The sequence below is a fragment of the Nonomuraea sp. MG754425 genome (assembly GCF_021699195.1).
Classification (GTDB): domain Bacteria; phylum Actinomycetota; class Actinomycetes; order Streptosporangiales; family Streptosporangiaceae; genus Nonomuraea.
The window spans coordinates 1-49534 of record NZ_SSXE01000118.1; the positions used below are offsets into that span (position 1 = coordinate 1).

The following is a 49534-nucleotide window of genomic DNA, read 5'->3' on the forward strand; positions in this document are numbered from 1 at the left end:
CCTCCCCCTCTGACCCGCACGACGTCCGTCCGGCTGGGGGTGGGCCGGACGGACGTCGTGCGGGTCAGAGGGGGAGGCCGCCGGTGGCGGAGGCGGTGGAGCCGGTGGCCTGGTAGGCGGCGATCGTCCGTTCGGCGATGCGCATCTGGTGGATCTCGTCGGCCCCGTCGGCGAAGCGGGCCCAGCGGGCGTGCTGGAACATGTTCGCCAGCGGCGTGTCCGTCGAGTAGCCCAGGGCCCCGTGCACCTGGATCGCCCGGTCCACGATCCGGTTGAGGCTGCCGGCCACGAAGTGCTTGGCCATCGACACCTCCGTTCGGAAGTCCTCGCCCTTGTCGATCTTGGAGGCGGCGTGCAGCACCATGAGCTTGCACTGGTACAGCTCCATGGCCGAGTCGGCGATCAGCCACTGGATGCCCTGCTTCTCCGCGAGCAGGGAGCCGTGGCTGTAGCGGTTGAGCGCGCGGTCGACCATCATGTCCAGGGCCGTCTCCGCCTGCGAGATCCAGCGCATGCAGTGGGCCAGGCGGGCCGGGCCGAGGCGGTACTGGCCCAGGCGGTGGCCGTTGCCGCGACCGCCGAGGATGGCGCTGTCGGGCAGGCGCAGGTCCTTGATGACGATCTCGCTGTGGCCGGTGGAGCCGTGCATGGTCTCGACCTCGCGGACGTCCTGCCAGCCCGGGTTGGGCAGGTCCACGAGGAAGGCGGTGTTGGCGCCGCGTGAGCCCTCCGGGACGTCCTTCTCGGTCCTGGCGATGAGGATGGCGAAGTTGGCCCGGCGGGCGTTGGAGATGAACCATTTGTGGCCGTTGATCACCCATTCGTCGCCGTCCTGGACGGCCTCCGTACGGATGAGCGTGGGGTCGGACCCGGCAACCTCCGGCTCGGTCATGGCGAAGCAGGACATCTTGTGCCCGTCGAGGAGCGGTTGGAGGTAGGTCTCCTTCTGCTCGTCGCTCGCCCAGTGCAGGAGGGTGTGCATGTTGCCCTCGTCCGGGGCCATGCAGTTGAGCACCCACGGCCCGATGCGGGTCTTGGCCGCCTCCGACTGCACCATCGCCAGTTCCACATGGCCCAGGCCCATGCCGCCCCACTCCTTCGGCATGTGCGGCAGCCACAGGCCCTCCGCCTTGGCCAGGGTGCGCAGGTGGAAGAGCACGCGGAGGTACTCGTCGCGATCGCCCTCCTTCAGGTCTCCCATGGTGGGGACGACCGTGCCCTGGATGAAGGCGCGAACCCGCTTGCGGATCTCCTCGTGCTCGGGGGCGAGAGTGAAATCAATGGCCATGTCGGTATTTACTCCTTGCTGGAAACAGGTAGGGCTGGGTAGTGACAGGCGAGCCAGTGGTCGTCGCCGACCTGCCTGATCTGGGGCTCCTCCGCCGCGCAGCGCGCCGCCGCGCTCGGGCAGCGGGTGCGGAAGCGGCACCCGGACGGCGGGCTGACCGGTGACGGCGGTTCGCCGCTGATCAGGGTGTCGGCGGGCGGCAGGCCGGAACCGCCGCCCGGGATGGAGGCGATCAGGGCACGGGTGTACGGGTGCGCCGGGCGGGCGATCAGGTCGGCGCCGGGCGCCAGTTCGCACACCTTGCCCAGGTACATGACCATGATGCGGTCGCTGACGTTCTTCACCACGGCCAGGTCGTGGGCGATGAAGACGAGCGTGAGCCGGTAGCGGGCCTTGAGGTCTTCGAGCAGGTTGAGGATCTGGGCCTGCACGGAGACGTCCAGCGCGGAGACGGGCTCGTCGCAGATCACCACCTCCGGGTCGAGGATCAGGGCACGCGCGATGGAGATGCGCTGGCACTGCCCGCCGGAGAACTCGTGCGATCGGCGCTCCGCCGCCGTGGCCGGGTCGAGGCCGACCGCCTCCAGGACCTCGTCCACCCGGTCGCCGGGGAGCCGCCACACGCGCGGGCCCTCCCCGACGATGTCGCGCACACGGCGGCGGGGGTTGAGGGACGAGACGGGGTCCTGGAAGATCATCTGGAGGCGCTGCCTGACCAGGCGCAGGGCGTCCCCGCGCAGGGCGGTCAGCTCGACGCCGTCGAGCCGGACCGAGCCGGAGCGGGGCGGCGGAAGCTGGACGAGCGCCCGCGCGGCACTGGACTTGCCGCAACCGGACTCGCCGACGATGCCGAGCGTCTCGCCGCGCGCCAGGTCGAAACTCACCCCGGACACGGCCCGCACGGTGCGTCCACGTCCGGCGGGGAACTCCACGACCAGATCCTCCACCCGCAGCAGCACGTCGTCACGGGGACGCAGGTGGGCCTTTCCGCTACCGGCCACGGCTCTCAACTCCTGACGCGTTCTCCGGGGCCGGCGCCCCGGCGGCTGGTGGGCGGGTGAGCTGCGCCGCCGTGGCCGGGTCGGGGCCGGCCACCTCCAGGGGGAACCAGCAGGCTTGCCGGTGACCGTCGCCGTCCTGCGCGGACAGCGGCGGCGTCTCGATCGCGCACCGCTCCTGTGCATACCCGCACCGCGCCCGGAACGCGCATCCCGCGGGCAGCCCCGCCAGGTCGGGCGGCCTGCCGGGGATGACGCGGAGCTCGTGGTGCACCGGATCGGTGAGCCGCGGCGCGGCCCGGAGCAGAGCCTCGGTGTACGGCATCCGCGGCCGGGCGAACACCTGCGCGGCGGGCCCGCGTTCCACCACCTTCCCGGCGTACATGACGATCACCTCGTCCGCCCACCTGGCGACCACCGACAGGTCGTGGCTGACGAGCACCACGGCCATGTCCCGTTCTTCGCGCTGCCGGTGCAGCAGCCGCAGCACCTGGTCCTGGATGGTGACGTCGAGCGCGGTGGTGGGCTCGTCGGCGAAGAGCACGTCGGGACGGCACGAGAGCGCCATCGCGATCGTCACCCGCTGCCGCATCCCGCCCGAGAGCTGGTGGGGGTAGCGGCGCAGCACGCGCACGGGGTCGGGGATGCCGACGGAGGCGAGCAGCCGGGCGGCCTCGTCGCGGGCCTGCCTGCGGCTCATGCGCAGGTGCACCCGCAGCGGCTCCATCACCTGGGTGCCGATCGTGCGGACGGGGTTCAGCGCGGTCATCGGGTCCTGGAACACGGTCCCGAGCCGCCGCCCGAGCACCGAACGCATCTCGGCGGGGCCGTGCGTGGTCAGGTCGTCGCCCGACAGGTACACGTGGCCGTCCCGGACCGAAGAACCGGGCAGCAGACCGAGGACGGAGCGGATCAGCATGGACTTGCCCGACCCCGACTCGCCGACGATGGCCAGCGTCCGGCCCCGGTCCAGCGTGAAGGAGACGCCGTCCACGGCCTTGACGACGCCGCGCGGCGTGACGAAGTGCGTGCGCAGCTCCTCGACCTGGAGCAGGGTGTCGCGCACCGGGTGCGCCGCGGCGGGCGGCCCGGCGGCGACGGCCTGGCGCACCGGCTCCAGGCCACTCTCGCGCACGTCCGTCATGGCCCGCAGCCGGTCGCCGACCAGGTTGAACGACAGCACGGTCAGGAACATGGCGATCGAGGGGGCGAGCACGACGTGCGGCGCGTCCTCCATGAGCGTGCGGCCCTCGTTGATCAGCCCGCCCCAGGTGGGGGTGGGCGCCTGGACGGACAGGCCGAGGAAGGCCAGGCTGCCCTCGGCCACCACGACCACGGCCATCCCGATGAAGGCGTACGAGGCCGCGGGGACGGCCACGTTCGGCACGATCTCGCGCCACAGGATGCGCCGGTCGCGCGCCCCGAGCACGCGGGCGGCCAGTACGAACTCGCGCTCGGCGAAGGTGAGGGTGGCCCCCCGGATCAGGCGCACCCAGGACGGTATGCCGAGCACGCCGAGCACGATCAGCACGTTGCGCAGGCTCGCCCCGGCGAAGGCGACCACGGCCAGCGCGAACACCAGCGCGGGGAACGCCTGCGCCACGTCGTTGACGGCCATGATGACCGCGTCCGTGGCCCGCCGCCGGTATCCGGCCAGGATGCCGAGCGGGGCCCCGACGCCCAGGCCGAGGAGCACCGCGCCGATGCCGACGCCGAGCGAGACGCGCGCCCCGTGCACGACCCGGCTGAGCACGTCGCGGCCGAGGCCGTCGGTGCCGAACGGGTGCGCGAGGCTGGGCCCGGACCGGGGCGGCCCGGCGAGCGTCTCGTCGTAGCGGGCGAGCGGCAGCAGGTCGGCCAGGAGGGCGGCGAGCAGCACCAGTCCGATCCAGCCGACCGCCAGGCAGAACCCGAGCCCCAGCCGCCTACGCACGCCGGATCCTCGGGTCGACGGCGGCGTACACGAGGTCCACCGCGAAGTTGACGACCACGTAGCCGACCGAGATCAGCACGACGCCTCCCTGAACCGTCAGGTAGTCGCGGGAAAAGATGGAGTCGACGATGAGCCGCCCGACGCCGGGCAGGCCGAAGAGGGTCTCGATGATCACGGTGCCGCCGATGAGCGCGCCCAGGTTGAGCCCGATGGCGGTGATGAGGCTGATCGCGGACGGCCGCAGCGCGTGCCGCCACAGGATCCGGCGCGGCGACAGGCCGCGGGCGCGCGCCAGCGTGATGTAGTCCTCCTGGAGGGTGGCGATCAGGTCGGTACGCAGCAGCCGCGCGTACACGGCGAACTGCCCGCAGCCCAGCGTGATCGCGGGCAGTACCACGGAGGTGAGGTTCCAGCCCAGGTCGAGGGTGATGGGCGTCCAGCCGGTCGCGGGCACCACCTGCCAGGTGACCGCGAAGACGAGGATCAGCAGCACCCCGAGCACGAACACCGGCGTCGACAGCAGCGCGAAGCTGAGCGCGGTGAGCGCCTGGTCGAGGGCGCGCCCGGCGCGGCGGGCGGCGGCCACGCCCACCGGGATCGCCAGCCCGAGCGCGACGATCTGCGCGGCGACCAGCAGTTCCAGCGTGACGGGCAGCCGCCCGGCCAGCTCGCCGCCGACGGGCATCCTGGTGATGTACGAGGTGCCGAAGTCGCCGCCCAGCAGGCCGCCGAGCCAGTCGAGGTAGCGCACCAGCAGCGGCTGGTCCAGCCCGAGCTCCCGGACGAGCTGCGCGCGGGCCTCCTCGGTCGCCGACAGGCCCAGGATCTGCGTGACCGGGTCGCCGGGCAGCAGGTTGAGCAGGGCGAACGACAGGAAGGTCACCACGACCAGCACCACCAGGAGCCGGACCAGCCGGTGGACGACGATCACCGTTCGCTGACCCAGAGCTGGCCGAACGGGTGGTACGGGACGGGCGAGCCGGTCAGCGGCAGCCCCTTCTCGCCGTCGGGCAGCACGTGCTCGCCGATGCCGCGCACCTTGGTCTTGGCGATGATGGCCCCGGTGTCGAGGTGGTCGACGAACACGTACGGCACCAGTTCGCGCAGCCGTTCCTGCACGGTGGCGTAGGCCGACTTGCGCGCGGCCGGGTCGGGGTCGGTCCGCCCGGTGTCGAGGGCGGCGCTCAGCTTGGCGTCCTTGAGCCGGGTCATGTTGAGCGAGATGGCGCCGACGGGCTTGGCGTACGCCTGGTGCATCCAGATGTACTCGCCGTCGGGGTCCTGCGCCGAGAACTGCGTCCACACGGTGGCCGCGTAGTTGCCGGTGATGGCGCGGTTGATCAGGTCGGCCTGGTCGGCCTGCTTGATCGTCACCTTGACGCCGGCCTTGCGCCACATGTCCTGGGCCAGCTCGACGCCCTGCATGGTGTTCGGGTCGGGGGTGGAGATCAGCTCGAAGCTGATCGGGCCCTTCTCCGCCTCGACCTCCTTGATCAGCGCGGTGGCCTTGGCCAGGTCGTAGTCGGGGTAGCCGCCGGCGGCGTACCAGGGGGAGTCCTTCGACCAGGGGCCGTCGGCCGGCTGGGTCAGTCCGCCGCGCAGGGTCGAGATGACGGTCTTGCGGTCGGTGGCGTAGGCCAGGGCCCGGCGCACCCGTACGTCGTCGAGCGGGGCCACGGCGGTGTTGAGCAGGAACATGTACTCGGCCACGGCCATGCCCCCGGCCCGGTGGACGGTGTAGGCGTCCTTCAGCGCGCCGAACTTGGTCAGGTCCTCGTCGCGGGAGGTCCCGATGGCGTCCACGCCGCCGGCTTCGAGGGTCTGGGCGCGGGTCTGGCTGTCGGGCAGGATCCTGAACTCGATCTCGTCCAGGTACGGCAGGCCCTGCCGCCAGTAGCGCGGGTTGCGGGTGACGACCATGCGGTTGTCCGGCACGTACTCCTTGAACAGGAACGGTCCGGTGCCGACCGGCTTGAGGCTGGCCGTCTTGGGGTCGGTGAGCGAGGAGGGCGGCACGATCATGCCGTTCTGGGCGGCCAGGTAGTAGGGGAAGGCCACCCACGGCTGGTTCAGCACGACCTTGACCGTCATCGGGTCGGGCAGCTCGAACGACTCGATCGGCCCGAACACGGCCGCTGTCAGGGGGGAGCGCTTCTGGGCTTCGAGGTTGGCCTTGACGATGTCGCCGGTCAGGGAGATGCCGTCGGAGAACGAGATGCCCGACCTGACCTTGATCGTCCATTCGTCGTACTTCTGGTTGGGGGTGAGCGACTCGGCCAGGTACGGCTTCCAGCCGCCGTCGGCGTCCACGCTCACCAGCGGCTCGATGATGGTGCCCGACATGCTGTAGCTCTGGGCCGCGAACTGGTCGGTGACGGGGTTGAACCCGTTGGCGTCCGCGCTCAGCGCGTAGATCAGCCGCCCGCCCTGGGCCGGCCCCGTCGCGGGCGCGCCCGACGGGGCTCCTGGTTCAACCGGCCGCTGCCCGCTGCACGCCAGCAGCACCGTCGCGGCCAGCGCCAAGGTGGCCGGCATCCTCCAGCGTTTCATTCACGCCTCCTCCCGGCAGGTCCCCCCGAGAGCAATTTCACCGATAGTACTATCGGTGAAATTCCGCACAAGTGGCGCGAGAGAATCGTTACGGAGGGAGGGCCGATGACGAGCACACCGCTCAGCAGGAGCGAGGCCAAGGACCTGACCCGGCGCAAGCTCATCCGAGCCGCGCTGGCGATCCTCGACGAGGAGGGGGAGGCCGGGCTCAGCACCGTCAAGGTGGCCAGGGCCGCCGGCATCGCGCAGTCCAGCTTCTACGTGCACTTCAAGGACATGCAGGAGCTGCTGCGGGTGCTCGCGGAGGAGGGCGGTGAGCGGCTGCGCTCATCGATGAGAGAGGCGCGGCGCCGGGCCCGCGAGTCCCCCGGCGACCTCGGCCTGCACCGCGAGACGTTCCGCATCCCCCTGGAGTCCATCTGCCGGCACCCCGAGCTGCTGCGCATCCAGATCAGGGCGCGCCACGACCCCTCCTCCTCGCTGCGCGACTTCGCCTCCGAGACCGCGGCGGCCTACCGCGAGCACCACGCCGCCGACCTGGCCGCCCTCGGCTACACGGCCGACAACGAGCGCGACCGGCGGCGGCTGGACATGATCGCCGACGGGATCAACGCGGCCACCAACGCGCTGGCCATGGGCCACCTGGAGGGGCGCTACCCCGACCTGGACGAGGCCGCCGACATCCTGACGGCCCTGTCACGAGGCGCGCTGCGGCTGCTGAGATCGACGTCGGGGGCGACCCGGCCCGGTGATGAGCCGCCCGCACGACCCTGACCACGCCGCACGATCCTGACCACGCCGCACGATCCTGACCACGCCGCACGACCCTGACCACGCCGCACGATCCTGACCACGCCGCACGATCCTGACCACGCCGCCGTCCCCCCGGGCAGGGGGCGGCGGGTCAGCGCAGCAGTTCGCCGGCGACGGTCTCGGCGGCGGCGTGGTCCAGCCGGCCGTCGAGCACGGCCGTGACCACCCGCCTCGTCAGCGCGCTCGCCACGACGAGCGGACGATCCCACGCCAGGGCCTGGCCCACCCCCGGATACTCCTCGACCCGCACGAACCACGGGTCCCCGTCCGCCTGGGCGAAGACGAGCGTCCAGCCCTGGCCCTGGGGCGTGGTGCCCACCATGGCCAGCCAGGGAGCCGTGCTGCCGTGCACGGACGCCTCGTCGCCCGGCAGCGTCAGGCGGGCGTGCGAGGTGCCCGGCGCCCGCCAGAAGAAGCCGCCGTAGCCCGCGCCCGCCCGGCCCTTGGTGGCCGAGCTGTTGATCTCCAGCGGCGCGCCGGTCAGGTTGGTGAGGGTGAAGGCGAAGTCCAGCGCCCAGCCCCGCGCCAGGGGCCGCGCGGACACCGTCCGCTCCTCGCGCGCCATCAGGCGGCCGTCCGGCCCGAGCCACTCCAGGTGCTCGGCGAAGCCGTCGTCGTCGAGCCGGGAGAAGGTCACGTGCCGCTGCGTGCCGTGGTCGTCCAGCCAGGTCGGGCCCTGGTCCTTGACGTACGTGCGCCCGCCCCAGAAGTTCGCGCCGCCGAGGTCGGAGACGGCCACGCCGACCCCCAGGTGGTGCACATGGTCCTCCGGGCGGACCTCGGTGACCTCGACGCCGCCGAGCGTGCGCACCCCGTGCAGGTAGGGCCGCGGCGCGTCGGTGGCGGGCAGGTCGGGACGCAGCTCGTACGCGGCCACCGGCCGGCCCGACACCATCAGCTCCACCCGCGTCCACGGGACGTCGAGCTCGGAGAAGAGCGCCAGCTCCCGCGCGCTGAGCCGGGTCAGCTCCGCCACGCCGGGCAGCACCCGGCCGACGACCTCGCCCGCGGCGTCCCGCTCCACGATCTGGTACCGCTCGGGGATCGGCACCGGCTCGGGAGCCAGCCTGATCGCGTCCAGCACCTGCGTGAACCGCTCGGTGGCGGCCAGCGGCACCAGCAGCTCCGCGCCCGTGCGGACGTGGTCGATGAGGTTCTCCAGCAGGTCCGCCCGGTGGTGCACGGTCGTCTTGGCCGAGCCGTCGGGCAGCTCCACCGTGAGCCGGTCGTGCGTGTACGCCAGCGTGGCCCGGCCCGCGTCGCCGTGCACGACCAGGTAGGCCGCACCGCGCACCACCGCGCCCGGCTCGCGCGCCGGCGGCGCGGGGGGCGCGCACAGGGTGGCCGCCATCGTGATCGTGAACCCGTCCGCCAGCCGGACGCGCACGCAGGAGGTGTCGTCCGACTCGATCGGATGGGCGCGGAACAGCTCGGTCTCGATCTCCGCGATCGGGCCGTCGGCCAGCGCCAGCGCGGTCGAGACGGCGTGCGCGAACGGGTTCGTCAGCGCGCCGTCCATCACGTCCACGCCGTTCAGGCGGCGCTTGCCCGACCAGGGGGAGCGGGTGAAGTAGTCGGGCGGGCGGTGCCAGGCGCCCCAGCCGCCGATGCCGCGCACCCGGCCGAGCCCGCCGTTCGCGATCAGCTCGCGCAGCGCGGGGACGGCCGCCGAGCCGAGCGACTGGAATCCGACCTGGCAGGCCAGCCCGGTCTCCTTCACCGCCTGGGCGATCCTGCGGTGCTCCTCGGGGCTGGGCGCGGGCGGCTTCTCCAGCAGCACGTGCGAGCCCGCGCGCAGCGCGGTGACCGCCAGGTCGGCGTGCGTGTTGATCGGCGTGCAGATGACCGTGATCTCCGCGCCGGTCTTGTTGATCAGCCCGCCCAGGTCGGACGACTGCAGCGGTGCGCCGAAGTCCACCTCGACCGGCCGCAGGTCGCAGATCCCGACCAGCTCGACCAGTCCGCGCGCGGCCTGCTCGCGCAGGATGCGCAGGTGGTGGGCGCCGTGGCCGTGGGCCCCGGCCAGCACGACTTTCACCGGTGCCATCACGACCACCTCAGCCCGAGCCCGGCGTGCCCGCCCGCGCGCAGCACGCCGTCGGAGATCTCCACCGGGTACGGCTCCGCCAGCAGCCCGAGCCGGCCGAAGGAGGCGTCCTCCACGTCCTCGGCCATGACCGGCAGCGGCAGGGACAGCGCGAGCTGCCCCGATATCTCGCTCAGCAGGTGTGGGTAGACCGGCACGTCGTACGCCCTGGCCAGCTCCACGATCCGCAGGAACGGCGTGATGCCGCCGACCCGCACCACGTTCGGCTGCACCACGTCGCACGCCCCGGCCGCCAGCAGGTCGCGGAAACCGTAGACGGTGTAGACGTTCTCGCCGACCGCGACCGGCACGTCGATGGAGCGGCGCAGCTCCACGTGCGCGGCCACGTCGTCGGCGGGCAGCGGCTCCTCGATCCAGTGCAGGTCGAACTCGCGCAGCGCGGCCAGCGCCCGCCGGGCCCGGTGCAGGTCCCAGCGCTGGTTCGCGTCGATCATCAGCAGCCGGTCGGGGCCGATCACCTCGCGGACCGCGGCCACCCGGGCCACGTCCTCGGCCGGGTCGGGCCGGCCCACCTTGATCTTGACGCCCCGGTAACCGGCCGCCACCCACCGTTCGGCCTGGGCGACCAGTTCCTCCAGCGGATAGTGCAGGTTGACGCCGCTGCCGTAGACCGGCACCTGCTCGCGCCGCCGGCCCAGCACGTCGGGCAGCGCGTCGCCGCCGCAGCGCAGGTCCCACAGCGCCAGGTCGATCCCGGCCAGCGCGATCGTGGTGACGCCGCCGGGGCCCGCCTCGCGCAGGTGCCGCCACAGCCGGTCCCACACCACCTCGGGGTGCGCGGGCAGGCCGATCAGCGCCTCGCGCAGGTCGTGGTCGAGCAGCGCCTTGACGGCGTGCGCGCCGATCTGCGGCGTCCAGGAGAAGCCCGTGCCGGTGCGCCCGTCCTTCAGCGTGACGGACGTGACGATCACGTGGTTGTGCGGCACGTCCACGCCCCACGGGCGGGGCAGCGGCGCGCTGCGCAGCTCCGTGCGCAGGTCCGCGATCGTCATGACGCGACCTGTCCCAGACCGGTCTTGATCAGCGCCTCCAGCTCGGCGAGGTGCTCGTCGGCCACCTCGACCAGCGGCGGGCGGACCGTGCCCACGTCCAGGCCGCGCAGCCGCACACCGGCCTTGACCAGGGAGACCGCGTAACCCGGCACCTTGCCGCGCAGCCGGACGAGCGGGGCGTAGAACTCGGTCAGCAGCCGCTCGTCACCGTTGAGGTAGGCCAGGGCGATCTCGGGAGCGAACGCGAAAACCGCGCTTGAGTACAGCTCCACGCCGATGCCCCGGTAGGCGGGCATGGTCAGCTCGGCCGTGGGCAGCCCGTTGAAGAACAGGAAGTCCGGGTACTTCTCGCGCACCGCCAGCACCGTGCGCTGCATGCGGTCGATGTCGCCGACGCCGTCCTTGAGCCCGATCACCCCGGGGACGCCGGCCAGCTCCACCACGGCGTCCGGTTCGAGCACGACCGAGCCGCGCTGGTAGACGATCACCGGCAGCACCTCGGCGACCGCCCGCACGTACGCCGTGAAACCGTGCCCGGGCCCCTGGGCCAGGTACGGCGGCATCAGCAGCAGCCCGTCCGCGCCCGCCTCCCGCGCGGCCCGCGCCTGGTTCAGCGCCGCGCCGAGCGGCCCGCCCGCGCCCGCGAGCACCGGTACCCGGCCGGCCACGACCTCGGCCGCGACCCGCGTCGCCCGCGCGTGCTCGGACTCCGACAGCGCCGAGAACTCGCCCGTGCCGCACGCCACGAAGACGCCTCCCGGCCCGTGCTCCATGCCCTGGCGCACGTGCTCGGCCAGCACCCCCTCGGCGAGTTCGCCGGCGGCGTCGAAGGGGGTCACGGGGAAGAACAGCACACCGCTGAGATTCATTCGGTTTCATCCTTGAGTTCGGTACGCCAGCTTCGCTTGGGCTGCCAGCCGAGCAGGCGCTTCGCCTTGGCGGTCGAGAAGGCGGGGGTGGTGCCGGTGAGCCCGGAGGCCAGCGCCTCGGTGCCGGGCACGACCTGGGGGAGCAGGTCGGCCAGCGGCTTTCTGGCCAGCGCGTCGGCCGCGCTCGCGAAGAAGACCTCGCCGGTCGGCAGGCCGGGCAGCGCCTCGGCGAGCACGGTGATCATCTCCGCGGCGTCGCGCGAGTCGATGTAGTTGAACAGCGACACCCCGCCCAGCTCGGGCCGGTCGAGCCGTTCGCGCACGGTGTGGCCGGACTGCGTGGGCGCGCCGGCCCACTCCTCCGGCGGGATCACGAAGCACGGCCGCACGGCCGCCATCTTCGTGGCGCCCGCCACCGCGTGCGCCTTCATCGTCTCCTCGGCCGTGACCTTGGACAGGTTGTAGGCGTTCCACGGGCGCACGGGGTGCGCCTCGTCGATCGGCAGGTACGACGGCCTCCAGCCGCCGGGCGCGCCGTACCCCATGACGGTGGGGCTGCTGGCCACCACCACGCCCGCCACGCCCATGGCCACCGAAGCCGCGCACACGTTGTACGCGAGCTGCGTGTTGACCTTGAAGATCACCGATTCCGGCAGGCTGAACGGCGTCGCGATCGCGGCCAGGTGGATCACCGACTCGGGCCTGAATCTGGCCAGGACGTCGAACGTCTCGCCCGTGTCGGTGAGGTCGGCCGGCAACGTGACGGCCGCCTCCGCCGGGGTTCCTGGCGCGCGGTCGACGCCGATGACCTCGTGCCCGGCCGCCGCGAGCGTGCTGACCACGCTGCGGCCGAGGCGTCCTGCGCTTCCGGTGACGAGGACTCTGCTCACCGTGTGAGACTCCTTCAAGACTGCAAACAGTTGCACTAAACCTTCAGGTCCGGAAGGGTGAGGCGTCAAGAGGTGATTTCGTAACCGCCCGTCTAGCTGGGGGTTCCTAGGGACTTCTGAATCGCGACGATGCGGCAAGCGCTTTCATCGTACTCGCGGGTTCTGCAAGCGGTTGCGTTAGGGTGAGCGACTGTGACAGTGACGATTCGTGATGTGGCGAGGGCCTCCGGCGTCCATGTGTCGACGGTGTCCCGGACGTTCTCCGCGCCGCACATGGTGAACGCCGCCACCCGCACCAGGGTGCTGACGGTCGCCGAGGAGCTGGGATACCGGCCCAACCGGGCGGCCAGGGCGCTCACGACCGGGCGTACCCACAATCTCGGCCTGATCGTGGCCGACATCGCCAACCCGTTCTTCCCGCCGCTGATCAAGGCGGCGCACTCGGCGGCCAGGCAGCGTGACTACCACCTGTTCGTGGCCGACACCGACGAGGAGCCGGCCGCCGAGGAGGAGCTGGTGCAGGCGTTCTCCAAGCAGGTGGACGGCGTGGTGCTGTGCAGCCCGCGCTCGTCCAACAAGGCGCTCGAACGGTTGGCCGAGCGGGTGCCGTTCGTGGTGATCAACCGGCGGCTGCGCGGCGCGGCGACCGTGCTGATGGACGTCGGGCACGGCGCCAGGCTGGCGGTCGAGCACCTGGCCGGGCTGGGCCACACGCGGGTGGCGCTGGTGTCGGGCCCCGCCGGGTCGTGGACCAGCGCGGAGATCCGGACGGCCGCCGAGCAGGTGCCGGGCGTCGAGCTCCTCGTCATCGGCCCGAACGCGCCCACCGAGCGCGGCGGGTTCGCGGCGGCGGCCAAGGTGCGCGACTCCGGGGTGACCGGCGTGCTGGCCTACAACGACCTGGTGGCCATCGGGCTGATCGAGGGGCTGGGCGATCTCGGGCTGAGCGTGCCGGAGGACATGAGCGTGGTCGGCATCGACGACATCGTCCCCGGGCGGCTGAACCGGCCGAAGCTCACCACCGTGGCGATGCCGACGGCCGCGGCCGGGCGGCTCGCGGTCGATCTGCTCATCCAGGAGGTGACGGCGACGACGTCGCTGGAGACGCGCCTGGTCGTCAGGGACTCCACGGCGCCTCCGCGCTAGCTCCACTTCTGCAAACGGTTGTACTAAATCGGATCGTAACTCATCAGACTTATTGAGCGAGCAAGCGTGCTACCTGCGGAAACGTCGTGCCGATATATCGGTAACGGCTATGTAACGTCTGCAAAGGGTTGACGTAACTTTCCTGCCAGCTATAGGAAAGCGCTATCCATTCACTTCTCGCCGGAAGGTCCGTGATGACTGAAGTTTCGGTGGCGGTGAAGCCTGGGCGCGCGGTGCAGGAACCCGCCCGTCGCGGGCGTACCCGCTCCACGAAACGGTCCCGCCGCGAGGCACGCGCGGCGTACCTCTTCCTGGCGCCCTGGTTCGTCGGCCTGCTGGTCATCACGATCGGCCCGATCTTCGCATCCCTCTACCTGTCGTTCACCGACTACAGCCTCCTGGAGGAGGCCAAGTGGATCGGGTTCGACAACTACGTGAAGATGTTCACGGAGGACCCGAGGTTCGTGGCCTCGCTGAAGGTGACCACGATCTACGTGATCGTCTCGGTCCCGCTGCAACTGGCCTTCGCCCTGGCGCTGGCCCTCGTGCTCGACCGCGGGCTGCGCGGCCTGCCGCTCTACCGCTCGATCTTCTACCTGCCCTCGCTCCTGGGCGGCAGCGTGGCGATCGCCATCCTGTGGCGCAAGGTCTTCGGCGCCGAGGGCCTGGTCAACTCGGTGCTGGCGGTGTTCGGCATCCAGGGCCAGGGCTGGGTCGGGCATCCGGACTACGCGCTCGGCACGCTGATCCTGCTGCACGTCTGGACGTTCGGCGCTCCGATGATCATCTTCCTGGCCGGGCTCCGTCAGATCCCCAGCAGCTACTACGAGGCCGCCGCGGTGGACGGCGCCGGGCTGCTGCGGCAGTTCAAGTCGATCACGCTGCCGCTGCTGACGCCGATCATCTTCTTCAACCTCGTGCTGGAGCTCATCAAGTCGTTCCAGTCGTTCACGCAGTCCTTCATCGTGAGTGGTGGCAAGGGCGGACCCGCGGACTCCACCCTCTTCTACACGCTCTACCTCTACCTGCAGGGGTTCAAGAACTACGACATGGGCTACGCCGCCGCGATGGCGTGGGTCCTGCTGCTGATCATCGCCGGGCTCACCGGGGTGAACTTCCTCGCTTCCAAGTATTGGGTCTTCTATGGCGACACCAAGTAGGCCGATCCCGGTGCTGTTCCGCCCGCTCAAGGGCGGGCCGGTGGTCAGGCACATCCTGCTGATCGGCTTCGGGCTGGTCATGCTCTATCCGTTGCTCTGGATGATCTCGAGCTCGCTCAAGCCGGAGGAGCTCATCTTCCGCGAGCCGGGCCTGTGGCCGAGCGAGATCACCTTCGAGAACTACTCCGAGGGCTGGTTCGCGCTCAAGCACCCCTTCGGCTACTACCTGTGGAACTCCGCGGTGATCACCGGCCTGTCGGTGGTGGCGAACCTGGTGGCCTGCTCGCTGGCGGCCTACGCCTTCGCCCGGCTGAACTTCCCGCTGAAGGCGTTCTGGTTCGCGATCATGCTGGGCACGATCATGTTGCCGCACCACGTCACGATCGTGCCGCAGTACATCATGTTCTCCGAGCTCGGCATGATCAACACGATCTGGCCGCTGGTCATGCCGAAGGTGCTGGCCACCGACGCGTTCTTCATCTTCCTGATGGTGCAGTTCATCCGCACGCTGCCCCGCGAGCTGGACGAGGCGGCGGAGATCGACGGGGCCGGCTACTGGCGGATCTTCATCAGGGTCGTCATGCCGCTGTGCATGCCGGCGCTGGCCACGACCGCGATCTTCACCTTCATCTGGACGTGGAACGACTTCCTCAGCCAGTTGCTCTATCTCAACAACCCCGACAATTTCACCGTACCTGTAGCCTTGCGCACCTTCCTGGACGCCAGCAGCGACTCGTCGTGGGGCCCGATGTTCGCCATGTCGATCATCGCGCTCGGCCCGATCTTCGGGTTCTTCCTGGCCGGACAGAAGTACCTGATCCGTGGTGTCGCCACCACGGGCCTGAAGTGATTCCTCCCACCCCCCAACAGTGAACACCCATAGGAGGTAGAGCCGTGAGCTCTGGCAAGAAGATGTGGTCGGCGGCGTTGCTCGCCACCGCAGTGCTGGCGGTCACTGCGGCCTGCGGCAGCGGCGGCGGCGCCGGGGAGACCGCCGACGGCAAGATCAAGCTGCGCTTCTCCTACTGGGGCAGTGACGCGCGACAGAAGATGACCGAAGAGGCGATCAAGAAGTTCGAGGCCAAGAACCCGACGATCGACGTCGAGGGCGAGTTCTCGGACTGGGCCAGCTACTACGAGACGCTGTCCACGAAGGTCGCGGGCAGCGACGCCCCCGACGTCATGAGCCTGGAGATCCGCGGCCTGCGCGAGTACGCCGACCGCGGCACGCTCGCCGACCTGGCCAGCAAGGTCAACACCGCCGACGTGGACGCCAAGGTGCTGGGCACCGGCGCCATCGACGGCAAGCAGTTCGCCATCCCCACCGGCGTCAACGCCTTCTCCCTCCTGGTGAACAAGGGCCTGGTCGAGCAGTCCAAGGCCGCCCTGCCCGACGACAAGACCTGGACGTGGGAGGACTACGTCGAGCTGGCCGGCAAGATCAGCGCCGGCAGCGGCGGCAAGGTCACCGGCACGCAGCTCAGTTGGAACCCCGCCTACCTGCAGATCTACGCCACGCAGAAGGGCGAGCCGTTCTACGACGGCAACAAGCTCGGCATGACGCCCGAGACCATCAAGGAATGGTGGGCGATCATGCAGAACCTGATCAAGGGCAAGGGCGCCCCCGAGGCCGCCAAGAGCTCCGAGATCGGCGCCACCAGCATCGACCAGTCGCTGCTCGGCACCAACACCGGCGCGATGGGCATGTGGTGGAGCAACCAGCTCGGCGCGGCCAGCAAGGCGTCCGGCCAGGAGCTGGACCTGCTGCGGATGCCGAAGATCAAGGGCGCCACCGCGGGCGGCATGTTCCTGCAGCCGGCCATGTTCTACGGGGCCTCCTCCAAGACCGAGCACGCCGCCGAGGCCGCCAAGTTCATCGACTTCATGATCAACGACCCCGAGGCGGGCGCGATCATCCTCAGCGACCGCGGCCTGCCGGCCAGCTCCAAGGTGCTGACCGCGGTCCGCGACAAGCTCCCCGAGGCCGACCAGAAGACGCTGGCCTTCCTCGACGAGAACAAGGGCGAGCTGACCGACCCGCCGGCCGCCCCGCCGAAGGGAGCCAGCGCCATGGAGGACATCCTCACGCGCTACTCGGAGGAGGTCATGTTCGGCCGCCTGACCCCCGATGACGCCGCGCAGAAGTTCATCACGGAGGCCAACGCCTCCATCGCAGGCTGAAGGAGAAACATGAAGTACGCGTTCGTCGGGCTCGGGCACCGCGCGCAGATGTACGTCGACGCGCTGCTCGGGGAGTGGCGCGACGCCGGCACCATCGTCGCCCTGTGCGACTCCAACCGGACCCGCATGGACTACTACGTCGAGCGGATCGGCCAGGAGGTGCCGTGCTTCGCACCCGATGAGTTCGACAAGGTGCTCGAGCTCGCCGACGCGGTCATCGTCGCCACCGTCGACGCCACGCACGCGAGATACGTGTGCGCGGCGCTCGACGCGGGGCGCGACGTCATCGTGGAGAAGCCGCTCACGGTCGACGCGGACGGCTGCGCGGCCATCGCCGCCGCGGCCGAGCGGAGCACCGGAAAGCTGATCGTCACCTTCAACTACCGCTACTCGCCCCGCAACTCCGCCGTACGCCGCCTCCTGCGGGAGAACGTGATCGGCGAGATCACCTCGGTGCACTTCGAGTGGATGCTCGACACCATCCACGGCGCCGACTACTTCCGCCGCTGGCACCGCGACCGGGCCAACTCCGGCGGGCTGCTCGTGCACAAGTCCACCCACCACTTCGACCTGGTCAACTGGTGGCTCGGCGCGGCCCCCGAACTCGTCTTCGCCCAGACCGACCTGCGCTTCTACGGCGCGGAGAACGCCGGCAAGCGCGGGCTCACCGACCGTCCCGAGCGGGCGCAGGGCGCACCCGGGCTCGGCACGGACCCGTTCCTGCTGGACATCTCCAAGGACGAGCGGCTCAAGCGGCTCTACCTGGACGCCGAGCACGAGGACGGCTACCGGCGCGACCAGGACGTCTTCGGCGAGGGCGTCACCATCGACGACAACATGTCGGTCATGGTGCGCTACGCCAACCGCGCCGTCCTGACGTACTCGCTGCACGCCCACGCGCCGTGGGAGGGCTACCGCGTGGCCTTCAACGGCACGGCCGGGCGGCTGGAACTGGACGTGGTGGAGCGGGAGTGGACGCCCCCGCACGCCGCGATCGACCCGAGCGCGGCCTCCAAGGAGCACGCGACCGGGGCCTGGGAGCGGCTCACACTGCGCCGGCACTGGAGCGAGCCGGAGGAGGTGCCCATCGAGTCGGGCGGCGGCGGGCACGGCGGCGGCGACCGCCTGCTGCTCGACGACGTCTTCCGCGGTCCGGGCGACGACCCGCTGGCCCGCCAGGCCGGTTACCGCGACGGCATCCGCAGCGTGCTGACCGGCCACGCGGCCAACGTCTCGGCGCGTACCGGGGCGCCCGTGCGTCTGGCGGACGACGGCACGCGTGTTCTCTGAGCTGGCCAGGATCGCCGCGGCGCAGCGCGGGCTCTACCCGGTCCTGCCGGGGCCCGAGCTGCGCGCGGCGGCGCGGGAGGCCGTCGGGGTGCTCGACCTGACCGCCTCCGACGTACGCGTCGAGCGCACCTGGACCGACGGCGACCTGCACGGCGAGGAGCTGTCGTGGTCGGTCGGGTTCGGGCCGCGCACGCGCGCCTACCTGCTCAAGCCCCGTGACGCCGGCGGGCCGCTGCCCGGGGTGGTGGCGCTGCACTGCCACGCCGGGATGAAGTACGCCGGCAAGGAGAAGATCGCCGACGGTCCCGAGCCGCCGTCGCCCGAGGTGCGGCGGCTGCGCGAGGCCATCTACGGCGGCCGGGCCTTCGCGAACGCGCTGGCCCGGCGGGGTTTCGCCGTGCTGGCGCACGACGTGTTCGTGTGGGGCAGCCGCCGTTTCCCCCTGCAGACCGCTGAGGGGCCGCCCGGCGCGGACGACCGTGGGGATCCCCCGGCCGCGCCCCTCAGCGAACCCGGCCCCGGGGACGCCTCGGCCGCGCCCCCCGGCGAGGCCGGTCACGCGGACGCCCCGGATGCCCCGGACGCGTCGCTCAGCGCGGCCGACCGGTACGACCTGGCCGCCAGGGAGCACGAGCACGTCGTGGCCAAGCACTGCGCCGCGCTCGGCACGTCGTTCACCGGCGTCGTCGCGGGGGAGGACCTCGCGGCGGCGGCCTACCTGCGCTCGCGGCCCGACGTCGGCCCGGTCGGCTGCGCCGGCCTGTCGGGCGGCGGGCTGCGCGCGGCGCTGCTCGGCGCGTTCGACCCCGAGATGCGCGCGGTCGTCGTCGCCGCGATGGTCTCCTCCTTCCGGGACATGCTCGACGGGCACGTCCAGCGGCACACCTGGATGCTCTGGCCGCCGGGGCTGCCGCGGCTGGGCGACTGGCCCGACCTCGTGGCCGCCCGCGCGCCCGAGCCGCTCATGGTCCAGTACGCCATGCGGGACGAACTGTTCCCGGCGGACGGGATGCGGCGGGCCCACACCATGATCGGCGAGCGCTACCGCGAGTCCCCTGAGAGCTACGCGGCCGTCTTCGCCGACGTGCCGCACAGCTTCGACGTGCCCATGCAGGAGCGCGCCTTCGACTGGCTGTCGGCGCGGCTCACGGGGCACGACGACTAGCCGCCGCCCGTTCCTGTCACGGGCGGCGGCTGCCCCCGCCGCGCGGGTGCGCGGTCAGCCGCCCTGTTTCCAGGTGGCGATCAGCTTGTCGTAGTCGAGCGTCTCCGGCTTGCCCCGCTCGTCGGCCAGCTTCGGCGCGGGGGCGCCCGGCTGGTCGAACCAGTATTGGGCGTCGCGCTCCGGGTTGAGCTTGGGGGCGCACTGCCCGCCGTACCCCTGGCGTTCGCGGGACAGCCGCTCCAGGCGGGACAGGATCTCGTCCTGCTGCCTGGCCAGGTTGTCCATCGACTGCTGCGGCGTGGTCTCGCCGGTCACGGCGGTGGCCACGTTCTGCCACCAGAGCTGGGCCAGCTTCGGGTAGTCGGGCACGTTGGTGCCGGTCGGGGTCCACTGCTTGCGGGCCGGGGAGCCGTAGAACTCGATCAGCCCGCCGTACTTCTTGGAGTTCTCGGCGAAGTAGTCGCTCCTGATGTCGGAGTCGCGGATGAACGTCAGCCCGGCGATCGACTTCTTCAGCGACACCGTCTTGGACGTCACGAACTGGGCGTACAGCCAGGCGGCGGCGCGGCGGTCCTGCGGCGTGCTCTTCAGCAGCGTCCACGACCCGGCGTCCTGGTAGCCCAGCTTGTTGCCGGTCTTCCAGTACGCGCCGTGCGGGCTCGGCGCGATGCGCCACTTCGGCGTGCCGTCGCCGTTGACGACCGGCAGCCCCTCCTTGGTCATGTCGGCGGTGAACGAGGTGTACCAGAAGACCTGCTGGGCGATGTGCCCCTGCGCGGGCACCGGGCCGGCCTCGCTGAAGTTCATGCCCGCGGCCTCGCGCGGCGCGTATTTCTTCAGCCAGTCCACGTACTTCGTCAGCGAGTAGACCGCGGCCGGGCCGTTGGTGTCGCCGCCCCGGGTGACGGACGAGCCGACCGGGCGGCAGTTCTCCACCCTGATGCCCCAGTCGTCCACCGGCAGGCCGTTGGGGATGCCGGGGTCGCCGTTGCCCGCCATGGACAGCCAGGCGTCGGTGAAGCGCCAGCCCAGCGACGGGTCCTTGCGGCCGTAGTCCATGTGCCCGTAGACCTTCTTGCCGTCGATGGTGCCGTCGCCGTTGACCTTGTTGGTGAAGAAGTCGGCGATGTCCTCGTAGGCCGCCCAGTTGACCGGGACGCCGAGGTCGTAGCCGTACGCGTCCTTGAACTGTTTTTTGATCTTCGGGTCGGTGAACCAGTCGTAGCGGAACCAGTAGAGGTTGGCGAACTGCTGGTCGGGGAGCTGGTAGATCTTCTTGTCGGGGCCGGTGGTGAAGCTGATGCCGATGAAGTCGTCCAGGTCGAGCGTGGGTGAGGTGACGTTCTTGCCCTCGCCCGCCATGTAGTCCGTCAGGGGGACCACGTAGTCGCCGCGCGAGTGGGTGCCGATGAGGTCGGAGTCGTTGACGTAGGCGTCGTAGATGTTCTGGTTGCCCTGGATCTGCGTCTGGAGTTTCTCGACGACGTCGCCCTCCTGGATCAGGTCGTGCTTGATCCGGATCCCGGTGATCTCGGTGAACGCCTTGGCGAGCTGGCGTGACTCGTACTCGTGCGTGGTGATCGTCTCGGAGACCACGTTGATCTGCATGCCCCGGTACGGCGCCGCGGCCTTCATGAACCAGTCCATCTCGGCGAGCTGCTGATCCTTGTTCAGCGTGCTCGGCGTGAACTCCTCCGACACCCATCTCTCGGCCGCGGCCCTGCCGTCGGCCTCCTTGAAGTCGCTCGTGGGCCGGTCCGCGCTCTGCGTGCAGCCGGCCGCTATCAGGGCGATCGCGGCCATACCGACGGCCGCGGACCTGCGTGTCCGATGCCTCATCGTTTCGGCTCCTCTTCTCTTAGCCCCATATGCCGATCACGACCGCCACCAGCAGCGCGCAGCCCAGCGCGAGCCACATGGACAGGTCGCTGATCGCGATCCAGCCGGCCAGCACGACGGCGGCGCTGATCAGGCCGATGTAGAGCCGGTCGCCACGGTCGGTCTCGATGCGCAGGAACCCCCGCCTGGCCACCGGAGGGGAAAGCCGCGCCCAGACCGCCATGACGACCAGCAGGAGGGCCAGCCCGGCGAACACCAGGGCCGTCGGGACGGTCCAGACCATCCAGTCGAGCATCGCTAGACCCTCCCCAGCGCGAAGCCCTTGGCGATGTAGTTGCGCACGAACCAGATGACGACGGCGCCGGGGACGATGGTGAGCACGCCCGCCGTGGCCAGCAGCCCCCAGTCCACGCCCGCCGCGCTGACCGTCCGCGTCATCGTGGCGGCGATGGGCTTGGCGTTGACCGAGGTGATCGTCCTGGCGATGAGCAGCTCGACCCAGCTGAACATGAAGCAGAAGAACAGCGTCACGCCGATCGCCGAGCGGATCATCGGCAGGAAGATCCGGACGAAGAAACGCGGCAGCGAATAGCCGTCGATCGCCGCGGTCTCGTCTATTTCCCGTGGAATTCCGGACATGAATCCTTCGAGGATCCACACCGCGAGCGGGACGTTGAACAGCATGTGCGCGATGGCCACGCCGAGGTGCGTGTCGAACAGGCCGACGCTCTGGTAAATCTGGAAGAAGGGCAGCAGGAATACCGCCGGCGGGGCCATGCGATTGGTCAGCAGCCAGAAGAACAGGTGCTTGTCGCCGGCGAAACGGAAACGCGAGAAGGCGTACGCCGCGGGCAGCGCCACGATGAGCGACAGCACGGCGTTCAGCGAGGTGTAGACGATGGAGTTCAGATAGCTGGAATACCACGCGGAGTCGGTGAAGAAAGTGGCGTAGTTGTCGAATGTCACGCGTTGCGGGACGAGCGAGAAACTGCCGAGGATGTCCTCGTTGGGCCGGATGGACATGCCGAACATCCACAGCAGCGGCAGCATGAGCGTGGCCACGTACAGCCAGAAGACCGTGCGTGCCCAGGGGAGCCGGCGGCCGTTGACCCTCGCCATCACCTCACCTCCCCGACCTGGTGAGCACGGTGAAGAAGACGTAGCAGAAGACCTGCACGATCAGGAAGTAGAGCAGCGAGAACGCCGCCGCCGGGCCGACGTCGAACTGACCCACCGCGATCTTCGACAGCAGGATGCTGAGGAAGGAGGTGGCGTTGCCCGGCCCGCCGCCCGTCACCACGAACGGCTCGGTGTAGATCATGAAGCTGTCCATGAACCTGAGCAGGATCGCGATCGTCAGCACCCCGCGCAGCCGGGGGAGCTGGATGTGCCGGAACGTGGCCCACGCCGAGGCCGCGTCGATCTGCGCGGCCTGGAAGTACGGCTCGGGGATCGAGCGCAGCCCCGCGTAGGCCAGCAGCGCCACCAGCGGCGTCCAGTGCCACACGTCCATGACCAGGACCGTGATCCAGGCGTCGGCCGGGTCCAGCGTGTAGTTGAAGTTGATCCCCAGCACGTTGTTGATCGTCCAGCCGCCGAGCCCGATGTCGCCGCGGGCGAAGATCTGCCAGATCGTGCCCACCACGTTCCACGGGATCAGCAGCGGTAGCGCGACCAGCACCAGCGCCACCGACACCCAGGCGCCCCGGCGCGGCATCACCACCGCCAGCGCCACGCCCAGCGGGATCTCCAGCAGCAGCACCTGCGCCGAGAACAGCAGCGTGCGCACCAGCGCCGCACGCACCTCGGGGTCGCGGGAGATCGACTGGAACCACTCCAGGCCGACGAAGACCCGGTCGACGGGGCTGAAGACGTCCTGCACGGAGAAGTTGACCACGGTCATCAGCGGGATCACCGCGGTGAACGCCACCGAGAGCACCACCGGCAGGACCAGCCACCAGGCCCGGTTGTCCCGGCGTTTGAGCGGCGCGCGCGACGCCTCCTCCTCGGCCGGCGCCTCCCCGGTGACCACCTCGCCGGCCACCTGCCCGCCCGCGACGCTCACGCCTGCCCCCTTCCGTTCAGCGGCGCGAGCGCGCCGCACCTGACCTCGTCGCGGAACAGGAACGCGTGCTCGGCCGGGAAGTGCAGGAACTCGACCGTGTCCGGCAGGCAGGGTGCGCCCGCCTCGGTCTTGACGGTCACCCGGTGCTCGCCGACCAGGGCGTGGACCAGGTCGTACGCGCCCATCCTGTCGATCCCGGCCACCCGCGCGGGCACGCCGGGCGAGACCCGCTCCTGGGTGATCCGCACGAACTCGGGCCGCACCCCGATCCGCACCGGCCCGGCGGGCAGGGCCGCCGCGCCCACCTCGCAGGCCTCGACGCGGACGACGCCGTCCACGACCTCGGCGGGCAGCATGTTCATGCCGGGCGAGCCGATGAAGTGCCCGACGAACTCGTGCGCCGGCGACAGGAACAGCTCCGCCGGCTCGCCCGCCTGCACGATCGCCCCGTCCTTGAGCACCACGACCTCGTCGGCGAACGTCAGCGCCTCGGTCTGGTCGTGGGTGACGTAGACCAGCGTGTGGCCGGTGTCGCGGTGGATCTCCTTGAGCTTGCTGCGCAGCGTCCACTTCAGCGCCGGGTCCACCACGGTGAGCGGCTCGTCCAGCAGCACGGCGGCGACCTCGGAGCGGACCAGGCCGCGGCCCAGGCTGACGATCTGCTGGCGGCCCGGGTCGAGCCGGCGCGACCTGCGCCCCAGCACGCCTTCGAGGCCGAGCAGCCGGGAGACCTCACGCACCCGCCGATCGACCTCCTGCCTGGCCACCTTCCGGTTCCGCAGCGGGAAGGCCAGGTTGTCGTAGACCGACATCTCCTCGTACAGGACCGGGAACTGGAAGACCTGCGCGATGTTGCGGCCCGCGGTGGGCACGCCGGTGACGTCGCGGTCGTCGAAGTAGATCCGGCCCTCGGTGGGGGTGATCAGGCCGGAGATGATGTTCAGCAGCGTCGTCTTGCCACAGCCACTCGGACCCAGCAGCGCGTACGCCCGCGAGCCGCGCCACGTCCAGGTCATCGGCTTGACCGCCCACGTCCGGCCGCCGTCGTAACTGTGGGCCACGCCCTCCAGCCGGATGTCAGCCACGCAGGTCCACCTCCGCGGCGCCGGTGGCGAGCAGGCGGCCCCCGTCCTCGTCGAAGACGAAGACGTGTGCGGGGTCCACGTACGCGACCGTGGCCTCGCCGGGCGTGAAGAGCTGCGTGCCCGGCAGGTGGGCGACCAGGTGGCGGCCCCCGTCGAGGAGGAGGTGCAGGAACGTCGCGCTGCCCGTCACCTCCGCGAGCCTGATCTCGGCCGGCAGCTCCAGCGCCCCCGGGGTGTAACGGCCGATCGTCACCTGGTGGGGACGGATGCCGAGCAGGACGGCGCGGCCGGACGCGGGCGCCCCCGGCGCGGGCAGGACCGCCGCGCGGGAGTCCGGCCCGGCCATGCCGGGTAACTCGATCCGGCCGTCCCGGACGACGCCCGGCAGCAGGTTGAGCGGCGGGTCGCTGAGCGTGGCGGCCACGGCGAGGGTGGGCGGGTGCGCGTACATGGCGGCGACGTCGCCGACCTGCCGCACCCGGCCCTCGCCCAGGACCACCGTCGGCGCGCCGAACGTCAGCGCCTCGTTCGGGTCGGCGGTGGCGTACAGCACCACGCCGGGGGAGCCGGCGAACATCGTCTTCAGGTCGGCGCGCAACTGCTCGCGCAGCTTGAAGTCCAGGTTGGCCAGCGGCTCGTCGAGCAGCAGCACGTCCACCGGACGGGCCAGGGCGCGGGCGATGGCGGTGCGCTGCTGCTGCCCGCCCGACAGCTCGGACGGCCGCCGATCCAGCAGGGCGGCGATGCCCATGAGCTCGGCCACCTCGCGCACCCGCCGGTCCACGCCGTCGCGGCGGAAGCGGGGGTCGAGACGGAGCGGCGAGGCGATGTTCTCGTACACGGTCAGCGCGGGATAATTGATGAATTGCTGATAGACGAAAGCGACCGAGCGTTTTCGCACCGAGATTTTCGTGACGTCTTCTCCGGCGACCAGCACGCGGCCGGAATCGGGAGTCAGCAAACCGGCGACGACTCGCATCAGCGTCGTCTTTCCCGCCGTCATCGGACCGATGAGGGTGGTCATTCCGTCGGCTAATTCAAGGTTTATGTCATCGAGCCAGGTCACTCCGCGCTGCCGTACGGAGACGCGGTCGAGAATCACCGTCACTTTGCCCGGTCCTCTCTGCTTCACTCCCTTCTAACATGATCTGTATGAGGGTGCAAAGAGTGCTGTCGGTGCCCGAGTGGACGGTGTGACGTTTGTTTCCCCGGCCTTTCCCGGCCCCGGGGGAATGCGACCGGGAAAGGCTATCGCCGCGACCGGACCGGCCCTGGTCAGGCCGCCGGAGGCCGCCCTAGGGGAGGATGGCGTCGACGTAGCCGCCGTCCACCCGCAGCGCGCCGCCCGTCGTCGCCGAGGCGAAGGGGGAGCTGAGGTAGATCACCATGTTCGCGATCTCCTCGGGCTCGATCAGGCGCTGGAGCAGCGACTGCGGGCGGTGCACCCGCATGAACTCGCGCTGCGCCTCCTCCCACGGCAGCTCCTTGTCCACGAGTTCGTAGACGAAGTCCTCCACGCCCCCGGTGTGCGTCGGCCCCGCGATCACCGAGTTGACCGTGACCCCGCTGCCCGCCGCCTCCTTGGCGAACCCCCTGGAGACGGCCAGCAGCGCCGTCTTCGTCATGCCGTAGTGGATCATCTCCTGCGGGGTGACCACGGCCGAGTCGCTGGCGATGTACTGGATCCGGCCCCAGCCGCGCTCCCGCATCCCCGGCAGGTACGCGCGGGTGAGACGCACCGCCGCCAGCACGTTGACCTCGAAGTAACGCCGCCACTCGTCGTCGCTGATCTCCAGCGCCGGCTTCGCGCCGAAGATGCCCAGGTTGTTCACGAGGATGTCCACGTGCGGGAGCATCCGCAGCACCCGCTCGCAGCCCTCGGCCACCGAGACGTCGCCCGGCGCGGCGACCAGGTCGTAGCGGAAGCTCTCGCCGCTGACCCGCTCGGCCTCGATGCGCTCGTCGTCCATCCGCTCGATGGCCGAGGCCACCGAGCCCTCGCCGCGCCCGTTGATGCCGACGCGGGCCCCCGCCCGTGCCAGCCCTGTCGCTATGGCCGCCCCGATTCCCTGGGTCGAGCCCGTGACCAGCGCCGTCCTGCCGCTGAGATCGATACGCATGATGTTCCCCCTGCCCGCCATTCTCCGTGATCAGATCATGACGCCCCCCGGCGGGGTGGCCGCGTAGGCTGGGGACGGCGTGGAAGGGGCGTGGGTGCACCGGATCCTGTGGCTGGTCGTGACGGTCGCCTTCGTGGCGGGCCTGCTCGTCCCCGGAGACCCCGAGCCCGAGGAGTGCCCGTCGCGTGACACCCGGGTCACGGCCCCCTACGCCGTCACCGGCTACTGGGTCATCCCGCGCGCCGACCGCTGCGTCACCCAGCGCATGGTGGAGGCCATCCACGCGATCGGCGGCGACACGCTGATCACCTTCGGCCCCCGGTTCAACGCGCGGCCGGACCCCGACTTCCCCGACTGCCAGATGGACGGCCGGCCCTGCGCCGAGTTGCCCGGCCGGCGCGTCCGCCAGGTGTACACGTACCTGACCAGCGAGGAGTTCGGGCAGAGCATGCTGCGCTGCCCCGGCATCGACCGGCGCGTCGAGAGCGGCGGCCGGACCTTCTACCGGCTGACGCTGGCCGGTTCCTGCGCCGCCGCCGAGCACGACCTCGTCCTCGTCGCCACCGACGGCGACGGCGTGGGCAACCTCGTGCGCGAGGCGAGCGCGTACGGCATGACAGTCTTCCCCGGCCTGCCCGCCGCCCCGCAGCGCGAGGACAAGCCGTGGGAGCCCGACCTCGCCCACACCGCCGCGCTGGAGTCGTTCACCGCGCGGGTGCTGGCCGGCTACCGGGAGCGGTTCGCGGGGCAGCCGGGCTTCGGCGGCGTTTACCAGTCGTTCGAGCTGGCCATGCGGGCGCGCGCGGACAAGGACCCGATCATCTCCCTGTACGCGGCCCAGCACGCCGTGGTCGCCGCCGCGCTGCCGGGCAGGAAGATCGTGGTCAGCCCGTACATCGACGCGCGCAGGGGCCGCGGGTTCCCGCCGTCGCAGGTGGCGCAAGGGCTGGCCGACATCGCGGGCACCCGCGCCGGCGCGCCCATGGCGGTCGCCGTCCAGGACGGCCGGGGCACGGGCAAGGTGCCGGTGCACGGGCCGCACGAGGCCGGCGCGAAGGTGACGCCGCGGCTCGTGCCCGTCGTGGGCGAGGTGACCAACCGGACGGCGTACTACGGCTCCACCGCCGACTACGTCGAGGCGGCGGCCCGGAAGGTGCCCGGCGGGGTCGAGCTGTGGGTGAACGTCGAAGGCTTCGAGCCCACGCCCGCCGACGGGGAGTGCGGGCGGCTCGATCCGCTGCCGCTGCGCGGGCGCACCACGAAGGCCCGGCTCGACCAGCAGGTGACGGCGGCCGGCCGGCACGCCCAGAAGATCATCTCGTACGGGTGGGACCCGTTCTTCACCTGCCAGGCCCGCCACGACACGCCGTCGCTGGCCGACGACATCGCGGCCGGGTGGCGGCAGCCGATCATCGTCAACGCCTACCCGAAGGAAGTGGACGGGCGGCCCGGCGTCGTCGTCGAGGGCTACCAGCTCCGCGGCGGCACGCTGCGCTTCGAGCCGAGCGGGGCGGTGGCCGCCCAGGAGCGGCACACCCCGGGACGGCTCGAATCGGCCTGGGCGCCCTACCCGTGGCCGTGGACCTCCGTCACCGCCACGAACGCGGCCGGCTACTCCAGCACCACCGCGTACTCCGTCGCCCCGTCCCGTTGAGCCGTCGTCCAGCGTTTCGTCTCAGGGCGAGTCGAGCGCCCGCCGGGCCGCGCCGATCAGATTCTGCGCGTCGATGCCGTACACCGCGGACTCGTTCAGCGTCTTCCACGTGCGCAGGTGGGTCGCCACGCCGGCCTCATCGTCGATCCACAGCTCGGCGTGCCAGTTCTCGACGATGACCTGGCGGTCGTCGTAGATCCAGAACGCCGTGGACGGAGGGATCTTGAGGGGCGCGGAGAAGGGGATGATTCCAAGCCGTACGGTGTCCAGGCCGATGCTTCCCACAAGGCGGTCCAACTGGGCGGCGAGCACCGAGGGCGGGCAGATCAAGGCGCGGAGGGCGGCCTCCCACATGATGAGATGGAAGCGCTTCGAGGAGTCGTACAGCGCCTCCTGCCGCTTCATGCGGGACCGTACGGCCTCCTCGACGTCACGCGGCGACCGCTGGAGCTCCGCATACCTGGCGAAGATGGAACGGGCGTAGTCGGGCGTCTGCAGGATCCCGAACACCATCGAGGACTCCCAGCCCCGGAAGAGCGTCGCATCGGCGTGTGCGCTCAAGTGGGTGTCCTGGACCGGCTTATGACCGGCTGCCAGTTGACGCCGCCACGATCGGATATGGGACTCGAAACCCCGCAGCCTCGCCAGCAACTCGTCGTACGCCTCGGGCCGGCCGGTCGCGTCCGCCCACTTGCGCAGGTCATCCGGCGTAGGCGTCTGCCTGCCGTTCTCCAGCTTGCTGACCTTGGACTTGTTCCATCCGTGTCGTTCGGCGAGTTGCGTGCCGGTGAGCCGGCCGTCGGGGGCGGAGAGACGAAGTTCGCGCAGCCGGGCACCGAGCACCTCCCGCGCCTGCTGGTAGTCCGTACTCACCGGTCCGCACCTCTCACTCCTTCGCGGTGAGCCGCGCCGCGAACTCCTCGTACGGGATGGCGTGGTGCATCGCCGCATCACGCGCCATGGAGTATCGCAGTACCGCCGCAGGTTCCGTGATCAGTTCGACGGCCACCAGGTTGTCGGCGTCGTCGAAGTCGAGCAGCGCGACCAGGCGCGAGTCGAAGAGCCAGAAGTCCTCAGCGGGCAGATCGAGCCGATCGGCGTCCGTACGCCGGAGATTGAAGATCTTCTCGCCGACGGCGCTGTTGCGGCGGGCATTGTCGAGCAGGTAGAGCTGCCCGGCACTGGGAGGATCATCGACGATGCGGACACGCTCGAAACGTTTCCCGAGAGCGGCCTGCCGGCGACGCTCGGCGCACCAGACTGCGTCGACTCCGTGCCAGTTCACGGGCTCGCCGCGGCTGAACTGCGCGTAGGTGTCGGTCTGCTCGTCGGAGGCGTAGCGGCGACGCGTCTCCAGCCGCCACGCGGTGTGCTCGAATCGCGTGAAGAGCCGGTCGAACTCGTCGAGAGTGATGGTGTTCGGCACGTGGGCGACCTCCTTGGGGCCGAAGTCCACGAGCAGCGCACGCGGGACCACGATGGGCCGGTCGTCGTCGCCGAGGTGCCGGAGCTGGGCGAGGTCCTCGGGATCGGTGAGCGGCGGTCCATGGACGATGATCTCGTTCGAGTCGAGATCCTCATGGATGGCGGGGCACCCGTTGACGCCGGAGCTCGTGCCGTTGAAGCGAAGTCGTCGCGCCATGGCCTTTCCCTTCACTGGGAGGACTGTTCCCTCAAGCCTCCACCGAGACGGATGTCTTCATCGTGAGGTTCGCCGCCCTGATTCAGAAACCTTCCGCAACACTGCCGAGCCATCAAGCAACTTCGCGAAACCTCTGAGGCGCTGCCCAACGAGCCACGGTTACGGTTCCTGCCATGGACGGTCACGGGTTCCCACCACGGCGGCGGAGGCGTACCGAGCTGGTGGTGCCCGGCTCGCCGACGATCAGGACGGGAGCGCGGTGGTGAGTGCGGACCAGGCTGCCGGTGTGGTGGAGGCGGCCGACGACTACCGGTGGGTGCTCGACGTGCACGCGCCGCACATGGCCTCGTGGAGGCAGCGGATCGAGGTCGATCGGGACGGCTGGTGGTGGCTGGTGGACGGCACCCGGCGGCGCGGGCGCAGGCGGTCCACCTGGCGGCCCGCCGACGAGTACGACGCGTATGCCGTGGTCGCCCTGCTGCACACCCTCAACGACGTCAGGATGACTCTGTCTCCCGAGGTCCGCAGGTGGGCGGACGACCACCGAGTGACGCACCAAGCCCTGCGGACGTGGTTCGACATCAGGGCGTACAGCCTGTTCGTCCGGCACCTGCTCATGTGAGCCCGCGAAACCGCCCCGGTCCCTCCGGCGTGGGCTACTGCGCCGGTCCGGTCCTTCGGCGGTGGCGGACGGTGGTGTTCCTGGCCCAGATCAGGGGCGGGAGGTCGGCGGGTGCGGCGGGGGTCACCCCTTCGTCGCACCGGCGGTGAGCCCGCCGACCAGATGGCGCTCCGCGATGGCGTAGAACCCGAGCGCCGGCACCATGGCCAGGATCAGGTAGGCCAGGATGCGGGCGGTGTCGGAGGCGTACTGGCCCTGGAACTGCTGGATGCCGAGCGGCAACGTCCAGCTCGCCTCGTCGCTGAACACCACCAGCGGCAGCATGAAGTTGTTCCAGCTCCCCACCACGGCCAGGACGGACACGGTCGCGATGGCGGGCCGGGCCATCGGCAGCAGGATCCGCCAGAAGAAGCCGAACGGCGAGCACCCGTCGATCGTGGCCGCCTCCTCGATCTCGCCGGGGATGCTGCGGAAGAAGCCGCGCAGGATGATGATCGTCAGCGGCAGGCCGAAGGCGGACTGCGTGAGGATCACGCCGAGCGGGTCGTCCAGCAGCCCCAGCGTGCGCAGCAGCACGAAGATGGGCAGGATCGCCACCGCGAACGGGAACATCAGTCCCGCCGTGAACAGCGTGAAGTACACCTCCCTGCCACGGAAGGCGAACCTGGCGAAGACGAACGCCGCCAGCGCCGACAGCGCCACGGTCACCACGGTCGTCGTCACGGCGATGAACGTGCTGTTCCACATCTGCCGCCAGAACGAGCCGGAGACGAGCACGTCGGTGTAGTTCGCCGTCACCCACGCCGTGGGCAGGCCGAACGGGTTCTCGGACAGTTCGCTGTTGCTCTTGAAGCCGCCGAGCAGCGCGTAGACGACCGGGATGGCCATGGACACGCCCACGATGATCGCGATCACGTGCAGCGGGAGCGTGTGGCGCCGTCGCCTGGCCGGCCTCCGCCTCGCACGGTTCGTGGCGGCACGGGTCATGATCGGCCCCCTTGGGAGGTCATCGCGCCCTCGAGATCCCGTCTCATCACGAAACGCTGGTAGACGAGGGCGAAGACGAGGCTGAGCGCGAACATCACGACGCTGATCGCGCTGGCGTAACCGACCTGGGAGCGCTTGAAGCCCCAGTCCATCATGGTGACGGCCATCGTCTCCGAGGAGTGCGAGGGCCCGCCGCCGGTCAGGATCCAGACCAGGTCGAAGAGCTGGATGGTGTAGATGACGGACAGGAAGACGCTGATCCGGATCGTCGGGCCGAGCAGCGGCAGGGTGACGTGCCGGAACGTCCGCCAGCCGGTGGCCCCGTCGATCTGGGCGGCCTCGATGAGCTCGTTCGGGATGTTCTGCCGCCCGGCCAGATAGATCATCATGTGGAAGCCGAAATATTTCCACGTCATGACCAGGAAGATCGACGGCATCACGGTGCCGGGATCGGCCAGCCACTCCGACTCCAGCCCGACCACCGCCAGGAGCCGGTTCGCCAGCCCCGACTCGGGGGCCAGGATCAGCGAGAACAGCACCCCCGTGATGACCTCGGACAGCACGTACGGAGCGAAGAACAGCACCCGGTACAGCGCCCGCCCGCGCATGCGCTGGTTCAGCAACATGGCGACGGCCAGCGAGAACGGCAACTGCACGCACACCGACAGCGCCACCAGGACCAGCAGGTGCCCCATGTCCTGGGCGAAGATCTCGCTGCGGAACAGCCGGGTGAAGTTGTCCGCCCCGATGAAGTCGGTGGGCAGGCCGCCGAAGCCGTTCCACCTGAACACGCTCGCGTACAGGGCCACCAGCATGGGGGCCACGACCAGCATGAGGAAGAGCACCAGCGCGGGCAGCAGGAACAGGGCGATGCTCACCCAGCGTCCACGCCGCCTGGGGGCGGGGGCGGGGGCCGGAAGCCTGAGCGCCTCCGGCCCCTTCGCGAGCGTCGTCATCCGGCTTCGCTCTTGGCCACTTCGGTGATGTCCCGGCCGACCTCTTCCGGCGTCTTCGTACCGGCGATCAGCTCCGCCACGCTGTCGTTGACCTGCTGGCCGACGGCCGGCGGGTAGGCCTGGTCCAGGTAGAGCTGGTAGCCGCCGGCCCCGGCCAGCAGGGTCGCCACCTGCTTGAGGTTCGGGTCCGTGACCGCGCCCTCCTCGCCCTTGAGCACCGGCAGCACGCCACCGGACGCCACGGCCTTGGAGTGGTTGCCCATCTCGGTCATGAACTTGACGAACTCCACGGCCTCCTTCGGCGCGTCCGTCCCGACGGCCAGCCCGCCGCCACCGCCGAACGCGTCCCCGATCGAGCCCTTGCCGCCCTCGACCGCGGGGAACGGGAAGAAGCCGAGGTCGTCACCGAGGCCCTTGCCCGAGTCGGTCTGCACGCTCGGGGCCCACTGGCCCATCAGCTCCATGGCCGCCTTGCCGTTGCTCACGGTGGCCGACTGGCCGTCGGGGGTGGAGTACGCCGCGCCCAGGAAACCCCTCTGGAACGGCTGGAGGTCGGCCAGCGCCTTCACCTGCTGCCCGGCGGCCACGAAGTCGGGCTTGGTGAAGTCGTGATCCACGGCCGCCTGCTTGAGCGCGTCCAGGCCGGCGATGCGCAGCGCGAGGTAGGCCCAGTAGTAGTGGCCCGGCCACTTCTCCTTGCCGGCCAGCGCGATCGGGGTGACGCCCGCGGCCTTGAGCTTCCCGACGTCCTCGAGGAAGGCGGACCAGGTGGCGGGCGGCTCGGTGATGCCGGCCTTGCCGAAAAGTTTCTTGTTGTACCAGAAACCCACCAGGCCGATGTCGGTCGGCAGGCCGTACGTCTTGCCGTCCAGTTGGTACGCGCTCAGCGCCGCCGGCGTGAAGGTCGGCAGGACGTCGGCGACGTCACCCGAGATGTCCTTGACCAGGCCCGCGTCGACCTGCTGGCGCAGCACGCCGCCGCCCCAGGAGGCGAAGACGTCGGGTGCCTTGCCCGACTGCGTGATCGTGGTCAGCTTGGCCTTGTACGCCTCGTTCTCCAGCACCGTCGCCTTGATCGTGACGTTCGGGTGCGCGGCCTCGAACTCCTTGGCGCGCTGGGCCCAGAGCGACTTGATCGGATCGGCGGTCGACAGGTGCCACCACTCCAGCGTCACCTTGGCGGGCGCGCCGCTCCCGTCCTGAGGGGCCTGCGCCCCGCCGCCGCCACCGCAGCCGGCCAGGAGCACCGCGGTCGCGACCAACACCAGACTGCGTTTCATAGGGGACCCTTCGTCTGCCGGAGTCGAAAGTTTCGCTAACCCCCCGATAATTTCTTTGGCGTGATCGTAGGTAAACGCCAGGTAAAGCGTCAACACCTCGGCCGGGAGCGATCCCAAACCGAAACTTTCGGATACACTCCCGATTTGTGTCAGCGAAGAGGCGGGTGACGATCGCACTGATCGCGGAGGAGGCCGGGGTCTCCATCCCGACGGTCTCGAAGGTCATCAACGGGCGTCCGGAGGTCGCTCCGGCGACCCGCCACCGGGTCGAACGACTGCTGCAGGAGCACGGCTACCAGCGGCGCATCAGCCAGGACGACACCCCGGCGGGCCTGGTTGACCTGGTCTTCGCGGAGATCGAGTCACCCTGGGCCATGGAAATCGTCCGAGGGGCCGAGGGCGCGGCCCACGAGGCGGGGGCGAGCGTGGTCATCTCGGTCCTGCACACGCACGCGGGTCCGGGGCGCGACTGGCTCGAACGCCTCGCCGCCCGCCGCACGGACGGTGTGGTCATCGTCGCCTCGCGGCTCTCCACCGGCATCCAGGCCCAGCTCAGCGCCCGCTCGCTGCCGTTCGCGGTGGTGGACCCCGAAGGCGAGCCCGCGCCCGGAGTCGTCTCGGTCGGGGCGACCAACTGGAACGGCGGCCTCGCCGCCACCCGCCACCTGCTGGAACTCGGGCACCGCCGCATCGGCATGATCAGCGGTCCCGCCGACATGCTGTGCAGCCAGGCCCGCATAGACGGATACCGGGCCGCCCTCGAGACGGCCGGGCTGCCCGTGGTGCCCGACCTCATCAGGCGCGGCACGTTCCTGGTGGAGTCGGGCCACGACCAGGGTCACGCCCTGCTGTCCCTGCCCGAGCCGCCCACGGCCATCTTCGCCGGCAGCGACCTGATGGCCTTCGGCGTCTTCGAGGCCGCCAGGCAGCGCGGCCTGCGGGTGCCCGAGGACCTCAGCGTGGTCGGCTTCGACGACCTGCCGCTGGCCAAGTCGGCCTGGCCGCCGCTGACGACCGTCCGCCAGCCGCTGCAGGAGATGGCGGCCCTGGCCACCCGCACCGTGCTGGCGATGGGGCACGGCGAGGTGCCGGAGACGAAGCGGGTCGAACTCTCCACCGAACTGATCGTCCGCGAGAGCACCGCCCCCTACGACCAGTAGGCCACCGTCCGGGGCGGCGGGGCTCGCTCCTCGTATGCCTGTTCGCCTTGACCGTAAGCATCTTGCGACAGACCATCGCCATATCCGGAGAAGATTCGAGCATCATCAGGAAGGGCGAAGCATGCGACTTCGACTGCTCGGGAAGAACTCCAAGACCGGCGGCTGCCCAGCCCTGTACGAGACCGACCGTGGCACCATCGTGGTTCAGGGCGACCAGGTCACCGACCCCGAGGCTCTCGCCGACATCGTTGACGCGCTGCCGGGCGAGACGTTCGTGGAGATCCCCCGGGACATCCTCCGCTTCGCCGACAACCCTCAGGAGCACTGAGCGTGAACCTCGTGACCGGCGAAGAGTTCGCACGGCTCTTCGAGGACTTCGAGCATGCCGCCTTCCGGCTGGAGGTCCGCGACCGCTACAACATGCCGGACGAGAGCCGCGGGTTCGAGCTGTTCCTCCGGGGCCTGCCGGATCCGGACGAGGACGAACTCATGGGGCCATGGTGCGACATGGTCCGCCGTGCCACCGCGGACGGCAAGCGCTTCGAGCGAGTGCGCGTCGTCACCGAGCCGCACAGCGACTACATCCGGTTCGAGATCGCGGGCACCCATCTCAACGTCGCGGCCGGTGAGGACATCCGTTATGTCCCCCGGGGTCGTACGGCCAGGCTCGACCTGCCGGAGCACGACTACTGGATGTTCGACTCCCGCGTGGTCGCCCTGATGCACTTCGACGCCGATGACCGGCTGCTCGGAGCAGAGCTCATCACGGACCCCGAACTCGTGGTACGGCACTGCTACTGGCGGGACGTGGCGTGGCACCATGCCACGCCGCACGACGAGTACGTCGAGCGATAGAAACCTGTTTGTGGCAAACCCCCAGCACGCGCGTGAAGCCCTCGGGCACAGGCTCCGTGAGCTCCGTCAGAACGCCCGTCTCACCGGGTACGAGCTCGCGGAGCAACTCGGCTGGCAACAACCGAAGGTGAGCAAGATCGAGAATGGGCGGCAAACGCCATCGCGGGATGACGTTCTCGGCTGGACCCGCATCACGGGAGCCGCCGAGCACGCTCCCGATCTGATCGCGACCCTGACCAACCTTGAGACCATGTACGCCGAATGGCGCCGTCAGTTGCGCGCCGGTATGCGGGGCCGTCAGGAGTCCATCAACGAACTGGAGGACAGGACGACGCTGATCCGGGTGTTCGAGAATGTCTTCGTACCCGGATTGCTGCAGACGTCGGAGTACGCCCGTTCTCTGCTCGAGGAGAGCGCCGAGTTCTACGAGGTCCCGGACGACGTCGAAGAGACCATTCAGGCACGGCTCCGCCGCCAGGAAGTGCTCTACCAAGGACGCAAGCGGTTCCACATCGTCGTCGCCGAGGCAGTCCTTCGCTACCGCTTCTGTCCCGTCGAAGACATGATCGCCCAGCTCGATCGGCTGATGACGTTGTCAGCTCTCCGCAATGTGCACTTCGGTGTGATCCCGTTCGACGTGCGTCCGAGGCTCTCGGCCCCGCATGGCTTCTGGATCTATGACGAGCGTGTGGTGCTGGTCGAGACCATCGCCGCCGAGCTGACCCTGACGCAGCCACAGGAGATAGCCCTCTACGGGAAGGCGTTCAACTGGCTGGCCGGCTCCGCGTTGTACGGCATGGAGGCCCGGCGCCTGATCACCGGAGCCGCTGACGACCTGGCGTCGCAAGGGTCTTGATGCTACGCGATGCGGCCCGGCGACCGTGGCTGCCATGTTGAAGCATCTTTGAGCATCCTTCTTGCTGAGGCGGAATCCATGCTCTTACCGTCGCCGCATGGGCAGTCACGGGTCCGAACCCCTTGCAGCGTCCGTCCCGGTATCGGGCACGGCCGAGGACTTCCGGTGGGTGCTCGATGTGCACGCGCCGCACATGGCCTCGTGGAGGCAGCGGATCGAGGTCGACCGGGACGGTTGGTGGTGGCTGGTGGACGGCACCCGTCGGCGCGGGCGCAGGCGTTCCACCTGGCGGCCGGCCGACGAGATCGATGCCTACGCGGTGGTCGTGCTGTTGCACACCCTCAACGAGGTCAAGCTGCGGCTGCGTCCCGAGGTCCGCGCGTGGGCGAACCACAACCGCCTGACCGACGAAGCCGTGCAGGCGTCGTTCGGCGTCCGGGCGTACAGCTTGTTCGTCCGTCACCTGCTCATGTGAGCCATATCCGCCGGTCGTCCCGGTCATTTCGTGGCGGTTCTGGGGCGAGTGAGGTCGATTTTTCGGCTTTCGACGTCGAGAGACAAAACCATGGAATAGTTCCTCTCGTCGAACCCGCCGACTGTTTCGAAGAATTTTCCGTTCGACGTGCCATCCGCCCTGATCGTCATCGGCGGCTGGGCCTGCCCGCCGGACCTGCTGTGGACGACCAGTTCCCAGAGGCACCAGCATGGTCCGTAGGCCATGACCTGAAAGCCGCCCGGCTCGCCTTCTTCGAGGCTGTAGACACGTTTGTCGAAATATCGACCGCGGTTCTTCGCGTTTTCGTCGTAGTAGACGGCGGGCAGGGTCTCCCCCTCGCTCAGATCGAAGGCGATCGTTTCCAGGGCCCCTCCGCCCTGCGGGTCGGCCCGCAAGAGTGCTCCGCGTGGCGCGGGCTTACGGCTGCGGACGCGCAGCTCGATGTTGGTGATGTCGACCGCGAGCCGCCGGTTCCCGGTCATCTTCACCTTGTACGAGCCGGCCCAGCGGCATTCGTCTGCGCAGAACGCGAAGAGCCGCTTCCCGCCCGTGTACCGGAGCAACTGGGACACCGTGTCGATGTCGGGGCGATTTTCTGGTTTGTTGAGATTGTCGAGCTGCCCTGGTGTTAATGGCTTCTCGAAGGCCCAGGTATACCCTCCGTCCTCGGACAACTGCTCCACCTCGACGTAGAGGGGTGGCTGCGTGCCGAGCCGCTGGTCTTTTCCTTGTTCGGCGCCGCGTTGGGCGAGATCCTCCAGTCGTGGGGCGAAGCTGAAAGTGAATGCGGAGCTGATGACACTGGCGAGAACGACGAGGATGATCTGAAAAGTCCGGGTGCCGGTGTCCAGGCGAAGGCGTCTCGGCCGGGGCGCCGGCTCGGCTTGGCTGGAGGGCGAGGTCCGGCGCCTCCGGGAATTTCTGCTGTTTCCCATGCGGGCTTCTCTTGCCAAGATCTGTTCTTGGTAATCCAGCCGGCACGTCAGCCATCAGCGTTACGCACATCGTCTTCGGAAAATGCGGTGTATTTGTGAAGATATGTGCGGTGGGGTGGTCAGTGGAAGAAGGAGCGGCGGGGTTGCTGGCCGGAGAGGCTGGCGATGCAGCGGTAGAAGCGGATGCCGTCCTCGAACTGGGACTGTGAGGGTGGCATCACGTCCGCCGTCCACCGGGTGGCGGCGTAGTCCCGCGCCGTGCCGGTCCTGGAGGCCAGCAGGGTCGCCCGGCTGCACACCTTCTTGACCGTCGGGTGCTTGGCGAGGTCCTGCTGCACGTACGTCTCGGCGTCCTTCGGGATCGGGGCGACCGCGAACGTCTCCCACGAGTGCGTCTCCTCGCAGCCCAGTCGCCTGGCCTTCGTGTCGCCGACGATGATGACCAGGCCGCCCCAGCACTCGGACTCCCGCACGCACGCCGCCTGACCGCCGCGCACCTTCGCGGCCGGGCAGTTCTCGGTGTACGTGTCCAGCCCCTCGAACACACCGGCCTGCTTCGTGGCGGTCGTGGCGGGGGTGGGCACCTGCTCCTGGGCGGTGGTCTCCTTCTCCTCCGGAGGGCCCTGGAGGATCTGGTTGTAGACGAACGCGCCCGCGCCCGCCACGATCACGAGCGACAGGGTGGCGATGATCGCCACCAGGATCCTGTTGACCCCGGACGGCGCGGACGACGCGGGCGGCCTGGTGTCCGGCTGGGCCGGCGGGTTCGTGGGATACCCGGGAGCCGGGCCGGGGGCGAGGTGCTGCGGGGCGAAGGGAGCCGGATGACGTCCCGCGGACTGGGCCGCCGCAAAAGGGGCCGCCGCAAAAGGGACCGACACCAGCGGCGCCGACGCCAGGGGCGCTGAGGCCGGGGGCGCTGAGGCCGGGGGGCCCGAGGACGGCCCGGCGGGCGGCGGTAACGGGACGGCGGCCAGCGCGTCGCGGAAGGCCGCCGCCCCCGGCGTGCGCTCGCGCGGATCGCTCGCCAGCGCCCGCCTGAGCACGGCCGACAACTCCGGCGGCACCCCGGGGAGGTCGGGCACGGGCAGGCGGTGCAGGGCGAGGATCATGGCCAGGTTCGGCACGCCGCTCTCCGGGAAACGCGGCGGACGGCCCGACAGGAGCGCGTACACGGTGGCCGCGAGCGCGTACACGTCGCCCGCCGGTGACGGCTCGGCCAGGTCGAACGCCTCGGGCGGGGCGTAGGAGGGGGTGAGCGACTCGCGGGTGACCGAGGCGTCGGGCCCCGAGGCCGGCATGGTGGCCAGCCCGAAGTCCGACAGCGCGACCTGGCCGTACCGGTTGATCAGGATGTTGGCGGGCTTGACGTCCCGGTGCAGGACGCCCTGCTCGTGCGCGGCGGCGAGCGCGTCGGCGATGCGCACGCCCACGTCCCTGGCCTCGGCGGGGGAGAGCGTCCGCCGGGCCAGCGAGCCGCCGGGGCACAGCTCCAGCACCATGTACGGCCGCCCGTCCGGCAGCAGCCCCGCGTCGTAGACGGGCACCACGTGCGGGTGCCCGGACAGCGCTCCGGCCGCCGTGACCTCGCGCAGGAAGCGGCGCCGGTCGCGGTCGGACAGCAGCACCCGGTTGTCGACCTTGAGCGCGACCTCGCGGCCGACGGACGTCTGCCGGGCGAGGTAGACCACGCCGAAGCCGCCCTGGCCGAGGACGCCGTTGATCTCGTAGCCAGGCACCGATATGTCGGACACGCGCGGAAGCGTACACGTGTGCGGTCGGGCAGGCCCCGAAGATCCCCGCCACGGACGGCTCAGGGGGTGCGGGCCGGTGCCCCGCGCGGCTCGGTAGGGTCGGGTGGCGTGACGACGGAGTTGGAGTGCCTTGCCGAGCGGCTGCGCGAGTTCACGCGGGTCAGGGAATGGGAGCGGTTCCACACGCCGAAGAACCTGGCGATGGCGCTGGCGGGCGAGGTCGGGGAGCTGGTCGCGGAGTTCCAGTGGCTCACGGCGGAGCAGTCGCGCAGCCCCGACCCCGAGACGCTGGCCAGGATGCGCACCGAACTGGGCGACGTCACCCTCTACCTGGTCCGGCTGGCGGACGTCCTCGGCGTCGATCTCATGGAGGCCGCGCGGGCCAAGCTCGACGACAACGACCGCCGCTACGACGCCGACAGTTACCGCGGGTCGGCCAGGAAGGCCCCGCCGACCGTCCCGCCGGAAGGCGCTTCGCCCGCATAACGCCGCCTTCGTGCACATAGGCTGACGGGCATGCGATTTGGGGTGCTTGGGCCGCTGGTGGTCTGGACGGACGCGGGGGAGACCGTCACCATCCCCGGCCTCAAGGTCCGGGCGCTCCTCGTGGACCTGCTCGTCCACGAGGGCCATCCGGTGTCGGTGGACCGGCTGGTGGACGATCTGTGGGGAGCCGAGCCGCCGGCCAACCCGGCGGGCGCGCTCCAGGTGCGGGTCTCGCAACTGCGCAAGGCGTTCGAGGACGCCGAGCCCGGCGGCAAGAACCTCGTCGTCTCCCGCGCTCCCGGCTACCTGCTGCGCGCCGACGAGGGCGGCGTGGACGCCGTGCGCTTCGCCGAACTGCTGGCCCGGGCCGAGGCCACCGACAACCCCAGGACCAAGGCGGGCCTGCTGGGCGACGCGCTGGCGCTGTGGCGCGGCCCGGCGTACGCGGACTTCGCCGACGAGGAGCACACCCGCTCGGCCGTGCACCGCCTGGAGGAGCAGCGGCTGTCGGCGCTGGAGCAGCACGCCGAGGCGCGGCTGGAACTGGGCGAGCACGGCCTGCTGGTGGGCGAGCTGGGCGACCTGGTCAACCGCCACCCGCTCAGGGAACGGCTGCGCGCCGTCCACATGCGGGCGCTGTACCGGGCGGGACGGCAGAGCGAGGCGCTGGCCAGTTTCGGCGAACTGCGCGAGCGGCTGGCCGACGAGCTCGGCCTCGACCCCGGCCCCGAACTGGTCGCGCTGCACCAGGCGATCCTCGGGCAGGACCCGGCTCTGAGCGTGCCCGCCGAACGTCCCGTCACGAACCTGCCCGCCTCCGTCAGCAGGCTGATCGGCCGGGACGAGGCGCTGGCCGAGGTGTGCGGGCTCGTCGAGGAGGAGCGGCTGGTCACCCTCACCGGCAGCGGCGGCGTCGGCAAGACCCGGCTGGCGCTGGAGGCCGCGAACCGCCTGCTCGACGGCTTCACGGACGGGGTCTGGCTGGTCGCGCTCGACCAGGGCCCGCGCTCGCCGGCCGAGGCGGTCCTGGCGTCACTGGACATCAGGGAGGAGGCGGGAGGCGCGGACGCGACACCGGCGGCGCGGCTGGCGGCCGGGCTGCGCTCCCGGCGGGCGCTGCTCGTGCTGGACAACTGCGAGCACGTGGTCGAGCAGGTCGCCGAGCTGGCCGAGGTGCTCCTGCGGAGCTGCCCCGGCCTGCGCATCCTGGCCACGAGCCGGGAGCCGCTGGCCGTGGCGGGCGAGGTGCTGTGGAGCGTGCCGCCGCTCGACCTGCCCGCCAGCGCCGACCTGGCCGCCATGGCCGGCTCCGACGCCGTGCGGCTCTTCGTGACCAGGGCCGCCGCCTCCGCCCGCGGGTTCCGGCTGGAGGCGGGCAACGCGCAGGCCGTCGCACAGCTCTGCCGCCGGCTCGACGGCATCCCGCTGGCGCTGGAACTGGCCGCGACCAGGGTGCGCGCGCTCGGCGTGCAGGGCGTCGTGGCCCGGCTGGACGACAGGTTCCGGCTGCTGGCCACCGGGCAGCGCGGCGCGCCGGCCCGTCAGCAGACGCTCACCGCGGTGATCGACTGGAGCTGGGACCTGCTGCCGGAGGACGAGCGGATCATGCTGCGCCGCCTGGCCGTGCACGCCGACGGGTGCACGCTGGAGGCCGCCGAGTCCGTCTGCGCCGACGGCGACCCCGGCGGTCCGGACGTGCTGGACCTGCTGGCCCGCCTCGTCGATCGTTCGCTGGTGGTGGTCGTGCACGCCCCGACCGGCGTCCGGTACCGGCTGCTGGAGTCGGTCTCGGAGTACTGCGTGGCCCGGATGGCCGACGCCGGCGAGCTCGACCGCGTCCGCGACGCGCACCTGCGCCACTACCTGGAGCTGGCCGTCCGCGCCGAGCCCGGCCTGTACGGCCCGGAGCAGCGCGAGTGGCTGCTGCGCCTCGACGCGGAGGCCGCGAACCTGTGGGCGGCGCTCGACACGGCGGCGGCCCGCGGCGACGGACGCCGCGCGGCGGAGCTGGTGAACGCGCTGGCCTGGTACTGGTTCCTGCGCGGCCGGCTGGCCGAGGGCCGGCGGGCCATGGCCCAGGCGCTCGCGGTCGCGCCGTCCGCCGCCGACGGTCCGGCGCGGGCCAGGGCGGCGGCCTGGGAAGCGGGGTTCGCGGTCTGCACCGGCGGGCAGCCCGACTGGAAGCCCGTGCTGGCGGCGGTCGAGGACCCGGGCGAGCGGGCCAGGGCGCAGCTCTTCGTCGGGCTGCACCTCGACGACATGCCGACCGGCCAGGAGCTGGCCGAACGGGCGCTGGCCACGTTCAGGGAGATCGGCGACCGGTGGGGGATCGCCACCGCGCTCACCCGGCAGGCCATGGACGCCTTCACGCTGCGCGACAAAGAGGCCATCGAGCGCATCGCCGGCGAGAGCGCCCGCCTGTTCACCGAGCTGGGCGACCGGTGGGGGCTGCTGCGCGCCACCGAGTGGCTGGCCTCGCTCGCCGAGATGCGGCACGACATCGACGAGGCCAACCGGCTGTTCGGCGAGGGGCTGCGGATGGCCGAGGACCTGGAGCTGTGGCCCGAGGTCGCCACCCACACCGCCTGGCTGGGCTGGGTGGCGCTGGAGAGCGGCGAGTACGGGCGCGCCGTCGAACTGTGCGAGCGCGCGCTCAAGCAGGCCGACGCCCAGGGCTACGCGAAGGGCATGACCATGGCCGAGATGGGCGTGGCCTACGCCGCCCGCCGGGTCGGCCGGCTCGACCTGGCCGAGCGGCACCTCAACCACCTGCTCGAAGGGCTGTCCCGCGACCCCGACGCCGAGCCCGCCCTGCACCTGCCCGACACCCTCATCGAGCTGGGCTGGCTCACGGACCTGCGCGGCGACCCGGCCGCGGCCATGGCGCTGCACGCGGAGGCGCTCACCTACGGCTGGAGGATCGGAGACCCCCGCACGTCCATCGGCGCCGTGGTGGGCGCGGCCTCCGCGGCCGGGCCCACCGAGCAGTCCGCCCTGCTGCTGGGGCTGGCGGCTGCCGCCAGGGACTCCTACAGGCTCCGGCCGGGGACGGCCGAGCGGGAGGACGTCGAAAGCGTCACCACGCGGGCCCGCGAGGCGCTCGGCGAGGAGGCGTTCGCCGCCGCGTACGCGCGCGGCGGCACCTACAAGCTGGACGACGCCCAGAAACTGCTCTGACCCCGCTCCGGACCGGCCTGCGCTCCGGACCGGCCTGCGTTCCGGACCGGTCCCGGCGGCGGTCACGACAGGTAGGCGGCCAGGCGGTCGAAGAACTCGTTCCAGCCCGCCCTGGCCCCGTCGGCGTGCTCCTCGTCGGTGTTGACGCCGGACTGGTGGAAGCGCATCTCGGTCCTGCCGCCCAGGTCGGCGAAGCCGATCGTCACGACGGACGCCGGGCTGTCGCCGGGGGCGTCGGGGTCGCCGGTGGTGAACACCAGCCGCCCCGGCGCCGCCACCTCCCGATACGTCCCGTCCAGCGTCACCTCGAAGCCCTCCTCGCCCACCAGCGTGGCCCGCCAGACCCCGCCGGGCCAGGCGTCCAGCGTGATCCGGCCCACCGGCGTGGCCAGCGTCCGCGGCCCGAACCAGCGGGAGAAGCGCTCGGGCTCGGTCCACGCCGCCCACACCCGCTCCCGGGGGGCGTCGAAGACGCGGGTGAGTACGTACTCGGCGGTCTGGGTCATTGGTCCTCCCTGCGGGGCCGCTGCGATGACTCCACGGTGGCCCCGCGGGCTTACGATCCCCTTCTCGCGGCCTTTAGACGGTGGCACGCTTGGACATATGAGGATCATCCGCGCCGCGCAGGTGCTCACGGGTCGTCCGGGAGAAGTGATCGTGGACGGAGAGGTCCTCATCGACGAGGGCCTGATCGTCTCCGTCGGGCCGCGCGGGAGCGCGGGGGAGGCGGACGACGTCCTCGACCTGCCCGGCCACACGGTGCTGCCCGGTCTGATCGACGCGCACGTGCACCTCGGCTTCGACGACAAGGTCGACCCGGTCACCCGGCGCAGCCCCGAGAGCGACCACCACCTGCTGCTGCGGATGGCCGAGAACGCCCGCAAGCTCGTCTCCGCCGGTGTCACCACCGCCCGCGACCTGGGCGGGCGCGGCTTCCTCGACCTGGTGCTGCGCGACGCCGTCGAGGAGGGCCTGACCGTCGGCCCGCACATCGTGGCCGCCACCCGGCCGATCACCATCACCGGCGGCCACTGCTGGTACATGGGCGGCGAGGCCGACGACGAACCCGCCATCCGCCGCGTCGCCAGGGAGAACCTGCGCGCGGGCGCCGACTGCCTCAAGGTGATGGCCTCCGGCGGGCTGATGACGCCGGGCGCGCCGCCGAGCTGGGTGCCCCAGTACAACGCCGCGCAGCTCCGCGTGGTCGTCGAGGAGGCCGCCACGCGCGGCAAGGGCGTCGCGGCGCACGCCCACGCGCACGCCTCGATCCGCGACGCCGTCGAGGCCGGGGTCACCACCGTCGAGCACTGCTCGTTCTTCACCTCGGCGGGCCACCGCTACGACGCCGAGCTGGCCGACCTGGTCGCGGCCAGCGGCACGTACGTGTGCCCCACCGTGCACGGCGCGACGGAGCGCATCCGCGAGGTGCACGGTGAGGCCATGCTCGACGCGTGGCTCGCCGGGGTCGCCGCGATGCGGGACGCCGGGATCAAGGTGATCGCGGGCACCGACGCCGGGTTCGCGGTGGGCGGCATCCCGAACGCGACCGACGGCTACGTCGGGGGCCTGGAGACGTTCGTGTCGGTGGGCTACCGCAACGCCGAGGTCATCGAGCTGGCCACCGTGCTGGCCGCCGACGCCTGCGGGGTCGGCGCGGTGGCGGGCAGCCTCGACCCCGGCAAGCGGGCCGACCTCGTCGCGGTCGCGGGTGACCCGCTCGCACGCATCTCCGACCTGCGCGACCCCGCGCTCGTCCTGGTCTCGGGACGGTCGGTCGGGCAGGCGGACGTGGACACCGTGACGCCGTCCGTGGGCTGACCGTTCCCGGCCGGAAACCCCGGCTCGCCCGCCGCCGCACCTGACCGCCACGGCGTCCCACTCCCGCTAGGCTGCCGCAATGGATCTGAAAGAGCAGGTACGCGAGCTGCGCCTGCAGGGCAAGTCGCCCAAGGAGATCGCCCGCGCGCTCAAGGTCTCGCCGTCGGTCGTGGCGCCGCTCGTCCGCGCGATCGGCGCCGAGACCGCCGAGAGCACCGGCACGGGCGAGGCCGAGGTGGCCGGATGCTGGATCAACGTCGGCTGGAGCGAGGGGCTCGGCCTCGACCCGGCGCGCGGCTGGACCGACCAGGCCCCCGCCTCCGGCGTCGGCGGCATGGTGTGCGTGCTCGTCGCCCGGCGGCACACCTGGGACCGGCTGTCCGTCTGCGGCTACCTGGCCGACGTCTACTGCCTCGGCGTCAAGGGCGTCATCGGCCCCGACGTGCTCGACGACCGTGACCTGGTGCGTTTCCGCGAGTACTTCTTCGGCGAGTACCCCGGCTGGCAGGAGGCGCCGATCGAGCTGGCCAGGCACCTGGTGTTCGGGTCGGTGGACCACGCCAGGAAGCTCGGCTTCGAGCCGCACGACCTCTTCGCGCTCGGCACCGACCTGCTCGGCAAGTGGGAGGACGAGTCGGCCATCACCTTCGGCCGCGACGGCAAGCCGTTCTACGCGGAGGGGCCCGAGGACGACCCCGCCAGGGTGCTGCGCACGCTGCGGCGCACCCTGTCCGACGACGAGTTCGGGTACGCCACCTCAGACCGGTGACCAGCGACGTCAGGCCGCGGCGGCCGCAGGCGAGCCCGGTGCCCGGGTGGACCTCCGGCCCGCCGGGGCAGGCGAAAAGGGACGGTTACCGCGTACGCTCACTTCACTTCCGACCTTGGAGTGAGCATGGCAGAGGCGCGCGAGCACACCTTCACCGGCACGAAGGGCCGCATCACGGCCCGCGAATGGCCCCGTGAACGGCCCCGGTACGTCGCGATCCTGGTCCACGGGTACGGCGAGCACATCGGCCGTTACGCGTACGTGGCCGACCGGCTCGTCCGCCACGGAGCCGCCGTCTACGGCCTCGACCACATGGGGCACGGCAGGTCCGAGGGCGACCGGGTCCTCGTCGAGGACTTCGAGGACGTGGTCACCGACGTGCACACCGTCGAGGAGCACGCCAGGGCCGCGCACCCGGGGACGCCCGTCGTGCTGATCGGCCACTCGATGGGCGGCATGATCGCGGCCCGCTACGCCCAGCGGTACGCCTCCGGCCTGACCGCGCTGGTCCTGTCCGGGCCGGTGATCGGGGAGTGGGAGGTGGTGCCCGCATTGCTGGCCTACGAGGAGCCGCCGGACGTCCCGATCGACCCGGCCACGCTCTCCCGCGACCCGTCGATCGGCGCCGCGTACGCCGCCGACCCGCTCGTGTGGCACGGCCCGTTCAAGCGTCCGACGCTGGAGGCGTTCGCGGCGACGCTGGACACGATCGCCGAGGGCGGCACGTTCGGCTCGCTGCCCACGCTGTGGGTGCACGGGGACGACGACCGCCTCGTGCCGCTGCCCGGCAGCCGCGCCGGCGTCGAGGCCGTCAAGGGCGACGACCTGACGGAGCGGATCTACCCGGGGGCCAGGCACGAGGTGTTCAACGAGACCAACAAGGACGAGGTGCTCGACGACGTCACGTCCTTCGTCGACCGCCGGTTGCCCGGCGCGTGAGCCACCGGCGTCACGCGCCGAAGAAGCCGGGCAACGCCCGCACGATCGTGTCCACGGTCTCCTCGGGCGTCCGGCCGGTGCCGTCCACGGCGAGGTAGCGGTAGCCGTCCTGGTCGGCGGCGAGCGTCGTGTCCACGACGTCCACCCGGTCCACCCGGTCACGCCACTCCTGCGTGGTGCGCTTGGCCCGGGTGAGCCGGCGCCGCCGCCGCTCCTCGGGCCGGACCAGCAACTGGACCACGTACACCTCGTCCGCCTCGGGCACGAGGTCGCGGAAGCGCAGGTAGTCGTCGCGGGAGCCGAAGAAGCTGCCCGCGATCACGTTCCGGTAGCCCGCGGCCCAGTAGTTGCGGGCCAGGACCGCCACGTTGGCGCGCAGCAGGTGCCAGAACGCGTCGTCGTACGCGCAGGGGTTGACCTGGCCGAGGTCCTCGGCGTCGATCCGGGCGCCGAGGGACGTGCGGGGGAGCAGCGCGCGGATGATCGTGCTCTTGCCCGCGCCCTCCTGCCCCAGGATCAGGAGCAGCCGGCGGGGCGCGGACGGGGTCTGTTCGTGAGCGGTCACGACCGTGCAGTCTCCCAGAAGGACCCTGGCCTTTCCGGGCCGCCCCCGGTAACCGCCTTGCCCCGACGCCTCAGGCTTTCCGCCCCTGCCGTCCGCCGAAGACCGGCAGCGTGATCGACGACGGATGCCCGGCGTCACGGAAGATCTCGAACCGCGTCGGCCGGGTCCGCACCGCCCGCTCCACCGGCTCGCCGGTCCCGTGGTTGCGGGCGAAGCGCGGGAACGCCCCGCCGGACACCTGCACCCGCAGCCGGTGCCCGCGCCGGAACCGGTACCCGGTCGGATGCAGCTCCACCTCGGCCCTGACCACGCCCTCGCTCCCCGCGGGCAGCCGCAGGACGCCGTCCGTGACGTTGCGGGACACCCCGGCCGCGTCCACGTCGCACAGCCGGACGAAGACGTCGGCGTGGCCCGTGTCGGTCCGCACGTACACGGTCGCCGAGACGGGCCCGATCAGGTCGAGATCGCGGCGGAGCGGCCCGCCGGTGTACACGACCACGTCCGGGCGGGCCTCGACGTCGCGGTTGTCACGCTGCTTCGACAACCGCGGGTCCAGGAGCGGCCCGCCCACCGACCGGGCCGGACGCGCCGGGTCGTAGCTGAACACGTCAGGCGGGACGTCCTCCCCAGGCGCCTCCCACCCCAGCCTCCGGTACGGCAGCAGGTGCAGCGGCGTCGGCGCGGACTGCGGCGGCGGCCACCGGTCGAAGTCCAGCCAGCGCTCCGCCCGCTGCAGGTAGAGCCGGACCGGTGAGCGCTGGAGCTGGGCGGTGTCACCGAGCAGGTGCCCCGACAGCCACGACACCTCCTCCGCCAGCAGCGCCCGCAGCGCGCCGAGGTCGTGCCCCCACGGGCCGATCACGATCCGGCCCGGCCGTCCGGCCTCGCGCGCCGCGACGTAGTCACGAAGCTGCGCGGGCAGGAACAGGTCCCACCAGCCGGTGACCATGCTGGTCGGCGTGGTCATCTTGACCGCGGCGGCGCTGTGGTCGACGTCCGTCCAGAACGGGTCGTCCGCCGCGGCGTGCGCGGCGGCCTCCCGCAGGAACGGCACCCGCTTCCCGATCGCGGCCAGGTCGGACGTGCCGACCGGCACGTGCGCCATGGCCCGCCGCACCCGGCCCGCCTGGCGCGGATCGGGCAGCAGCCCGCCCAGCGGCGTCTCCTCCTGGGTGCCGATCAGCGCGGCCCAGGTCAGCAGGTTGTGCAGGGCGAACACCCCGCCCGGATAGAACGTCGTCCTGAACTCGCTGGCCGTCACGCCCAGGCACATCGCCTCCAGCGGCGGATCGAGGTAGGGCCCGAGCGCCCACTGCGTGAACCCGAGATAGCTCGCCCCCGCCGTCGCCAGCCGCCCGTCGCACCACGGCTGCTCCCGCAGCCAGGCCGCCGTGGCCAGGCCGTCGTCCTTCTCCTGGTGGAAGGCGGCGAACCGGCCGCCCGAGCCGAACGTGCCCCGCGCGTTCTGCACCACGACCTGCATGCCCCGCCGCGCCAGCACCCGGGCCGTCACCCTCGCGTCGGGCCGGTGCTTCCCGTAAGGGGTGCGCATCAGCACCACGGGCAGCGGCCCCGCCCCGCGCGGCCGGTAGCGGTCGGCACGCAGCACGACCCCGTCGGGCATCGGCACCCCCAGGTCGTGGGCGATCCCGATGTCGGGGGTGGTCGCCTCGGGCAGGCCGAGAAGCCGATCGATCAGTCTGCTGAGCATCCTCACGGCAGATCCTTTCGCTCCCGCCAGCGTACGGCCCTCTTTTGCGGACGATCATGCACATACCCGACCTGCTCGGCCATGCGGCGTCCGCGAGGCGATGATTTTTTCCGCCCGCCCGGGTCTGCTTTCACGAGGAGGCGACCATGAGCGACCAGGAACGGGCATTGGCGGCAGGTGTGGCGCTGCTGGAACGGGCGATCGACTACGCGCTCGGCAGCCTGCGCATCGTCACGCCCGCCACACTCTGCCGGCCGACGCCGTGCGCGGGGTGGAACCTCGGGCAACTGCTCGACCATCTCGACGACTCACTCCGCACCCTGAACGAGGCCACCACCGGCCACATCCCACCACCCCACACTCTGTCTCTTATACACATCT

General features: G+C 70.9%; 45 protein-coding genes. 19 read left to right on the forward strand and 26 right to left on the reverse strand.

Features of this window, described 5'->3' with window-relative positions; all coding sequences use genetic code 11:
• Window positions 1-64 precede the first annotated feature (64 nt).
• From FAF44_RS33750 to FAF44_RS33770, 5 genes are read right to left on the reverse strand one after another with little or no spacing between them, the layout of a single operon-like run.
• Window positions 65-1288 (reverse strand): acyl-CoA dehydrogenase family protein, encoded by a 1224-nt coding sequence (locus tag FAF44_RS33750; RefSeq protein ID WP_237107383.1) that lies wholly within the window; start codon window positions 1286-1288, stop codon window positions 65-67.
• A gap of 8 nt (window positions 1289-1296) precedes the next feature.
• A complete protein-coding gene (locus FAF44_RS33755; RefSeq protein WP_237107384.1) occupies window positions 1297-2289 on the reverse strand; it encodes an ABC transporter ATP-binding protein in 993 nt (330 codons plus the stop codon).
• Window positions 2279-4219 (reverse strand): dipeptide/oligopeptide/nickel ABC transporter permease/ATP-binding protein, encoded by a 1941-nt coding sequence (locus FAF44_RS33760; protein WP_237107385.1) that lies wholly within the window; start codon window positions 4217-4219, stop codon window positions 2279-2281. The genes FAF44_RS33755 and FAF44_RS33760 overlap by 11 nt, the downstream gene beginning before the upstream one ends.
• The gene (locus FAF44_RS33765) at window positions 4212-5150 is read right to left on the reverse strand and encodes an ABC transporter permease (RefSeq protein ID WP_237107386.1); all 939 of its coding nucleotides are present in this window, start codon (window positions 5148-5150) and stop codon (window positions 4212-4214) included. The genes FAF44_RS33760 and FAF44_RS33765 overlap by 8 nt, the downstream gene beginning before the upstream one ends.
• Window positions 5147-6769, reverse strand: coding sequence for an ABC transporter substrate-binding protein (locus tag FAF44_RS33770; RefSeq protein ID WP_237107387.1), 1623 nt, complete (start codon window positions 6767-6769; stop codon window positions 5147-5149). The genes FAF44_RS33765 and FAF44_RS33770 overlap by 4 nt, the downstream gene beginning before the upstream one ends.
• A gap of 105 nt (window positions 6770-6874) precedes the next feature.
• Between FAF44_RS33770 and FAF44_RS33775 the strand changes: the two genes are divergently transcribed.
• On the forward strand, window positions 6875-7543 hold the full coding sequence (locus FAF44_RS33775) for a TetR family transcriptional regulator (RefSeq protein ID WP_237107388.1): 669 nt from the start codon (window positions 6875-6877) through the stop codon (window positions 7541-7543).
• Between the two features lie 130 nt (window positions 7544-7673).
• Here the strand turns inward: FAF44_RS33775 and FAF44_RS33780 are convergent, their stop codons facing one another.
• The 4 genes from FAF44_RS33780 to FAF44_RS33795 are packed head-to-tail and all read right to left on the reverse strand — an operon-like array spanning window position 7674 to window position 12440.
• Window positions 7674-9629 (reverse strand): DUF6807 family protein, encoded by a 1956-nt coding sequence (locus FAF44_RS33780; protein ID WP_237107389.1) that lies wholly within the window; start codon window positions 9627-9629, stop codon window positions 7674-7676.
• On the reverse strand, window positions 9629-10681 hold the full coding sequence (locus tag FAF44_RS33785) for a mandelate racemase/muconate lactonizing enzyme family protein (RefSeq protein ID WP_237107390.1): 1053 nt from the start codon (window positions 10679-10681) through the stop codon (window positions 9629-9631). The genes FAF44_RS33780 and FAF44_RS33785 overlap by 1 nt, the downstream gene beginning before the upstream one ends.
• Window positions 10678-11550 (reverse strand): 5-dehydro-4-deoxyglucarate dehydratase, encoded by an 873-nt coding sequence (locus FAF44_RS33790; RefSeq protein ID WP_237107391.1) that lies wholly within the window; start codon window positions 11548-11550, stop codon window positions 10678-10680. Before FAF44_RS33790 ends, FAF44_RS33785 begins: the two co-directional genes overlap by 4 nt.
• On the reverse strand, window positions 11547-12440 hold the full coding sequence (locus FAF44_RS33795) for an NAD(P)-dependent oxidoreductase (protein WP_237107392.1): 894 nt from the start codon (window positions 12438-12440) through the stop codon (window positions 11547-11549). Before FAF44_RS33795 ends, FAF44_RS33790 begins: the two co-directional genes overlap by 4 nt.
• Before the next feature lie 192 nt (window positions 12441-12632).
• On the opposite strand from FAF44_RS33795, the gene FAF44_RS33800 reads away from it, so the two are divergent.
• From FAF44_RS33800 to FAF44_RS33825, 6 genes are all read left to right on the forward strand, one after another.
• Entirely contained in the window at window positions 12633-13586 is a 954-nt protein-coding gene (locus FAF44_RS33800; protein WP_237107393.1) for a LacI family DNA-binding transcriptional regulator, read from the forward strand.
• Window positions 13587-13780: 194 nt separating this feature from the next.
• A complete protein-coding gene (locus tag FAF44_RS33805; protein WP_237107394.1) occupies window positions 13781-14746 on the forward strand; it encodes a carbohydrate ABC transporter permease in 966 nt (321 codons plus the stop codon).
• Window positions 14730-15596, forward strand: coding sequence for a carbohydrate ABC transporter permease (locus tag FAF44_RS33810; protein WP_237107395.1), 867 nt, complete (start codon window positions 14730-14732; stop codon window positions 15594-15596). Before FAF44_RS33805 ends, FAF44_RS33810 begins: the two co-directional genes overlap by 17 nt.
• 44 nt (window positions 15597-15640) lie before the next feature.
• On the forward strand, window positions 15641-16927 hold the full coding sequence (locus FAF44_RS33815) for an extracellular solute-binding protein (RefSeq protein WP_237107396.1): 1287 nt from the start codon (window positions 15641-15643) through the stop codon (window positions 16925-16927).
• A gap of 9 nt (window positions 16928-16936) precedes the next feature.
• Window positions 16937-18217, forward strand: a complete 1281-nt coding sequence (locus tag FAF44_RS33820; protein ID WP_237107397.1) for a Gfo/Idh/MocA family protein — start codon at window positions 16937-16939, stop codon at window positions 18215-18217.
• Complete coding sequence (locus FAF44_RS33825; RefSeq protein ID WP_237107398.1) at window positions 18207-19382, forward strand: S9 family peptidase; 1176 nt, start codon at window positions 18207-18209, stop codon at window positions 19380-19382. Before FAF44_RS33820 ends, FAF44_RS33825 begins: the two co-directional genes overlap by 11 nt.
• 54 nt (window positions 19383-19436) lie before the next feature.
• Here the strand turns inward: FAF44_RS33825 and FAF44_RS33830 are convergent, their stop codons facing one another.
• From FAF44_RS33830 to FAF44_RS33860, 7 genes are all read right to left on the reverse strand, one after another.
• On the reverse strand, window positions 19437-21221 hold the full coding sequence (locus FAF44_RS33830) for an ABC transporter substrate-binding protein (protein ID WP_237107399.1): 1785 nt from the start codon (window positions 21219-21221) through the stop codon (window positions 19437-19439).
• Between the two features lie 19 nt (window positions 21222-21240).
• The gene (locus FAF44_RS33835) at window positions 21241-21516 is read right to left on the reverse strand and encodes a DUF2160 domain-containing protein (RefSeq protein ID WP_237107400.1); all 276 of its coding nucleotides are present in this window, start codon (window positions 21514-21516) and stop codon (window positions 21241-21243) included.
• 2 nt (window positions 21517-21518) lie between these two features.
• Window positions 21519-22340: a carbohydrate ABC transporter permease gene (locus tag FAF44_RS33840; protein ID WP_237107401.1), complete on the reverse strand. Its 822-nt coding sequence runs from the start codon at window positions 22338-22340 to the stop codon at window positions 21519-21521.
• Window positions 22341-22344: 4 nt separating this feature from the next.
• The gene (locus FAF44_RS33845) at window positions 22345-23286 is read right to left on the reverse strand and encodes a carbohydrate ABC transporter permease (protein ID WP_237107402.1); all 942 of its coding nucleotides are present in this window, start codon (window positions 23284-23286) and stop codon (window positions 22345-22347) included.
• Entirely contained in the window at window positions 23283-24371 is a 1089-nt protein-coding gene (locus FAF44_RS33850; protein WP_237107403.1) for an ABC transporter ATP-binding protein, read from the reverse strand. Before FAF44_RS33850 ends, FAF44_RS33845 begins: the two co-directional genes overlap by 4 nt.
• Window positions 24364-25503 (reverse strand): ABC transporter ATP-binding protein, encoded by a 1140-nt coding sequence (locus tag FAF44_RS56030; protein ID WP_308193429.1) that lies wholly within the window; start codon window positions 25501-25503, stop codon window positions 24364-24366. The genes FAF44_RS33850 and FAF44_RS56030 overlap by 8 nt, the downstream gene beginning before the upstream one ends.
• Window positions 25504-25666: 163 nt before the next feature.
• Window positions 25667-26491 (reverse strand): SDR family NAD(P)-dependent oxidoreductase, encoded by an 825-nt coding sequence (locus FAF44_RS33860; protein ID WP_237107405.1) that lies wholly within the window; start codon window positions 26489-26491, stop codon window positions 25667-25669.
• 94 nt (window positions 26492-26585) lie between these two features.
• On the opposite strand from FAF44_RS33860, the gene FAF44_RS33865 reads away from it, so the two are divergent.
• Complete coding sequence (locus FAF44_RS33865; protein ID WP_237107406.1) at window positions 26586-28145, forward strand: DUF4434 domain-containing protein; 1560 nt, start codon at window positions 26586-26588, stop codon at window positions 28143-28145.
• Window positions 28146-28166: 21 nt separating this feature from the next.
• Here the strand turns inward: FAF44_RS33865 and FAF44_RS33870 are convergent, their stop codons facing one another.
• Together FAF44_RS33870 and FAF44_RS33875 are read right to left on the reverse strand one after the other, a co-directional pair.
• Window positions 28167-29018: a helix-turn-helix transcriptional regulator gene (locus FAF44_RS33870; protein ID WP_237107407.1), complete on the reverse strand. Its 852-nt coding sequence runs from the start codon at window positions 29016-29018 to the stop codon at window positions 28167-28169.
• A gap of 13 nt (window positions 29019-29031) precedes the next feature.
• Window positions 29032-29787 carry a DUF6879 family protein gene (locus FAF44_RS33875; RefSeq protein ID WP_237107408.1) on the reverse strand — a complete coding sequence of 252 codons (756 nt, stop codon included), beginning with the start codon at window positions 29785-29787 and terminating at the stop codon, window positions 29032-29034.
• Window positions 29788-30049: 262 nt separating this feature from the next.
• Here FAF44_RS33875 and FAF44_RS33880 point away from each other — a divergent pair, with 262 nt between their 5' ends.
• Complete coding sequence (locus tag FAF44_RS33880; protein ID WP_237107409.1) at window positions 30050-30409, forward strand: hypothetical protein; 360 nt, start codon at window positions 30050-30052, stop codon at window positions 30407-30409.
• 123 nt (window positions 30410-30532) lie between these two features.
• Here the strand turns inward: FAF44_RS33880 and FAF44_RS33885 are convergent, their stop codons facing one another.
• From FAF44_RS33885 to FAF44_RS33895, 3 genes are all read right to left on the reverse strand, one after another.
• Window positions 30533-31324 (reverse strand): carbohydrate ABC transporter permease, encoded by a 792-nt coding sequence (locus FAF44_RS33885; protein WP_237107410.1) that lies wholly within the window; start codon window positions 31322-31324, stop codon window positions 30533-30535.
• 68 nt (window positions 31325-31392) lie between these two features.
• Window positions 31393-32352 (reverse strand): carbohydrate ABC transporter permease, encoded by a 960-nt coding sequence (locus FAF44_RS33890; protein WP_237107411.1) that lies wholly within the window; start codon window positions 32350-32352, stop codon window positions 31393-31395.
• Window positions 32349-33632, reverse strand: a complete 1284-nt coding sequence (locus FAF44_RS33895; RefSeq protein ID WP_237107412.1) for an extracellular solute-binding protein — start codon at window positions 33630-33632, stop codon at window positions 32349-32351. Before FAF44_RS33895 ends, FAF44_RS33890 begins: the two co-directional genes overlap by 4 nt.
• Window positions 33633-33778: 146 nt before the next feature.
• Here FAF44_RS33895 and FAF44_RS33900 point away from each other — a divergent pair, with 146 nt between their 5' ends.
• From FAF44_RS33900 to FAF44_RS33920, 5 genes are all read left to right on the forward strand, one after another.
• A complete protein-coding gene (locus FAF44_RS33900) occupies window positions 33779-34792 on the forward strand; it encodes a LacI family DNA-binding transcriptional regulator (RefSeq protein WP_237107413.1) in 1014 nt (337 codons plus the stop codon).
• 121 nt (window positions 34793-34913) lie between these two features.
• Window positions 34914-35120, forward strand: a complete 207-nt coding sequence (locus FAF44_RS33905) for a hypothetical protein (RefSeq protein ID WP_237107414.1) — start codon at window positions 34914-34916, stop codon at window positions 35118-35120.
• 2 nt (window positions 35121-35122) lie between these two features.
• The gene (locus tag FAF44_RS33910; RefSeq protein ID WP_237107415.1) at window positions 35123-35647 is read left to right on the forward strand and encodes a DUF6879 family protein; all 525 of its coding nucleotides are present in this window, start codon (window positions 35123-35125) and stop codon (window positions 35645-35647) included.
• Window positions 35613-36503 carry a helix-turn-helix transcriptional regulator gene (locus tag FAF44_RS33915; RefSeq protein WP_237107416.1) on the forward strand — a complete coding sequence of 297 codons (891 nt, stop codon included), beginning with the start codon at window positions 35613-35615 and terminating at the stop codon, window positions 36501-36503. The genes FAF44_RS33910 and FAF44_RS33915 overlap by 35 nt, the downstream gene beginning before the upstream one ends.
• A 97-nt stretch (window positions 36504-36600) precedes the next feature.
• Window positions 36601-36978, forward strand: coding sequence for a hypothetical protein (locus FAF44_RS33920; RefSeq protein ID WP_237107417.1), 378 nt, complete (start codon window positions 36601-36603; stop codon window positions 36976-36978).
• Window positions 36979-37001: 23 nt separating this feature from the next.
• Here FAF44_RS33920 and FAF44_RS33925 read toward each other — a convergent pair whose 3' ends face one another.
• Together FAF44_RS33925 and FAF44_RS33930 are read right to left on the reverse strand one after the other, a co-directional pair.
• Window positions 37002-37934, reverse strand: coding sequence for a hypothetical protein (locus FAF44_RS33925; protein WP_237107418.1), 933 nt, complete (start codon window positions 37932-37934; stop codon window positions 37002-37004).
• A 119-nt stretch (window positions 37935-38053) separates the two neighbouring features.
• Window positions 38054-39688, reverse strand: a complete 1635-nt coding sequence (locus FAF44_RS33930) for a serine/threonine-protein kinase (protein ID WP_237107419.1) — start codon at window positions 39686-39688, stop codon at window positions 38054-38056.
• Between the two features lie 108 nt (window positions 39689-39796).
• Between FAF44_RS33930 and FAF44_RS33935 the strand changes: the two genes are divergently transcribed.
• Entirely contained in the window at window positions 39797-40174 is a 378-nt protein-coding gene (locus tag FAF44_RS33935; RefSeq protein ID WP_237107420.1) for a nucleotide pyrophosphohydrolase, read from the forward strand.
• 30 nt (window positions 40175-40204) lie between these two features.
• Entirely contained in the window at window positions 40205-43351 is a 3147-nt protein-coding gene (locus FAF44_RS33940) for a BTAD domain-containing putative transcriptional regulator (protein ID WP_237107421.1), read from the forward strand.
• Window positions 43352-43413: 62 nt separating this feature from the next.
• Here FAF44_RS33940 and FAF44_RS33945 read toward each other — a convergent pair whose 3' ends face one another.
• The gene (locus tag FAF44_RS33945) at window positions 43414-43857 is read right to left on the reverse strand and encodes an SRPBCC domain-containing protein (protein ID WP_237107422.1); all 444 of its coding nucleotides are present in this window, start codon (window positions 43855-43857) and stop codon (window positions 43414-43416) included.
• Between the two features lie 97 nt (window positions 43858-43954).
• Here FAF44_RS33945 and FAF44_RS33950 point away from each other — a divergent pair, with 97 nt between their 5' ends.
• The 3 genes from FAF44_RS33950 to FAF44_RS33960 all read left to right on the forward strand — a co-directional run bounded on the left by FAF44_RS33950 (window position 43955) and on the right by FAF44_RS33960 (window position 46877).
• Window positions 43955-45169, forward strand: coding sequence for an amidohydrolase family protein (locus FAF44_RS33950; protein WP_237107423.1), 1215 nt, complete (start codon window positions 43955-43957; stop codon window positions 45167-45169).
• A 79-nt stretch (window positions 45170-45248) separates the two neighbouring features.
• Window positions 45249-45938, forward strand: coding sequence for a helix-turn-helix domain-containing protein (locus FAF44_RS33955; protein ID WP_237107424.1), 690 nt, complete (start codon window positions 45249-45251; stop codon window positions 45936-45938).
• Window positions 45939-46064: 126 nt separating this feature from the next.
• Window positions 46065-46877: an alpha/beta hydrolase gene (locus FAF44_RS33960; protein WP_237107425.1), complete on the forward strand. Its 813-nt coding sequence runs from the start codon at window positions 46065-46067 to the stop codon at window positions 46875-46877.
• Window positions 46878-46887: 10 nt separating this feature from the next.
• Here FAF44_RS33960 and FAF44_RS33965 read toward each other — a convergent pair whose 3' ends face one another.
• Window positions 46888-47442 carry a hypothetical protein gene (locus tag FAF44_RS33965; protein ID WP_237107426.1) on the reverse strand — a complete coding sequence of 185 codons (555 nt, stop codon included), beginning with the start codon at window positions 47440-47442 and terminating at the stop codon, window positions 46888-46890.
• Between the two features lie 70 nt (window positions 47443-47512).
• The gene (locus FAF44_RS33970) at window positions 47513-49153 is read right to left on the reverse strand and encodes a CocE/NonD family hydrolase (protein WP_237107427.1); all 1641 of its coding nucleotides are present in this window, start codon (window positions 49151-49153) and stop codon (window positions 47513-47515) included.
• Window positions 49154-49534 lie beyond the last annotated feature (381 nt).

Coding starts and splice junctions, on each gene's coding strand:
- FAF44_RS33915 (WP_237107416.1), top strand. CDS start 35,613: ATGCCACGCCGCACGACGAGTACGTCGAGCGATAGAAACCTGTTTGTG.
- FAF44_RS33940 (WP_237107421.1), top strand. CDS start 40,205: ATGCGATTTGGGGTGCTTGGGCCGCTGGTGGTCTGGACGGACGCGGGG.
- FAF44_RS33920 (WP_237107417.1), top strand. CDS start 36,601: ATGGGCAGTCACGGGTCCGAACCCCTTGCAGCGTCCGTCCCGGTATCG.
- FAF44_RS33820 (WP_237107397.1), top strand. CDS start 16,937: ATGAAGTACGCGTTCGTCGGGCTCGGGCACCGCGCGCAGATGTACGTC.
- FAF44_RS33810 (WP_237107395.1), top strand. CDS start 14,730: ATGGCGACACCAAGTAGGCCGATCCCGGTGCTGTTCCGCCCGCTCAAG.
- FAF44_RS33960 (WP_237107425.1), top strand. CDS start 46,065: ATGGCAGAGGCGCGCGAGCACACCTTCACCGGCACGAAGGGCCGCATC.
- FAF44_RS33770 (WP_237107387.1), bottom strand. CDS start 6,769: ATGAAACGCTGGAGGATGCCGGCCACCTTGGCGCTGGCCGCGACGGTG.
- FAF44_RS33785 (WP_237107390.1), bottom strand. CDS start 10,681: ATGACGATCGCGGACCTGCGCACGGAGCTGCGCAGCGCGCCGCTGCCC.
- FAF44_RS33950 (WP_237107423.1), top strand. CDS start 43,955: ATGAGGATCATCCGCGCCGCGCAGGTGCTCACGGGTCGTCCGGGAGAA.
- FAF44_RS33945 (WP_237107422.1), bottom strand. CDS start 43,857: ATGACCCAGACCGCCGAGTACGTACTCACCCGCGTCTTCGACGCCCCC.
- FAF44_RS33805 (WP_237107394.1), top strand. CDS start 13,781: ATGACTGAAGTTTCGGTGGCGGTGAAGCCTGGGCGCGCGGTGCAGGAA.
- FAF44_RS33925 (WP_237107418.1), bottom strand. CDS start 37,934: ATGGGAAACAGCAGAAATTCCCGGAGGCGCCGGACCTCGCCCTCCAGC.
- FAF44_RS33970 (WP_237107427.1), bottom strand. CDS start 49,153: ATGCTCAGCAGACTGATCGATCGGCTTCTCGGCCTGCCCGAGGCGACC.
- FAF44_RS33890 (WP_237107411.1), bottom strand. CDS start 32,352: ATGACGACGCTCGCGAAGGGGCCGGAGGCGCTCAGGCTTCCGGCCCCC.
- FAF44_RS33790 (WP_237107391.1), bottom strand. CDS start 11,550: ATGAATCTCAGCGGTGTGCTGTTCTTCCCCGTGACCCCCTTCGACGCC.
- FAF44_RS33750 (WP_237107383.1), bottom strand. CDS start 1,288: ATGGCCATTGATTTCACTCTCGCCCCCGAGCACGAGGAGATCCGCAAG.
- FAF44_RS33775 (WP_237107388.1), top strand. CDS start 6,875: ATGACGAGCACACCGCTCAGCAGGAGCGAGGCCAAGGACCTGACCCGG.
- FAF44_RS33840 (WP_237107401.1), bottom strand. CDS start 22,340: ATGGCGAGGGTCAACGGCCGCCGGCTCCCCTGGGCACGCACGGTCTTC.
- FAF44_RS33895 (WP_237107412.1), bottom strand. CDS start 33,632: ATGAAACGCAGTCTGGTGTTGGTCGCGACCGCGGTGCTCCTGGCCGGC.
- FAF44_RS33955 (WP_237107424.1), top strand. CDS start 45,249: ATGGATCTGAAAGAGCAGGTACGCGAGCTGCGCCTGCAGGGCAAGTCG.
- FAF44_RS33835 (WP_237107400.1), bottom strand. CDS start 21,516: ATGCTCGACTGGATGGTCTGGACCGTCCCGACGGCCCTGGTGTTCGCC.
- FAF44_RS33875 (WP_237107408.1), bottom strand. CDS start 29,787: ATGGCGCGACGACTTCGCTTCAACGGCACGAGCTCCGGCGTCAACGGG.
- FAF44_RS33830 (WP_237107399.1), bottom strand. CDS start 21,221: ATGAGGCATCGGACACGCAGGTCCGCGGCCGTCGGTATGGCCGCGATC.
- FAF44_RS33860 (WP_237107405.1), bottom strand. CDS start 26,491: ATGCGTATCGATCTCAGCGGCAGGACGGCGCTGGTCACGGGCTCGACC.
- FAF44_RS33905 (WP_237107414.1), top strand. CDS start 34,914: ATGCGACTTCGACTGCTCGGGAAGAACTCCAAGACCGGCGGCTGCCCA.
- FAF44_RS33780 (WP_237107389.1), bottom strand. CDS start 9,629: ATGGCACCGGTGAAAGTCGTGCTGGCCGGGGCCCACGGCCACGGCGCC.